Annotated in this window: 50 protein-coding genes, 1 other RNA gene and 3 pseudogenes (2 of these 54 running past the window's edge); 26 read left to right on the top strand and 28 right to left on the bottom strand. The window is 73.4% G+C overall.

Features of this window, described 5'->3' with window-relative positions; translation table 11 throughout:
- On the bottom strand, nucleotides 1-123 hold the beginning of the coding sequence (gene npdG / locus AC0ZLC_RS11645; RefSeq protein WP_476751835.1) for an NADPH-dependent F420 reductase. 594 nt of this gene lie to the left of the window's left edge; only the first 123 of its 717 coding nucleotides appear in the window; it begins with the start codon at nucleotides 121-123; its stop codon lies beyond the left edge, outside the window.
- Nucleotides 124-160: 37 nt separating this feature from the next.
- Nucleotides 161-1,234: a sialidase family protein gene (locus AC0ZLC_RS11640; RefSeq protein WP_476751834.1), complete on the bottom strand. Its 1,074-nt coding sequence runs from the start codon at nucleotides 1,232-1,234 to the stop codon at nucleotides 161-163.
- Nucleotides 1,235-1,351: 117 nt separating this feature from the next.
- Between AC0ZLC_RS11640 and AC0ZLC_RS11635 the strand changes: the two genes are divergently transcribed.
- Nucleotides 1,352-1,954, top strand: coding sequence for a hypothetical protein (locus AC0ZLC_RS11635; RefSeq protein WP_476751833.1), 603 nt, complete (start codon nucleotides 1,352-1,354; stop codon nucleotides 1,952-1,954).
- A gap of 62 nt (nucleotides 1,955-2,016) precedes the next feature.
- The gene (locus AC0ZLC_RS11630; RefSeq protein WP_476751832.1) at nucleotides 2,017-3,348 is read left to right on the top strand and encodes an MFS transporter; all 1,332 of its coding nucleotides are present in this window, start codon (nucleotides 2,017-2,019) and stop codon (nucleotides 3,346-3,348) included.
- A 199-nt stretch (nucleotides 3,349-3,547) separates the two neighbouring features.
- Here AC0ZLC_RS11630 and AC0ZLC_RS11625 read toward each other — a convergent pair whose 3' ends face one another.
- Nucleotides 3,548-3,778, bottom strand: coding sequence for a hypothetical protein (locus AC0ZLC_RS11625; protein ID WP_476751831.1), 231 nt, complete (start codon nucleotides 3,776-3,778; stop codon nucleotides 3,548-3,550).
- A 58-nt stretch (nucleotides 3,779-3,836) separates the two neighbouring features.
- Here AC0ZLC_RS11625 and map point away from each other — a divergent pair, with 58 nt between their 5' ends.
- Entirely contained in the window at nucleotides 3,837-4,694 is an 858-nt protein-coding gene (map, locus tag AC0ZLC_RS11620; protein ID WP_476751830.1) for a type I methionyl aminopeptidase, read from the top strand.
- Nucleotides 4,695-4,884: 190 nt separating this feature from the next.
- Here map and AC0ZLC_RS11615 read toward each other — a convergent pair whose 3' ends face one another.
- Nucleotides 4,885-5,532 carry a PhzF family phenazine biosynthesis protein gene (locus tag AC0ZLC_RS11615; protein ID WP_476751829.1) on the bottom strand — a complete coding sequence of 216 codons (648 nt, stop codon included), beginning with the start codon at nucleotides 5,530-5,532 and terminating at the stop codon, nucleotides 4,885-4,887.
- A 336-nt stretch (nucleotides 5,533-5,868) separates the two neighbouring features.
- Between AC0ZLC_RS11615 and efeO the strand changes: the two genes are divergently transcribed.
- From efeO to AC0ZLC_RS11595, 4 genes are all read left to right on the top strand, one after another.
- Nucleotides 5,869-7,020 carry an iron uptake system protein EfeO gene (efeO, locus tag AC0ZLC_RS11610; RefSeq protein ID WP_476751828.1) on the top strand — a complete coding sequence of 384 codons (1,152 nt, stop codon included), beginning with the start codon at nucleotides 5,869-5,871 and terminating at the stop codon, nucleotides 7,018-7,020.
- A gap of 14 nt (nucleotides 7,021-7,034) precedes the next feature.
- On the top strand, nucleotides 7,035-8,315 hold the full coding sequence (efeB, locus tag AC0ZLC_RS11605; RefSeq protein ID WP_476751827.1) for an iron uptake transporter deferrochelatase/peroxidase subunit: 1,281 nt from the start codon (nucleotides 7,035-7,037) through the stop codon (nucleotides 8,313-8,315).
- Between the two features lie 2 nt (nucleotides 8,316-8,317).
- Complete coding sequence (gene efeU / locus AC0ZLC_RS11600; RefSeq protein WP_476751826.1) at nucleotides 8,318-9,193, top strand: iron uptake transporter permease EfeU; 876 nt, start codon at nucleotides 8,318-8,320, stop codon at nucleotides 9,191-9,193.
- 139 nt (nucleotides 9,194-9,332) lie between these two features.
- Nucleotides 9,333-10,325: an SCO2278 family lipoprotein gene (locus AC0ZLC_RS11595; RefSeq protein ID WP_476751825.1), complete on the top strand. Its 993-nt coding sequence runs from the start codon at nucleotides 9,333-9,335 to the stop codon at nucleotides 10,323-10,325.
- Between the two features lie 14 nt (nucleotides 10,326-10,339).
- Here the strand turns inward: AC0ZLC_RS11595 and AC0ZLC_RS11590 are convergent, their stop codons facing one another.
- Nucleotides 10,340-11,065 (bottom strand): bifunctional DNA primase/polymerase, encoded by a 726-nt coding sequence (locus AC0ZLC_RS11590; protein ID WP_476751824.1) that lies wholly within the window; start codon nucleotides 11,063-11,065, stop codon nucleotides 10,340-10,342.
- A gap of 168 nt (nucleotides 11,066-11,233) precedes the next feature.
- Between AC0ZLC_RS11590 and AC0ZLC_RS11585 the strand changes: the two genes are divergently transcribed.
- Nucleotides 11,234-12,172 carry a glycerophosphodiester phosphodiesterase gene (locus AC0ZLC_RS11585; RefSeq protein WP_476751823.1) on the top strand — a complete coding sequence of 313 codons (939 nt, stop codon included), beginning with the start codon at nucleotides 11,234-11,236 and terminating at the stop codon, nucleotides 12,170-12,172.
- Here AC0ZLC_RS11585 and AC0ZLC_RS11580 read toward each other — a convergent pair.
- A complete protein-coding gene (locus AC0ZLC_RS11580; protein WP_476751822.1) occupies nucleotides 12,151-12,783 on the bottom strand; it encodes a TetR/AcrR family transcriptional regulator in 633 nt (210 codons plus the stop codon). The genes AC0ZLC_RS11585 and AC0ZLC_RS11580 overlap by 22 nt on opposite strands.
- 106 nt (nucleotides 12,784-12,889) lie before the next feature.
- Here AC0ZLC_RS11580 and AC0ZLC_RS11575 point away from each other — a divergent pair, with 106 nt between their 5' ends.
- Nucleotides 12,890-13,135: a DUF6243 family protein gene (locus tag AC0ZLC_RS11575; protein ID WP_476751821.1), complete on the top strand. Its 246-nt coding sequence runs from the start codon at nucleotides 12,890-12,892 to the stop codon at nucleotides 13,133-13,135.
- Between the two features lie 60 nt (nucleotides 13,136-13,195).
- On the opposite strand, the gene AC0ZLC_RS11570 is transcribed toward AC0ZLC_RS11575, so the two are convergent.
- The 3 genes from AC0ZLC_RS11570 to AC0ZLC_RS11560 all read right to left on the bottom strand — a co-directional run bounded on the left by AC0ZLC_RS11570 (nucleotide 13,196) and on the right by AC0ZLC_RS11560 (nucleotide 17,353).
- A complete protein-coding gene (locus tag AC0ZLC_RS11570) occupies nucleotides 13,196-14,248 on the bottom strand; it encodes a small ribosomal subunit Rsm22 family protein (protein WP_476751820.1) in 1,053 nt (350 codons plus the stop codon).
- A gap of 571 nt (nucleotides 14,249-14,819) precedes the next feature.
- Nucleotides 14,820-16,040: a serine hydrolase domain-containing protein gene (locus tag AC0ZLC_RS11565; protein ID WP_476751930.1), complete on the bottom strand. Its 1,221-nt coding sequence runs from the start codon at nucleotides 16,038-16,040 to the stop codon at nucleotides 14,820-14,822.
- Nucleotides 15,968-17,353: a multidrug effflux MFS transporter gene (locus tag AC0ZLC_RS11560; RefSeq protein ID WP_476751819.1), complete on the bottom strand. Its 1,386-nt coding sequence runs from the start codon at nucleotides 17,351-17,353 to the stop codon at nucleotides 15,968-15,970. Before AC0ZLC_RS11560 ends, AC0ZLC_RS11565 begins: the two co-directional genes overlap by 73 nt.
- Before the next feature lie 83 nt (nucleotides 17,354-17,436).
- Between AC0ZLC_RS11560 and AC0ZLC_RS11555 the strand changes: the two genes are divergently transcribed.
- Nucleotides 17,437-18,438 carry a Gfo/Idh/MocA family protein gene (locus tag AC0ZLC_RS11555; RefSeq protein ID WP_476751818.1) on the top strand — a complete coding sequence of 334 codons (1,002 nt, stop codon included), beginning with the start codon at nucleotides 17,437-17,439 and terminating at the stop codon, nucleotides 18,436-18,438.
- 72 nt (nucleotides 18,439-18,510) lie between these two features.
- On the opposite strand, the gene AC0ZLC_RS11550 is transcribed toward AC0ZLC_RS11555, so the two are convergent.
- Entirely contained in the window at nucleotides 18,511-20,163 is a 1,653-nt protein-coding gene (locus tag AC0ZLC_RS11550; protein WP_476751817.1) for an alkaline phosphatase D family protein, read from the bottom strand.
- Nucleotides 20,164-20,296: 133 nt separating this feature from the next.
- On the opposite strand from AC0ZLC_RS11550, the gene AC0ZLC_RS11545 reads away from it, so the two are divergent.
- Nucleotides 20,297-21,055: an SDR family oxidoreductase gene (locus tag AC0ZLC_RS11545; RefSeq protein WP_476751816.1), complete on the top strand. Its 759-nt coding sequence runs from the start codon at nucleotides 20,297-20,299 to the stop codon at nucleotides 21,053-21,055.
- Nucleotides 21,056-21,130: 75 nt separating this feature from the next.
- Here AC0ZLC_RS11545 and AC0ZLC_RS11540 read toward each other — a convergent pair whose 3' ends face one another.
- Together AC0ZLC_RS11540 and AC0ZLC_RS11535 are read right to left on the bottom strand one after the other, a co-directional pair.
- Complete coding sequence (locus tag AC0ZLC_RS11540) at nucleotides 21,131-21,688, bottom strand: DUF3291 domain-containing protein (RefSeq protein WP_476751815.1); 558 nt, start codon at nucleotides 21,686-21,688, stop codon at nucleotides 21,131-21,133.
- Between the two features lie 102 nt (nucleotides 21,689-21,790).
- Nucleotides 21,791-22,942, bottom strand: coding sequence for a D-alanyl-D-alanine carboxypeptidase family protein (locus AC0ZLC_RS11535; RefSeq protein ID WP_476751814.1), 1,152 nt, complete (start codon nucleotides 22,940-22,942; stop codon nucleotides 21,791-21,793).
- 327 nt (nucleotides 22,943-23,269) lie between these two features.
- Here AC0ZLC_RS11535 and AC0ZLC_RS11530 point away from each other — a divergent pair.
- A pseudogene (locus AC0ZLC_RS11530) lies at nucleotides 23,270-24,728 on the top strand (ABC transporter permease).
- A gap of 64 nt (nucleotides 24,729-24,792) precedes the next feature.
- The gene (locus tag AC0ZLC_RS11525; RefSeq protein WP_476751813.1) at nucleotides 24,793-25,506 is read left to right on the top strand and encodes an ABC transporter ATP-binding protein; all 714 of its coding nucleotides are present in this window, start codon (nucleotides 24,793-24,795) and stop codon (nucleotides 25,504-25,506) included.
- Between the two features lie 124 nt (nucleotides 25,507-25,630).
- Here the strand turns inward: AC0ZLC_RS11525 and AC0ZLC_RS11520 are convergent.
- Nucleotides 25,631-25,762 (bottom strand): annotated as a pseudogene (locus AC0ZLC_RS11520) (aldo/keto reductase); the annotation flags it as partial.
- Between the two features lie 35 nt (nucleotides 25,763-25,797).
- Nucleotides 25,798-26,121, bottom strand: a complete 324-nt coding sequence (locus tag AC0ZLC_RS11515; RefSeq protein WP_476751812.1) for a nuclear transport factor 2 family protein — start codon at nucleotides 26,119-26,121, stop codon at nucleotides 25,798-25,800.
- Nucleotides 26,122-26,261: 140 nt separating this feature from the next.
- Between AC0ZLC_RS11515 and AC0ZLC_RS11510 the strand changes: the two genes are divergently transcribed.
- Entirely contained in the window at nucleotides 26,262-26,807 is a 546-nt protein-coding gene (locus AC0ZLC_RS11510) for a DoxX family membrane protein (RefSeq protein WP_476751929.1), read from the top strand.
- Between the two features lie 35 nt (nucleotides 26,808-26,842).
- Nucleotides 26,843-27,190 carry a MazG-like family protein gene (locus AC0ZLC_RS11505; protein ID WP_476751811.1) on the top strand — a complete coding sequence of 116 codons (348 nt, stop codon included), beginning with the start codon at nucleotides 26,843-26,845 and terminating at the stop codon, nucleotides 27,188-27,190.
- Between the two features lie 107 nt (nucleotides 27,191-27,297).
- On the opposite strand, the gene rnpB is transcribed toward AC0ZLC_RS11505, so the two are convergent.
- Together rnpB and AC0ZLC_RS11495 are read right to left on the bottom strand one after the other, a co-directional pair.
- Nucleotides 27,298-27,701, bottom strand: an RNA gene (gene rnpB / locus AC0ZLC_RS11500) — RNase P RNA component class A.
- 55 nt (nucleotides 27,702-27,756) lie between these two features.
- A complete protein-coding gene (locus AC0ZLC_RS11495; protein WP_476751810.1) occupies nucleotides 27,757-29,196 on the bottom strand; it encodes an RNB domain-containing ribonuclease in 1,440 nt (479 codons plus the stop codon).
- Between the two features lie 157 nt (nucleotides 29,197-29,353).
- On the opposite strand from AC0ZLC_RS11495, the gene yaaA reads away from it, so the two are divergent.
- Both yaaA and eda read left to right on the top strand, forming a co-directional pair.
- A complete protein-coding gene (yaaA, locus tag AC0ZLC_RS11490; RefSeq protein WP_476751809.1) occupies nucleotides 29,354-30,154 on the top strand; it encodes a peroxide stress protein YaaA in 801 nt (266 codons plus the stop codon).
- Between the two features lie 72 nt (nucleotides 30,155-30,226).
- Nucleotides 30,227-30,976, top strand: coding sequence for a bifunctional 4-hydroxy-2-oxoglutarate aldolase/2-dehydro-3-deoxy-phosphogluconate aldolase (eda, locus tag AC0ZLC_RS11485; protein ID WP_476751808.1), 750 nt, complete (start codon nucleotides 30,227-30,229; stop codon nucleotides 30,974-30,976).
- 13 nt (nucleotides 30,977-30,989) lie between these two features.
- Here eda and AC0ZLC_RS11480 read toward each other — a convergent pair whose 3' ends face one another.
- From AC0ZLC_RS11480 to AC0ZLC_RS11470, 3 genes are read right to left on the bottom strand one after another with little or no spacing between them, the layout of a single operon-like run.
- On the bottom strand, nucleotides 30,990-32,975 hold the full coding sequence (locus tag AC0ZLC_RS11480) for a histidine phosphatase family protein (RefSeq protein ID WP_476751807.1): 1,986 nt from the start codon (nucleotides 32,973-32,975) through the stop codon (nucleotides 30,990-30,992).
- Nucleotides 32,976-32,986: 11 nt separating this feature from the next.
- Nucleotides 32,987-33,730 (bottom strand): zinc ribbon domain-containing protein, encoded by a 744-nt coding sequence (locus tag AC0ZLC_RS11475; RefSeq protein WP_476751928.1) that lies wholly within the window; start codon nucleotides 33,728-33,730, stop codon nucleotides 32,987-32,989.
- On the bottom strand, nucleotides 33,727-34,578 hold the full coding sequence (locus tag AC0ZLC_RS11470) for a Nif3-like dinuclear metal center hexameric protein (protein WP_476751806.1): 852 nt from the start codon (nucleotides 34,576-34,578) through the stop codon (nucleotides 33,727-33,729). The genes AC0ZLC_RS11475 and AC0ZLC_RS11470 overlap by 4 nt, the downstream gene beginning before the upstream one ends.
- Nucleotides 34,579-35,705: 1,127 nt before the next feature.
- Between AC0ZLC_RS11470 and AC0ZLC_RS11465 the strand changes: the two are divergent.
- Nucleotides 35,706-36,926, top strand: a pseudogene (locus tag AC0ZLC_RS11465) (hypothetical protein); the annotation flags it as partial.
- A gap of 823 nt (nucleotides 36,927-37,749) precedes the next feature.
- Here the strand turns inward: AC0ZLC_RS11465 and AC0ZLC_RS11460 are convergent.
- From AC0ZLC_RS11460 to AC0ZLC_RS11450, 3 genes are all read right to left on the bottom strand, one after another.
- A complete protein-coding gene (locus AC0ZLC_RS11460; RefSeq protein ID WP_476751805.1) occupies nucleotides 37,750-38,694 on the bottom strand; it encodes a 3-oxoacyl-ACP reductase in 945 nt (314 codons plus the stop codon).
- A gap of 28 nt (nucleotides 38,695-38,722) precedes the next feature.
- A complete protein-coding gene (locus tag AC0ZLC_RS11455) occupies nucleotides 38,723-39,799 on the bottom strand; it encodes a Zn-dependent alcohol dehydrogenase (protein ID WP_476751804.1) in 1,077 nt (358 codons plus the stop codon).
- A gap of 117 nt (nucleotides 39,800-39,916) precedes the next feature.
- Complete coding sequence (locus tag AC0ZLC_RS11450) at nucleotides 39,917-40,846, bottom strand: MaoC/PaaZ C-terminal domain-containing protein (RefSeq protein ID WP_476751803.1); 930 nt, start codon at nucleotides 40,844-40,846, stop codon at nucleotides 39,917-39,919.
- Nucleotides 40,847-41,153: 307 nt separating this feature from the next.
- Between AC0ZLC_RS11450 and AC0ZLC_RS11445 the strand changes: the two genes are divergently transcribed.
- Together AC0ZLC_RS11445 and AC0ZLC_RS11440 are read left to right on the top strand one after the other, a co-directional pair.
- Nucleotides 41,154-42,437 (top strand): sensor histidine kinase, encoded by a 1,284-nt coding sequence (locus tag AC0ZLC_RS11445; RefSeq protein ID WP_476751802.1) that lies wholly within the window; start codon nucleotides 41,154-41,156, stop codon nucleotides 42,435-42,437.
- 80 nt (nucleotides 42,438-42,517) lie between these two features.
- Nucleotides 42,518-43,150, top strand: coding sequence for a response regulator (locus AC0ZLC_RS11440; RefSeq protein ID WP_476751927.1), 633 nt, complete (start codon nucleotides 42,518-42,520; stop codon nucleotides 43,148-43,150).
- Between the two features lie 78 nt (nucleotides 43,151-43,228).
- Here the strand turns inward: AC0ZLC_RS11440 and AC0ZLC_RS11435 are convergent, their stop codons facing one another.
- Nucleotides 43,229-44,656: an MFS transporter gene (locus tag AC0ZLC_RS11435; protein ID WP_476751801.1), complete on the bottom strand. Its 1,428-nt coding sequence runs from the start codon at nucleotides 44,654-44,656 to the stop codon at nucleotides 43,229-43,231.
- Nucleotides 44,657-44,971: 315 nt separating this feature from the next.
- Complete coding sequence (locus AC0ZLC_RS11430) at nucleotides 44,972-46,165, bottom strand: lipid-transfer protein (protein ID WP_476751800.1); 1,194 nt, start codon at nucleotides 46,163-46,165, stop codon at nucleotides 44,972-44,974.
- Nucleotides 46,166-46,415: 250 nt separating this feature from the next.
- On the opposite strand from AC0ZLC_RS11430, the gene AC0ZLC_RS11425 reads away from it, so the two are divergent.
- From AC0ZLC_RS11425 to AC0ZLC_RS11405, 5 genes are all read left to right on the top strand, one after another.
- On the top strand, nucleotides 46,416-48,161 hold the full coding sequence (locus AC0ZLC_RS11425; protein WP_476751799.1) for an MFS transporter: 1,746 nt from the start codon (nucleotides 46,416-46,418) through the stop codon (nucleotides 48,159-48,161).
- A 133-nt stretch (nucleotides 48,162-48,294) separates the two neighbouring features.
- On the top strand, nucleotides 48,295-48,945 hold the full coding sequence (locus AC0ZLC_RS11420; RefSeq protein WP_476751798.1) for a class I SAM-dependent methyltransferase: 651 nt from the start codon (nucleotides 48,295-48,297) through the stop codon (nucleotides 48,943-48,945).
- Nucleotides 48,946-48,967: 22 nt separating this feature from the next.
- On the top strand, nucleotides 48,968-49,954 hold the full coding sequence (locus tag AC0ZLC_RS11415; protein WP_476751797.1) for an N-acetylmuramoyl-L-alanine amidase: 987 nt from the start codon (nucleotides 48,968-48,970) through the stop codon (nucleotides 49,952-49,954).
- Nucleotides 49,955-50,113: 159 nt separating this feature from the next.
- Complete coding sequence (locus AC0ZLC_RS11410) at nucleotides 50,114-50,941, top strand: hypothetical protein (RefSeq protein ID WP_476751796.1); 828 nt, start codon at nucleotides 50,114-50,116, stop codon at nucleotides 50,939-50,941.
- A gap of 126 nt (nucleotides 50,942-51,067) precedes the next feature.
- Nucleotides 51,068-52,078, top strand: a complete 1,011-nt coding sequence (locus AC0ZLC_RS11405; RefSeq protein ID WP_476751795.1) for an LLM class F420-dependent oxidoreductase — start codon at nucleotides 51,068-51,070, stop codon at nucleotides 52,076-52,078.
- A gap of 74 nt (nucleotides 52,079-52,152) precedes the next feature.
- Here AC0ZLC_RS11405 and AC0ZLC_RS11400 read toward each other — a convergent pair whose 3' ends face one another.
- Entirely contained in the window at nucleotides 52,153-52,698 is a 546-nt protein-coding gene (locus AC0ZLC_RS11400; protein ID WP_476751794.1) for a hypothetical protein, read from the bottom strand.
- A gap of 159 nt (nucleotides 52,699-52,857) precedes the next feature.
- Here AC0ZLC_RS11400 and AC0ZLC_RS11395 point away from each other — a divergent pair, with 159 nt between their 5' ends.
- On the top strand, nucleotides 52,858-53,151 hold the full coding sequence (locus AC0ZLC_RS11395) for a hypothetical protein (protein WP_358855880.1): 294 nt from the start codon (nucleotides 52,858-52,860) through the stop codon (nucleotides 53,149-53,151).
- Between the two features lie 108 nt (nucleotides 53,152-53,259).
- Here the strand turns inward: AC0ZLC_RS11395 and AC0ZLC_RS11390 are convergent, their stop codons facing one another.
- The 3 genes in view from AC0ZLC_RS11390 to AC0ZLC_RS11380 are tightly spaced (each overlapping or abutting the next) and all read right to left on the bottom strand, a layout consistent with a single transcriptional unit that may run on beyond the window.
- On the bottom strand, nucleotides 53,260-54,330 hold the full coding sequence (locus tag AC0ZLC_RS11390; protein WP_476751793.1) for a prenyltransferase/squalene oxidase repeat-containing protein: 1,071 nt from the start codon (nucleotides 54,328-54,330) through the stop codon (nucleotides 53,260-53,262).
- Complete coding sequence (locus AC0ZLC_RS11385; RefSeq protein WP_476751792.1) at nucleotides 54,327-55,073, bottom strand: class I SAM-dependent methyltransferase; 747 nt, start codon at nucleotides 55,071-55,073, stop codon at nucleotides 54,327-54,329. The genes AC0ZLC_RS11390 and AC0ZLC_RS11385 overlap by 4 nt, the downstream gene beginning before the upstream one ends.
- Nucleotides 55,067-55,270: the 3' end of a glycosyltransferase family 4 protein gene (locus tag AC0ZLC_RS11380; protein WP_476751791.1), read on the bottom strand. The gene runs 1,206 nt beyond the window's last position; only the last 204 of its 1,410 coding nucleotides appear in the window; the start codon falls outside the window, past its right edge — the gene reads right to left on this strand; its stop codon occupies nucleotides 55,067-55,069. Before AC0ZLC_RS11380 ends, AC0ZLC_RS11385 begins: the two co-directional genes overlap by 7 nt.

Here is a 55,270-nt window from a genome sequence, read left to right as displayed (position 1 = left end):
CTTGCCCTGCGGGCCGGTCCCGCCGAGCACGCCCACGACGAGCCCGGAGACGTCGGGAAGGTCCCAGGGGTCCTTGGCGGGGGCCTTCTGGCTGGCGGTGGAGCCACTGTCGGTAGAGGTCATGGGCCGACTTTACGTGCGCCGATCGCCGCCCCGCCGCTCAGGTGAGGGCCGTCACGGGGACGCGGCGGAAGGTGATCGTCTCGTACGCGCCGAAGTCGCCGGTCTCGTGGAGCAGTCCGACGGTCGTCGCGTCGACGCGGACGAGGTCGGAGTACGCGGCGGGGAGGCCGTCGACGGTGTGCACGGGCCGCCAGGTGGTGCCTCCGTCGGCGGAGGCGCGGATTGTCATCAGGGCGCGGAAGGCGGGGTCGGCCGGGCCGGAGTACAGCAGCAGGTCGGGGTCGCGGAGCTGGAGGAGGCTGCCCTGGACGACGGGCGTGACGAGCCCGGCCTGCGGCCGGAACGGCTTCTCCAGGCTCCTGCCGCCGTCGGACGAGTGGGCGTCCGCGCGGTTGCCGGGGGACGGCGAGTCGTTGCGCGTGTTGAAGTAGACGCGGCCGTCGGGCAGTTCGGCCGCCGTCGTCTCGTTCACGTTGACGTAGCCGTTGGTGTTCTCATCCACGTAGCCGAGGTACCAGGTCTGCCCGCGGTCGTCGCTCAGCAGGCAGTGGCCGCTGTTGTACCTGGGCTCGGTGCCGTTGTCCCCGCCGGTGGGCGGGACGGTGTGGTTGCCGGGGACGAGGACCCGGCCGGTGGTGAGCTGGAGCGCGTGTCCGGGCGTGGTCGCGTACCAGCGCCAGCCGGGCTTCCTCACCTGCCCGGTGATCTCCCGCGGCTGCGACCAGGTCGCCCCGTCGTCGTCGCTGTACTGCACCCACACGCGGCGCCCGTCGGCGGCCTTCACCCTGCCGCGCAGGATGGCGTCCTCGCTCGCGGCGGCCGCCGCGCGGACGTGGACGAGCAGGATCCGGCCGGTGTCGAGGACGACGGGTGCCGGGTTGCCCGCGAGGTTGTTCCCGTTCCCGGCGACGGTCCGGAGCGGGCCCCAGGTGCGGCCGCCGTCGGTGGACCGCTTCAGCACGATGTCGATGTTCCCGTGGTCCTGCGCGGAGCCGACCCTGCCCTCGCAGAAGGCGAGGAGGGTACCGGCGGCGGTGGCGACGACGGCGGGGATCCGGAAACTCGCGTAGCCCTCCAGGCCGGCGCGGAACGGGATGCTTGACTCGGTCATGGGCGGCTCCTGGGCCGGGCTCCCCGGGCGGGGAGCGATCGTTGCCCTTCCCCATCCCGGGCGAATTCGCGGTGAACGCGGCCTGACGATCAGTCGATTGAGGCAGGATGCGTGGCCATGGACGCCGTACGGGTCGCGTTGCTGCGCGAAGTGCTCGCCGGGACCGAGTGGCTGGGGGCGACGCGGCGGTTCGCCGGGGCCCTCAGAGGGTCGGTGGTGTCGCACGGCGGCGGGCTGCTGCTGGTGGGGACGGCCGGCTACGAGCCCTGGCACCTGGCCGCGCACCTGGTGGACGAGGCGGCCTGGTCGGGGACGCCGGAGCTGTCGCCGACACTGGTCCGGCACGGTGCGCGGGCCTCGGCCCCCGCCCATCTCGCGGTCGGCCTCGGCCGCATCGAGGCCGCGAGGCGCGGGGAGACGCTGCTGGTGGTGGCGCCGGACACGCCGGGGGCGCGGCTCCTTGAGCGGGTCTCCGACGCCCGGCGGGCCGGGGCGACGGTGCTGGCTCTCGACGAGAGCGACGGCGAACTGCGGTCGATGGCCCACGAGTCGCTCTCCGTCCCCGCCGGGCCGGAGCTCGATCTCGACACGGTCCAGCACCTCGTCAGCGCGGCGGCCGGGGAGAACTCGCTGCCGGTGCGACGGGGGCGTCGGCGGTTCCGTGACCGGCTGTCCCGGCTGGCGGACCAGCTGACCTCCCCTCCACCGGCCCGCTGGTAGGCCGTCCCGGCGGGCGGAAAACCGGTTGCTCCGAGCGGGTCCGCCGCTGAGGATGGCCCGTCGTGACCGATGACGCCCCTGCCACGGAATCCGCCGCTCCCCCGGGCCTGCGTTCGGTGCTGCCCGACCTGTCGCCCTGGCGGGTGTCCGCCGACTTCCGCAGGCTGTGGCTGGCGGGGCTGATCACGAACTTCGGGAGCTTCCTGACGTTCGTGGCCCTGCCGGTGCAGATGAAGGACCTCACGGGGTCGGCCGTCGCGGTGGGGGCGATCGGGGCCGTCGAACTCGTACCGATGATCGTTTTCGGGCTGTACGGCGGGGCGCTCGCGGACGCCCTGGACAAGCGCCGGCTGATCGTCCACACGGAGATCGGGCAGGGGCTGCTGTGCGCGGTTCTGCTCGTCGACTCGCTGCTGCCGCGCCCCGCGGTGTGGCCGCTGTACGCGGTCGCCGCGCTCTCCTCCGCCCTCGGCGCGATCCAGCGGCCCGCGCTGGACTCGCTCGTCCCGCGGATCGTCCCGCACGAGCACCTGCCCGCCGCCGCCTCCCTCAACTCGCTGCGCTGGACCGTCGGCGGAGTCGCGGGCCCGGCTCTCGCGGGCGTCGTGGTGGCGTACGCGGGGCTCGGCTGGGCGTACGCCGTGGACCTGCTGACGTTCGCCGTGTCGGTGGCGCTGGTAGCCGGGCTCGCCGCCTCTCCCGCCGCCCACGAGGCCGCGAGGCCCTCGCTGCGGTCGATCGCCGAGGGGGCCCGGTACGCCTGGAGCCGCAAGGAACTGCTCGGCACCTACGCCGTCGACCTCGCCGCGATGTTCTTCGCGATGCCGCTCGCCCTGCTGCCGTTCCTGGCCGACGAGCTGGACGCCGAGTGGTCGCTCGGGCTGATGTACGCGGCGCTGCCGGCCGGTGCGCTGCTCGTGACCCTCACCAGCGGGTGGACCTCGCGCGTCCACCGGCACGGCCGGATGGTGGTACTCGCGGCGGCCTGCTGGGGGCTCGCCATGGCGGCGGCGGGCGCCGCGCACGACGTCTGGCCGGTGCTGGCGTTCCTCGTCCTCGGCGGCTGCTTCGACATGGTCAGCGGGATCTTCCGCGCGGCGATGTGGAACCAGACCATCCCGGACGAGCTGCGCGGCCGGCTTGCCGGGATCGAGCTGCTGTCCTACTCCGCCGGGCCCCAGCTCGGGCAGGTCCGCGCGGGCGGCATGGCCGCGTGGACGAGTGTCCGGACGTCCATCTGGGCGGGCGGGGCCCTCTGTGTGGGCGCGGTGGGGCTCCTGGCCCTGTGCCTGCCGAAGCTGATGACGTACGACGTGCGCACGAACGAGCACGCGCTACGGCAGCGGACCCTGCGCGAGGCGGGGGCGACGGCTCCCGCGCCGGACGCCGTGTGAGCCCCGGCGGACGCGACGGGGAACGCCCCCTCGCCCGCGCTGACAGCCGGCCGGGACGGCCACCGCGGCCGGGATCCGTCGTCGCGGCCACGACCGTCCCCGCGGCCGGGATCCGTCGTCACGGCCCGGATCCGGCGTCGCGGGCCTGGTCCGGCCCTGCGGGCCGGGCCGCAGTCGTGGTGGCGGCCGGACCCGTCCGTCAGACCTCGTCCGTGCCTTTCGGGGTGGGGTCGTGCCACTTGGGGTCGTTCTCCCACTGGAGGTTCCGCTCCCGGGCCGTCTCCATCGCCTGCTCGGCCTCCTTACGGGAGGCGTAGGGGCCGAACCGGTCCTTGGCGGGGCAATCGGGGCCCTCCTCGACCTTCTTGTGCTCCAGGCAGTAGTACCACTCACCGGGCTTGCCGGCGGTCCGCTTCTTGAACAGGGCCATGACCAGCTCCTTTCGCCAGGGACATGTTCCCCCATGGCCGCTGGTTAGACTCGCTGGCATGTCTGGCCAGTCGCTGCTCGTACCAGGGGAGCTCTCCCCCATCCGTTCCGTCCCCGGAAACATCAGGCGTCCCGAGTACGTGGGCAAGCCCGCGCCGACGCCGTACACCGGCCCCGAGGTGCAGACCCCGGAGACCGTCGAGGCGATGCGCACCGCCGGGCGCATCGCGGCGCGGGCGATGGCCGAGGCCGCGAAGCTGATCGCCCCCGGTGTCACGACGGACGAACTGGACCGGGTCGCACACGAGTACATGTGCGACCACGGCGCCTACCCGTCGACGCTCGGCTACCGCGGTTTCCCCAAGTCGCTGTGCACCTCCGTCAACGAGGTCATCTGCCACGGCATCCCGGACAGCACCGTCCTGCGGGACGGCGACATCGTCAACCTCGACGTGACGGCGTACATCGGCGGTGTGCACGGCGACAACAACGCCACCTACCTCGTCGGGGACGTCGACGAGGAGAGCAGGCTGCTCGTCGAACGGACCCGCGAGTCCCTCGACCGTGCCATCAAGGCGGTCAGGCCCGGCCGCCAGATCAACGTCATCGGGCGGGTCATCGAGTCGTACGCCAAGCGGTTCGGGTACGGGGTGGTCCGTGACTTCACGGGCCACGGGATCAACTCGTCGTTCCACTCCGGGCTGATCGTCCCGCACTACGACAGCCCGCACGCGACCACCGTCATCCAGCCCGGGATGACCTTCACCATCGAGCCCATGCTCACGCTCGGGACCCACGAGTACGACATGTGGGACGACGGCTGGACGGTCGTCACGAAGGACCGCAGGCGGACGGCCCAGTTCGAGCACACCCTGGTCGTCACCGACAGCGGCGCCGAGATCCTCACCCTGCCGTAGTCGTCGCCGGGGGACCGGAATTCCGCCGTGTCCTCGCCGCGGACCGCGAGACGGGCCCGTCCCACGGGGCGGGCCCTTTCCGTGGGACGACGGGTGGGGCGACCGCGATCCGGGTAAGTTCCCGCTGTCCGCCTGACGTCCCCGTCCGCCCGAAGCCCTGTCCGTCGGCACCCCGGCCGGTACGGCGGGGTCAGCCGCGCAGCAGCCGTACCCGGCCCCCCACTTCGACCCATCCCCGCGGCTGCGGCGCGGTGAGAATCTGGGAGCCCGCCCCCTGGATGATGTTCAGTGCCCGGCCGAGGCGGGCGGTGAGCAGCAGCGCCGCCGCTCCGGTGGCCTCGTCCTCCCAAATGCCGTCGTCGCGGCCGGGGAAGGCGCGGGCGCGGACCCGGCCGGCGGCTTCGTCCTCCCAGGCCCAGGCGTAGATCCACTCGCCGGGCGGCGGGACGGGGAGGGCGTCGACCTCGCCGGCCGAGGCGTACTGCCGCAGCGTGCGCGGCGGGGCCCACTCCGGGCGCGCCTCGATCCAGCTGAACTCGCCGTCGAGGCGGGTGCCCAGCATCCCGGCGGGCGTGACCAGTTCGGGCACGTCGAGGAGCCAGGCCGCGCCGACGCAGGGGTGCCCGGCGAAGGGCAGCCGCAGGGTGGGGGTGTAGATGTCGATGACTCCGCGCTCGGGATCGTCGACGAACACGGTCTCGCTGTACCCGAGTTTGGCGGCGAAGTCCTGCCGCTCCCCGCGGTCCGGCAGCACCGATCCCTCGCGGACGACGCCGAGTTCGTTGCCGTGGCCGCCGCCGGGTCCGCAGAAGACGCGCAGTACGTCGAAGTCAGTCACCCGCGCATTCAAACACCCCGCGCGGCGGCCAGTCGGTGCCGCGCGGATCCCGTACCGGCGGTCGCGCGCCCGTTCGCGCCTCCGTGCGCCCGCCGCGCCCCGGCCGCCCTTCCGTGATCCGGGGTGCGGGCAACAATCCTCTTTACCTCCGCTTGACCTTTCCTTGGGGGCGACTTTTGGCCATCGTGATCAGGCCGTGCCCGTGAGCCCCCTGTGAGAGCTGAATCACCGGACGGGTGGGTACCACTGAGGCAAGCCTCAGATAAGTTAGGCCAGCCTCACTCTCCCGCGCGGGTCGCCCCGCGCGGTTCGTCCGTCCCTTCACCTGGAGCCTTCATGCGAGCCGTCCGACTCTCAGTCGTCACCGCAGCCGCCACCGCGGCCGCTCTGACCGCCGTCACGGGCTGCACGGAGAAGAGCGACGCCAAGGGCGGCAGCGGCACGATCCAGGTGACCGCCGCGGACACCGAGTGCGACACCTCGTCGAAGTCGGTCCCGGCCGGCCAGGTCACCCTGAAGATCGAGAACAAGGGCTCCAAGGCCACCGAGGTCGAGATCGTCTTCCCCGACGACAGGATCGTCTCCGAGAAGGAGAACATCGGCCCGGGCACCAAGTACACGCTGACCGCCGAGGTCAAGGCCGGTTCGTACGAGATCGCCTGCCGTCCTGGCATGAAGGGCCACGGCGTCCGCCAGAAGCTCACCGTCACCGGCGGCAGCGTCGCCAAGCGCGACCCCCGCCTCGACAAGGCCGTCGCCGCCTACCGCGAGTACGCGCAGGAGCAGGCCGACGAGACGCTGCCGAAGGCCAAGGCGTTCGCCGAGGCCGTCAAGGACGGCGACATCGACGCCGCGAAGAAGGAGTACGCGCCCTCGCGTCTCGGCTGGGAGCGCACCGAGCCCGTCGCCGAGTCCTTCGGTGACATCGACCCGCAGGTCGACGTCCGCGAGGACGGCCTGGAGGAGGGCCAGGACCCGGAGAAGGACTGGACGGGCTGGCACCGCCTGGAGAAGTCCCTCTGGCAGGACAAGAAGATCGGCGCGACCGAGAAGAAGCTCGCCGACCGGCTGGTCGCGGACCTGACCGACTGGCAGAAGCGCGTCGGCAAGGCCGTCATCACCCCGACGTCCATGGCCAACGGCGCCAAGGAACTGCTCGACGAGGTCGCCACCGGCAAGGTCACCGGCGAGGAGGAGCGCTACTCGCACACCGACCTCGTCGACTTCAAGGGCAACGTCGAGGGTGCCGAGAAGGCGTACGAGCTGCTGAAGCCGGTCGCCGGGGAGAACGACGCGGCGCTGACCAAGGAGCTGGACAAGCAGTTCACCGCGCTGAACACGCTGCTCGACAAGTACCGCACGGACAAGACCTCGTACGACTTCGTCTCGTACGACAAGCTCGGCAAGTCCGACGTCAAGGATCTCCAGGACGCCGTCAACGCACTCGCCGAGCCGCTGTCCAAGCTCGCCGCCGCCGTCGTGAAGTGAGCGAGGGGACCCCCATGACGGACACCACCGAGAACACGTCCGGCACCGCCGCCGAGGACAGCGCGCAGACGCCGTCCCGGCGTTCCCTGATCGGCTGGAGCGGCGCCGGGCTCGCGCTGGGCGCCGTCGCGGCGGGCGGCGCGGTGGCGATGAGCCGCGCCGGCAACGACGTGGAGCCGGCCGGCGCCGAGACGGGGGCCGCGGTCCCCTTCCACGGCCCGCACCAGGCCGGCATCGCGACCGCGGTCCAGGACCGGCTGCACTTCGCCGCGTTCGACGTGAAGACGGACGACCGCGCCGCCTTCGTACAGCTGCTGAAGGACTGGACCGAGGCCGCCGCGCGGATGACCGCGGGACACGCGGTCGGCGAGGGCGCGTACGGCGGTCTCGCCGAGGCGCCGCCGGACGACACCGGTGAGGCGCTGGGCCTCAAGCCGTCGCGGCTGACGCTGACGATCGGGTTCGGCCCCTCGTTCTTCGAGAAGTTCGGGCTGCGGGACCGGCGTCCCGAGGCCCTGGTGGACCTGCCGAGGTTCCCGGGCGACAACCTGGACAAGGCCCGCAGCGGCGGCGACCTGTGCATCCAGGCGTGCGCGGACGACCCGCAGGTCGCGGTGCACGCGATCCGCAACCTCGCCCGGATCGGTTTCGGCAAGGTCGCCGTCCGCTGGTCCCAGCTGGGCTTCGGCAAGACGTCGTCGACGACGCCGGACGCGCAGACCCCGCGCAACCTGATGGGCTTCAAGGACGGCACCCGCAACATCGCGGGCACCGAGACCGACCGGCTGAAGAAGTTCGTGTGGGTGGGCGGGGAGGGTCCCGACTGGATGACCGGCGGCTCGTACCTGGTGGCCCGCCGCATCCGGATGAACATCGAGACGTGGGACCGCACCTCGCTCGTGGAGCAGGAGGACGTCTTCGGCCGCGACAAGGGCGAGGGCGCTCCCGTCGGCAAGGCGAAGGAGCGCGACGAGCCGTTCCTGAAGGCGATGAAGCCCGACGCGCACGTCCGGCTCGCGCACCCCCACTCCAACGACGGGGCGACGATCCTGCGCCGGGGCTACTCCTTCACCGACGGCACGGACGGCCTCGGCCGCCTGGACGCGGGGCTGTTCTTCCTCGCGTACCAGCGTGACGTCCGCAAGGGCTTCATCCCGGTGCAGCGCAACCTGTCGCGTGCCGACGCGCTCAACGAGTACATCCAGCACGTGGGTTCGGCGCTGTTCGCGGTTCCCCCCGGCGTCCGGGACAAGGACGACTGGTGGGGCCGGGCGCTGTTCTCGAAGGAGGCGTAGCCGTGTTCGGCAACTATCTGATCGGCCTGCGCGAGGGGCTGGAGGCCAGTCTCGTCGTCTGCATCCTGATCGCCTACCTGGTGAAGACCGGCCGCCGGGACGCCCTGCGGCCCATCTGGGCCGGCATCGGGGTCGCCGTGGTCCTGGCGCTCGGCTTCGGCTGCGCGCTGGAGTTCGGCTCGCAGGAGCTGACGTTCCAGGCGCAGGAGGCGCTGGGCGGCTCGCTGTCGATCGTGGCGGTGTGCCTGGTGACGTGGATGGTCTTCTGGATGCGGCGCACCGCCCGGCATCTGAGGGCGGAGCTGCACGGCAGGCTGGACGCGGCGCTGGCGATGGGCACGGGCGCGCTGGTCGCCACCGCGTTCCTCGCGGTCGGCCGGGAGGGCCTGGAGACGGCGCTGTTCGTGTGGGCGTCGGTGCACGCCGCGAGCGACGGGACGCCGCGCCCCCTGATCGGCGTCGCCCTGGGCCTCGCCACCGCGATCCTGCTCGGCTGGCTCTTCTACCGCGGCGCCCTGCGGATCAACCTCGCCAAGTTCTTCACCTGGACCGGCGGCATGCTGGTCGTGGTCGCGGCGGGCGTGCTCGCGTACGGCGTCCACGACCTCCAGGAGGCCGACTGGATCCCCGGCCTGACCCACCTGGCGTTCGACATCAGCGGCACCATCGAGCCGACCAGCTGGTACGGCACGCTGCTGAAGGGCGTCTTCAACTTCCAGCCCGACCCGACCGTCCTCCAGGTGACCGTGTGGGCGCTGTACCTGGTCCCCACGCTGCTCGTCTTCCTGTGGCCGCTGGGCTTCGGCGCGGGGAGGACCGCGCCCGCTCCCGGGCAGCCGCAGCCCGCGTCCGGCGGCGCGGTGGCCGACCGGAGCTGAACCGGCCGGGCGACCTCGCCGGTCCGGTCCGGTCCGTGCCCGGAGGTCACGACGGGGCCCGATTGCGGATCCCCGCGCCGGGGCCCGTTCGTTGCCCGGTAGGGTTCGGGCCCGGGACTGGGGAAGGCGAAGGGACCCGATGAGCAGGCTTGGAAGGCTGAGGCGGTCCGTGCCGGCGATGGCGGCGGGGATCGCGCTGTCCGTCACGGCGAGCGGATGCGTGGTGGTGCACGGGGAGCGCGAGGTGCTCCCCGGGGCGAAGAAGTCCGAAGCCGCCCGCGCTCTCCGGGACTTCCTGTCCGCCTACAACAAGGCCGACCGGGCGTACGACCCGTCCCTGGACGCGAACCGGGTCGCCGGGCCGCTCGCCGACATCGACGGCGCGAAGCTGCGGGCCGGTCACACCAACAACCCGTCGGGCAACCCTGCCCACCGGCCGCTGAAGCTGACCGACGCGAAGTTCGCCATCCCGAAGAAGGCGGGCTGGCCCCGCTGGTTCCTCGCCGACACCAAGGCCAACAAGGGTGCCGCCGACTCCCGTTGGCTGCTGGTCTTCACCCGGGGCGACGCCGACGACGTGTGGCGGGTCTCGTATCTGACCGTGGTGTCCGCCGACGACGTACCGGCCTTCGCGAAGGACAAGGACGGCTGGGCCGAGCCCGTCGCCGCCGGTGACACCCGACTGGCCGTCAGCCCCGCGAGGTTGAGCCGGTCGTACGCCACGTACCTGAAGAGCGGCGGCGACGACTTCGCGCCGGGTGCCCACACGTCCGGCTGGCGGACGCTGCGCAGGAAGAACGCGAGCAAGCCCGGCCTCGCCCGGCAGTACGTCGACGAGGCGCTGTCGGCCGGCGACTACGCCCCGGCCGGGCTGCGCACCGCGGACGGCGGCGCGCTGGTCTTCTTCGGCACGCGCCACTTCGAGAAGCAGACGGCCGCGCAGGGCGTGGACCTCAACGTGACCGACCCGAACATCAAGGCCCTGATGAAGGGCGAGGGCGAGGTCAAGCAGTCCCTCACCCTGGAGTTCGTCTCCAACCAGGCGGTCCTGGACCCGGCGAGCACGGCCGCGGACCCGAAGGTGGAGTTCGTCAGCCGCGTCCAGGGGCTGACGGCGGCGCACGGCGAGTAGCCGGGTGGGCGGGGTCAGCCCCCGTGCGGCCAGGCGGCGAGCTGGTCCGACCCGTCGCCCACGGAGCGTGCGGACTCGTCGGTCAGGATCTCGATGAGGCCGAGCGGTTCGGGCAGCGCGTGCTCGGGGCCGCGCACCCAGTCGACCGACAGGCCGCCCGGCAGCTGCGCCGGGGGCACGAGGACGTACGAGCCGCGGCAGTGCCACCGCAGGCCGGGATGCTCGTCCATGGTCTCCGGGTGGCAGTCCAGCTCGCAGGGCCACCACTCGTCCTCGTCCTCGGGCGTACCGCGGGTGAGGGTGAAGAAGAGCATCCGTCCGTCGCCCGTCTCGGCGACGGGACCCACCTCGACGCCGGCGGCGAGCAGCCGCTCCAGCGCCGCGCGCCCGGCGTCGAGCGGCACGTCGAGGACATCGTGCACCATGCCGGTCGCGGTGATGAAGTTGGCCTGCGGCTCGTGCCGGGCCCACTGCTCGATCTGGTCGCGGTCGGTCGTGGACTGCGTCTGCCAGGCGAAGGAGACGGGGTGCCGTGCCGGGGTGGGACAGCCGACGCGGTCGCAGGAGCACCGGTAGCCGGCGGGGTGCGCGGCCGGGGCGAGGGGCAGCCCGGCTGCGGCGGCGGCGAGCAGCAGGGTCTCACGGTCGCCCGCGTCGGGGGTCTCCTTGGGGCGACGGCCACGCAGCCACTGGGAGATCCTGCCCTGCCGGCCGGAACGGCCGCCGAACTCCTCGCTCATCTATCCCCTCGCCTTGCTGTGGTGCGGACAGCACTGCTTCATGGTCCCACCATCCTGCGCCCCGGGTGGCTCGCGCCGGTATCCGGGGTGCTTGGGGCGGTCGGCCCGGGGCCGGGATCGAGTGTCATTACATAGTTTAATGGGATTTACGCCCCTACCCTCGTCGTCATGGTCACACGGACTGCGCTCGCGGGTATCGCCGGTCTCACCTCGCTGGCCCTCGCCGGACACGGCGGCACCCTGGCCCCACTGGAGTGGGGCGGCCGTCCCCTGACCGTGGACGCACTCCCCCGCGTCGTCCACGTCGCCCACCGCGGCGGCGCCCGCGAGGTCCCGGAGAACAGCATGTCGGGCCTGATGGCGGCATACGGACGCGGGACGGCCCAGGTGCTCGACTTCGACACCCGGATGCTGCGCGACGGGCACATGGTCGTCATCCACGACCGGACCCTGAACCGCACGACCTACCTGGGCGGTCCGGTGCGGAACCTGGACCTGCGGGACTGGCAGGGGGTGCGGCTGCGGCCGAAGGACGTGCTGCCGGGCAGCTGGCGCTCGGAGCGGCCGCCGACGGTCGCCGAGGTGCTGGACCGCTTCGGCGGGCGCATCGTGCTGATGCTGGAGGCCAAGGACCCGGAGAGTCTGCGCGCGCTGGCCGGGCTGCTGCGCGACCGCGGGCTGACCCGCTCGGTGTTCGTCAACTCCAACCGGCCCGAGGTGGCCCGGCGCGCCCATCGCATGGGCCTGGTCGCGCAGCTGTGGCGTTCGGCGGACCAGATGCGCCACGACCGGCCCGAGCGCTGGGCGCCGTTCGTGGATCTGCTCGACGTGGACCACCGGGCCCGGGACGCGGACCTCCTGCGGGCGGCGAGGTCGGGCATCCCCCGGGTGTGGGCGCACACCGTCGTGACCCCGGCCCAGCGCGACCGGGTCCTCGCGCTGGGCTGCAACGGGGTCATCACGGACGCGCCGGGGCGGCTGGCCCGCCGTCCGCCGAGAGCCGCGCCGGCGGCGGGGGCCGCGCGGACCCTGAGGGCGCTCAGGGCGCGGCACGCCGTGCGGGCGCTGCGGGCGCTGCGGGCGGCTCAGCGCGGGGCGATGCCGTAGAGGGCGTACTCGACGAGGGTGTCCGTGTATGCGTACGTGATCGGGCCGGTGCGCTGGAGCCAGCGCTGGGCGAGCGGGGAGACGAACAGTTCGAGGGCGACGCGGGGATCGACGTCGGTGCGGACGGCGCCCTGGTCCTGCGCCGAGCGCAGTCGCCGCACGTAGAGCTGGAGCTGCGGTTCGAGGAGCCTGCTCACGAACACGGCTCCGAGCTGCTCGTCGACGAGGCCCTCGGCGGCCAGCGCCCGGGAGGGGACCTCGAACCGGGGGTCGAGCAGCTCGTCCACGGTGGCCCGCAGGACGAGCTTGAGGTCGGCCCCGAGATCGCCGGTGTCCGGGATCGCGTACGGCTGCCGCGGGTCCTGGCCGGGCCGGGCCGCGGCCAGGGCGGCCTGCTCGCTCAGGTCGAGGAAGGCCTCCAGCAGGACGTCGGCCTTCGAGGACCACCAGCGGTAGATCGTCTGCTTGCCGACTCCGGCGCGGGCGGCGATCCCCTCGATGGTCGTCCTCGGGTAGCCGATCTCTCCGACGAGGGCGAGGGCGGCGTCGTAGATCGCGCGGCGCGATCTCTCGCTGCGGCGGGTGGCGTCGGGGGCGGGCTTCTGGACCATGGGTCGAATGTAACAGGTTGACAAGACGGCGCGTCTCGCTGAGAGTGTGGGACGGATGCGAGACGAAACGTCTCGTATTGGTGGTGTGTGATGAGAGGAGCCGGTGATGGCGCGAGGCGGAGACGGAAACATGCTGGGCGTGGGCGGGACGCGGCAGAAGCTCGGGCGGACGGCCCTGCGGGGTGGCGGCCGCGGCGGCCGGATCGGCGGCGGGCTCGATCCGCAGGCGCAGAAGCGGGAGTTGCTGCGCAAGCTGCGGGAGGGGCGCGGGGAGGCCGCGCGGGACGGCCGCGAGGAGCCGACGGGAGAGGCGCGTGCGGCGGAGGCGGAAGAGGGCCCGGGGGCGTCGTGAGCGGTGCTGGGTGGCCCCGGGCGCGCGGAGCGCGCCCGGGGCGCGCGGAGCGCCCGCGGCTCAGGCGTTCCCCGGGCTGGTCGGCCGCGGGCCAGGCGTCTCCCCAGTCCGCGTCGCGGGCCGGGGCTGGTCGGCCGGGGGCCAGGCGTCTCCCCAGTCCGCGTCGCGGGCCGCGCGGTAGAGGGCGCCGTGGCGCTTGGTCACGGTTTCGCGGTGCAGGGACTCGTCCGGCCCGCACAGGTCGAGGAGTACCTGGCCCTTGCGGATCTGCGGCCGGCGCACGACGCGGGAGGGGGCCGGTTCCGCCGGGAGGCGGGTGGCGGCGACATAGCTGAACTTCTCGTCCTCGTACGCCAGGGAGCCGCCCTTGACCTGGCGGTGCAGGGAGGACCGGCTGACCCGGGCGGAGAAGTGGCACCAGTCCTCGCCCGGGACGAGGGGGCAGGCGGCGCTGTGCGGGCAGGGTGCCGCGATCCTGAACCCGGCGCCGGTCAGGCGGTCGCGGGCCTCGATGACGCGGGCGTATCCGTCGGGGGTGCCCGGCTCGACGATCACGACGGTTCGGGCCGCGGTCGCGGCGGCGTCCACGACGGAGGCGCGGTCGGCCTCGGTGAGTTCGCCGAGGACGTAGGAGACGGTGACGAGGTCGGTGGCCTCGACGGTGAGCGCCGATCCGATACGGGAGCGGTGCCACTCGGCGGACTTCAGCGCCGGGTTCGCGGCGGCGATGTCGCGGCCGAGGGCGAGCGCCGGTTCGGCCCAGTCGAGGACCGTCACGGGGCGGTCGCCCTCCCAGGTCGCGCTGACCGCCCAGGTCGCCGCGCCGGTGCCGCCGCCGACGTCCACGTGACTGCCCGGCGTCCACCCGGGCACGGCGTCCGCGAACGCGTCCAGTGCCGCGCGGACCGCCTCGAACGTCGCGGGCATCCGGTACGCGGCGTACGCCGTCACGTCCGCGCGGTCGCGCAGGACCGGGGTGTGGGTCGGGGTGGTGCCCCGGTAGTTCGCGATCAGTCGCTCGACCGACTGCGCGGCTGCCTTGGGGGGCAGGCCGTCGAGGAGCCCGGCGAGGGCGGTGCGCAGGGTCTCGGCGGGGCTGGCGGGGGCGTTCACCCGGCGATTCTACGGTCGCGCCCGCCGGCCGGGGGTCCGGCGGTGCCGCGGGGGGCGGTGGGCGCGGTTCCCCTTCCCTGTGCGGGTCACCCGCGTCGCGGCTCACGCCGAGGGTATGCGGGCGGGGCCGGCGTTGGCGGGGTGCGGTGGGGGCAGTCCCCTCCCCCGCGCGGGCGCCCCGCGCGTTGCGGGTCACGCCGAGGTGGGGCGGCGAGCCCGGCGTTGGCGGGGTGCGTCGGGGACAGCCCCCCTCTGCGCGTGGGCGCCCCGCGTTGCGGCGCACGCCGAGGTGGGGCGGCGAGCCCGGCATCGGCGGGGTACCGCTGTGCCCACCCGTGCCGCTCCGAGCGGCAGGCATGCCCACAGCTACGCCGACCCGGACGGCAGCCCGGCACAACCCGAGGTATGACAGCGAACCCGGCGTCGGCGGGGTACCGCTGTGCCCACCCGTGCCGCCCCGAGCGGCACGCATGCCCACAGCCACGCCGACCCGGACGGAACCCCGCGCCCCGGGCCCCGCGCCCTGGGCCTCGCGCCCCGGGGCAAGCCGTCGTCCCCGGTCGGGGTGCCGTTACTGCGCCGTCCCTCCGCTGGGGCCTCTCACCGCGTGTGCCAAGCGGGTTGCCGCCGCTGCTCGCGGGGTGTTGTCCGGGGGGCGGCGGCGGGGGTGGACCGTGTTGGCCAGGAGGACGAGGAAGGTGTCCGTCGCCGGGTCGAGGACGAGCGACGTGCCCGTGAAGCCCGTGTGGCCGACAGCTCCGCGCCGCGCCAGCTCCCCCATGAAGGACGGCTGGTCGACGGCGAAGCCGAGGCCGGGCGGGGTCAGCATCAGTTCCACGAAGTCGGGGCCGAGGATGCGGGCCGGGCCGTAGGAGCCGCCCGCGAGGAGGGCGCGGCAGAAGACGGCGAGGTCGCGGCCCGTGGAGAAGAGGCCCGCGTGGCCGGCCACGCCGCCGAGCGCCCACGCGTTCTCGTCGTGGACCACACCCCGCAGCATCCCCCGGTCCGCCTTCCCCCACGGCCGCCGCTGGTCCTCGGTGGCGGCGGCGCCGGGGCGGGGTCCGAAACCGGTGGCCGTCATGCCGAGGGGACGGGTGATGCCGTCGTGGATCAGGACGTCGAGCCCGCGCCCGGCGATGCGCTCCAGGACGTACTGGAGGAGCAGCGGGTTGAGGTCGGAGTAGCGGTACGCGGCGCCGGGCCGCGTCACCGGCGCCTGCGCCCGCAGCAGATCGAGGCGGGCCGCGTCGGACGGGCAGTCGTACAGCGGGAGTTCGGGCCGCAGGCCGGAGGTGTGGGTGAGCAGCTGGCGCACGGTGATGCCGTGTTCCGCGACACCCCGGAAGTCGGGCAGGTACGCGGCGACCCGCGCGTCGATACCCAGCGTGCCGCGCTCCAGCTGCTGGACTGCTGCGACCGCCGTGAACAGCTTGGTCAGCGACGCCAGGTCGAAGGGCGTTTCCACGGTCATCGGCACCCGCTCCCCGGGCGCCAGCTCGATCCCTACGTCCTTCTTCTCGTCGTACGACGCGTAGCGCACCGCCCACCCGGCCGCCTCCTCGACGGCGATCACGGGGCCGCGCCCGGCGACCACGACGGTGCCCGCCGCCCAGGGGCGCTCCCCCGTCGTGAGGGTGCGCACCTCCCGTACGAGGTGCCGCAGTTCGCCGGAGTCGAGCCCGGCCCGCTCCGGTGTGTCGACGCGCAGTCTCGGTGCGCTCAGTTCCCCGCCGCCTTTCCCAGTGCTGTCCGGCCGTCCCCGGGCTCGCGGTCTCCGGCGAGCGCCGGGGATCCCTGTTCCCAGGGACGGCACAGTGCCACGAAGCAGGCGATCGCCACCAGTGCCGCGGCGAGTTGCACGACGGCCATCGGTACGGCGGTGTGCTCGCCGGCGACTCCGACGAGGGGCGAGGCGATCGCGCCGACGAGGAATGAGGTGGTGCCCAGGAGGGCCGACGCCGAGCCGGCGGCGTGCCGGGTGCGCATCAGAGCGAGGGCCTGGGTGTTGGGGAGGGTGATGCCCATGGCGCTCATCAGGACGAAGAGCGCGGTCGCGACGGGCACCAGGCCGACCTCGCCGAGCGCGCCGGCGGACATGAGGAGCAGGGCGGTCGCGGAGAGGGTGACGACGGCGAGACCGGTGGCGAGCGTCTTGTCGAGGCTGACCCGGCCGACCAGGAGCTTGCCGTTGATCTGGCCCGCGGCCACCAGGCCCACCGAGTTCACGCCGAACAGCAGACTGAAGGTCTGCGGGGAGGCGCCGTAGATCTCCTGGATCACGAAGGGCGAGGCGGCTATGTACGCGAAGAGCGCGGCGAAGGCGAAGCCGCCCGCGAGCATGTAGCCGGCGAAGACGCGGTCGGCGAGCAGTCCGCGCATGGAGCGCAGCGCCTCGCCGACGCCGCCGCTGTGCCGTTCCCCGGGGGCGAGGGTCTCGGGCAGCCGGAACCAGACCAGCGCCGTCAGCGCGATGCCGACGGCGGTGAGGACGACGAAGACGCCCCGCCAGTCGGTGACGCGCAGGATCTGCCCGCCGATGAGCGGGGCGACGACCGGGGCGACCCCCGAGACGAGCATCAGGGTGGAGAAGAACCGGGCCATGGCCACGCCGTCGTACAGGTCGCGGACGACGGCCCGCGCGATGACGATCCCGGCGGCGCCCGCGAGGCCCTGGGCGAGCCGGAAGACGACGAGGAGTCCGACGGTCGGGGCGACGGCGCACAGCGCGGTGGCCAGGATGTAGACGAGGAGGCCGGCCAGCAGGGGCCTGCGGCGGCCCAGTTTGTCGCTCAGCGGCCCGACGACCAGCTGCCCGAACGCCATGCCCGCGAGGCACGCGGTGAGCGTGAGCTGCACGGTCGCGGCGGGCGCGTCGAGCGACCTGGTGACCTCCGGCAGCGACGGGAGGTACATGTCCATGGCCAGCGGGGGCGTGGCGGTGAGCCCGCCGAGGACGAGGATGACGAGGAGCCCCGTCCTGCGCGGCGCCGCCGGGCCGGGCAGCGCCCGGGATGCCGCGTCCGGTGCCTGCTCGGTGACCGCCGCCTCCGTCACGTGCCCGTGGATCTCGTCCTCGCCCCTGTCCGTGCGGCCGGCCTCCGGCATGTGCCCCTCCCTCTCCGTTCGGTCCGCCACCTATGCTCTCAGCTCGTACGGAGTGTTCGGGGTCACAGGGCGAGGGGCCGGGAATGACGGGCGAGAGCGTGCGGTGGGGAATTCTGGCGACCGGAGGGATCGCGGCGGCGTTCGCGGCGGATCTGGTGGATCTGCCGGACGCGGAGGTCGTGGCGGTGGCGTCGCGCAGCCAGGAGTCGGCGAAGGCGTTCGCGGAGCGGTTCGCGATACCCCGGGCGTACGGCGACTGGGCGTCGCTCGCCGCGGACGAGGACGTCGACGTGGTGTACGTGGCCACTCCGCACTCGGCGCACCGGGTGGCCGCGGGCCTGTGCCTTGAGGCCGGGCGGAACGTGCTGTGCGAGAAGGCGTTCACGCTGAACGCGCGGGAGGCCGAGGAGCTGGTGGCGCTCGCCCGGGAGCGGGGCAGCTTCCTGATGGAGGCCATGTGGATGTACTGCAATCCGCTGATCCGGCGGCTCAAGGCGCTGGTGGACGACGGCGCGATCGGTGACGTGCGCACGTTGCAGGCCGACTTCGGGCTGGCCGGGCCCTTCCCGCCGTCGCACCGGCTGCGGGACCCCGCGCAGGGCGGCGGTGCGCTCCTCGACCTCGGCGTCTATCCGGTGTCGTTCGCGCAGCTGCTGCTCGGGGAGCCCTCGGACGTCACCGCGCGGGCCGTGCTCTCCGACGAGGGCGTCGATCTCCAGACGGGTGCGCTGCTGTCCTTCGAGAGCGGCGCCCTCGCCTCGGTGCACTGTTCCATCAGCGGCGGCACTCCGGTGTCCGCCTCGGTCACCGGCTCCGCGGGCCGTATCGACATCCCGGACGGGTTCTTCTTCCCGGAGCACTTCGTCCTGCACCGCGACGGCCGCGACCCGGAGAAGTTCCTGGCCGACCCGGCGAGCGGCCCCCGCAGCAGCCTCAGGCACGAGGCCGCGGAGGTGATGCGGGCCCTGCGCGCCGGTGAGACCGAGTCGCCGCTGGTCCCGCTGGACGGCACCCTCGCGGTGATGCGGACGCTCGACGCGATACGGGACCGCATCGGCGTCCGCTACCCGGGGGAGGCCGGCTAGCTACCCCGGGGAGGCCGGCCAGGACCTGTGCGCCGGCCCGGGGCCCGGGCCGGCGCACGGCTCGCCGTCGGCTCAGGCGGGCTCGAGGCCCTGGTCGCCCACCTCCGTCACGAAGGACGCGGCCGTGGTGATCGGCGCCCCCGGCGTCGTCACCGCCGACACCGTCTTGAAGTCGGCCCGCGCCTCCTGGCGCCCCAGCTCGACGGTCACGTAGCCGCGCCGCCCGTTGTAGAACTTCAGGTGCGGGTTGGCCTTCGTGTACGTGGCCCAGTTGGCGGGCCGCTCGGCGCCGTCCTTGCCGCTGGCGACGGACGTCGCGACGATCTCCGTGCCGAGCGTCGCCGACGCCGGGTCGTCGAAGTCGTCCTTGATGTCGAAGGCGTACCCGACGTGGACGTCGCCGGTGAGCACCATCAGGTTCTCGATCCCGGCGGACTTCGCCCCGGCGAGGACCCGTCGGCGAGAGGCGCGGTAGCCGTCCCAGGCGTCCATCGACACCTTGGCGACCGGGTTCAGGTCCAGCTTCCGCTGGGAGAAGGCGACCTGCTGCGGGACCACGTTCCACAGCGCCCGCGACTCGCGCCACCCGTCGAGCAGCCAGCGCTCCTGCGTCCCCCCGGTGATGGTGCGCGCCGGGTCGTCCGACTCGGGGCCGGGGACGTGCGAGCCGTCGCCGTACGCCTGGTTGGAGCGGTACTGGCGGGTGTCGAGGATGTCGAACTGGGCGAGGCGGCCCCACCGCAGCCGCCGGTAGAGGCGGGCGTCGGGCCCGTCCGGGAGCTGGGGCCGGCGCAGCGGCTGGTTCTCCCAGTAGGCGCGGTAGGCGGCGGCGCGGCGCAGCAGGAACTCCTCGGGCGGGTTGCCGTTCTCGTCGATGTCGCCCGCGTAGTTGTTCTCGGTCTCGTGGTCGTCCCAGGTGACGACGAAGGGGTGGGCGGCGTGGGCGGCCCGCAGGTCGGGGTCGGACTTGTAGAGGGCGTACCGCAGGCGGTAGTCCTCCAGGGTCACGGTCTCGTGGTTGAAGAGGTCGGGCAGGGTCCGGTCGGTGTACTTGCGGGCGCCGCCGACTGAGTTGACGGCGTACTCGTAGAGGTAGTCCCCGAGGTGGAAGACGACGTCGACGTCGTCCTCGGCGAGGTGTCCGTACGCGGTGAAGTAGCCGTCGTGGTACGCCTGGCAGGAGACTGCGGCGAGGGTGAGCGCGGAGGTGCGGCTGCGGGTGGCGGGCGCGGTGCGGGTGCGGCCCGTCTCGCTGACCCAACTGCCGGTGCGGAAGCGGTAGTAGAAGATCCGGTCGGCGTCGAGGTGACCGACCTCCACGTGGACGGTGTGGTGGAACTCGGGGTGTGCGACGGCGGTGCCGCGTCTGACGATGCGGCTGAAGCGCTCGTCGTGGGCCAGTTCCCAGTGCACGGTGACGCGTTTGCGGGGCAGTCCGCCGTCGGCCTGGTACGGCGCCGGCGCGAGCCGGGTCCACAGCAGGACGGAGTCGGGGAGCGGGTCGCCCGAGGCCACGCCGAGTGTGAAGGGGTCGTCGGTGATCCTCGCCGTGTCGAGTTCGGCGGCGCTCGCCACGCCCGCGGCGGGCAGGTCGACGGCGAAGGCGAGCGCGGCGGCGGCGCCCGTGACGGTGAGGAAGCGGCGGCGTCCGATGTGCCGGGCGGCGGCGCGCAGTTCGGCGCCGTGCTGCGAGCTGTGCGATGGCTGATGGGCTGCGGGTGTCATCTGGCCCTCCCCTGACGGTGGTGGTACGAGGCATTGGAGTGGCCAGGGTCGACGCTGGACTGTCGCGTACACAACAGCCAGATGGCGGATGGATGAGTTCCGGACGGCGGATCCTCGCGTACGCTTCGGGGCCATGAATGCCATGCGGACGAAGACCGCGGTGGTGACCGGGGCGGGCTCCGGCATCGGCCGCGCGGTCGCCGTGGAACTGCTGCGCGCGGGCTGGTCGGTGGCGCTGGCGGGCCGCAGGACCGAGACCCTCAAGGAGACGGCCGCCCTGGTTCCCGGGGGCCCCTCCCTGGTCGTACGCACGGACGTCTCGGACCCCGACGACGTGGCCGCCCTCCTCACGGCCGTCCGCGACCGCTTCGGACGCCTGGACCTGCTGTTCAACAACGCGGGCACGTTCGGTCCCGGGGGCGTCCCGGTCGAGGAACTGCCGTACGACGCCTGGCGGCACGTGGTGGACACCAACCTCAACGGCGCGTTCCTGTGCGCGCAGGCGGCGTACCGGCAGATGAAGGAGCAGGACCCGCAGGGCGGTCGGATCATCAACAACGGCTCGGTCTCCGCGCACACACCGCGCCCGCAGTCGGTCGCGTACACGGCAACCAAGCACGCGCTGACCGGGCTGACCAAAGCGCTCTCCCTGGACGGGCGCCCGTACCGGATCGCGGTGGGCCAGATCGACATCGGCAACGCCGCCACCGAGATGACCGAGCGGATGCGGACGGGAACGTTGCAGGCGAACGGTGAACTGGCCGTCGAGCCCGTGATGGACGTGGCGGACGTGGCCCGCACCGTGCGGCACATGGCCGAACTGCCGCTGGAGGCGAACGTGCAGTTCGCGACGGTGCTGGCGACAGCGATGCCGTACGTGGGCCGGGGCTGAGGCCGGGCGGGGCGGTCGAGGCCGGGAGGGGCGGTCGAGGCGTTGACAGCGAACCCGGTCGTGCAGGCCTCCTCGTCAGCGAGCCTGGTCGCCCCTCGGCCCAATGCCCTTGACCCTGACCGGAGTTCCCTCCGGGGTGAACGAGTGGTTGAAGGTGAAGGCGTGCGGCGCGGAGCCGTGGTCGTGGAGGTGTTCCAGCCTGGAAACCCCGTCCTGCCAGGTGGGTATCACGCCGTCGGAAACCCACCAGAACACGTAGTTCGGGTGTTCCGTCCTCTCGAACCAGTCGTCCCGCCTGGTCAGCGCCTCACGGTGCAGACCGGTGTAGAAGGCGTCGAAGGCGGGGCGCAGACCGGTCCAGAGTGAGAGGGTCGCGGCCAGAGCGGTGGTTTCCACCGTACGGCCCTTGCCGTACCAGGCCGGTACGGCGAACTCTCCCCACGCACCCCAGTCCGCCTCGAAGAGCGCGCCCCGCTCACCGTCTGCCGCTTCGGCATGCGCGAGGTACCCGGGGTGCTGACTGATCTGCCGGTAGACGGCCTCACCGATGTCGTAGAACTCGCACGTGAGAGGTGCGGGATCGACGAGAGGTGCCTTCAGGACACCGAATGTGTACAGCGCGAGATGGGGCATGCGTCTCTCCCTGGGCGATCGCCGAAGACCAGGTGAAGGTAGCTGCCGCCGCGGACCGTGTCGAAGTTGCGTTTTCCCTGTCCAAGTGGCCTTCCCCGCCAGTCATTCCGCGGTCCCGCCGTCGCCGCCCCGCCCGCTCCTGCGACGGCGCAACGCGAACGCACCGCCCGCCGCCAGCGCGAGCGCTCCGGCCGCCCCGGCGGCCGGTCCCCAGGACGAGGTGCCCGCACCGGAGGAGGCGGGAGCACCGGCGGCACCCCTGGCGGGCTTCCTCGTCGCCGTCGCCTTCGCCCCGCCCTCGCTGATCGGCTCGACCAGGACGCCCACCGGCTCGGCGCTCCCCGCGTGCGCGAAGCCCCAGTCGAGCAGGGCGGCCGTCTCCTCGTAGACGCCATTCCCGGCGCGCTTGGGGTGCATCACGGTGGCCAGGAGCGTACGGCCGTCGCGGGTGGCCGCCCCGGTGAAGGTGTTGCCCGCGTGGCTGGTGTAGCCGTTCTTCACCCCGATCAGGCCCCGGTACGTCTCCATGCCCCAGGCCCCCGTCAGCAGACGGTCGGTGTTCTGGATCTGGAAGGTCTTCTTCCCGCCGGCCGGGAAGTCCGCGGTCCGCGTCGCGCAGTAGGCGCGGAAGTCCGCGTTGTGGAGGCCGTGCCGGGCGAAGAGCGTCAGGTCGTACGCGGAGGAGAGCTGCCCCTTGTGGTCGAAACCGTCGGGGCTCACCACGTGCGTGTCCAAGGCCTGCAGGTCCGCGGCCTTGACCTGCATCTGGCCGACGGTCTCGTCGACCCCGCCGTTCAGGTGACTGAGCACGTGCACCGCGTCGTTGCCCGAACGCAGGAAGACGCCGAGCCACAACTGCTCGACGGTGTACGTGATTCCGGGCCGGATACCGACCAGGCTGGAGCCGGCCGGGATCCCGGCGAGGTCCGCGTCGGTCACCGTGTGCCGCTCGGTCCGCCCGAACTTGTGCAGCAGCGTGTCCGCGAACAGCATCTTCAGGGTGGACGCGGGCGCCAGGCGGCGGTGCGCGTCGTACGAGGCGAGCACCTGCCCGCTCCCGTGGTCGGCGATCAGCCAGGCCCGGGCGGTGAGCCGGGGCAGGCCCGAGGCACCGCGGACCTGGACGCCGCCGCGCGCCAGCCGCTCACCGCCGATCGTGGTGGCGGCGAAGGCGGGGCCGGCGACGGCGGACGGAACGGCAGCGGCGGCGAGGCCGAGAGCGGCACGGCGGGTGAGCCGAGAGGAATCACGCATCCCGGGACCGTACAAAGCGGCCCCGCGGCACCGTGCGGCGGGGTCACAAAGGGAGGGCATGCCGCTGCCAAAGGGACAGCAAGGGCACCGGGACGGGCCCCGAACCGGCCTCCGGGAACTGTGGCGGAAAGGCTCACCGGCCCCCAGTCAACAGGGGTTTCCTGGCCGTACACCCTCCTCCGCACAGGAATCAGCTGTCTTACCGGATTCTGATTCCGGACGCCGCATTCTCAGCCCGTGCACACCCTTTACTCAGCCCGGCTCAAAGCTTTCTCCGTAGCTTGTGGCCGCGCCCACAGCGGGCGCCAAGAACCTTTGGGGAACGGGATGTTTGGCATCTATCTCAAGCGTGAGCTGAGCCGGCGCAAGAAGGCGGCCCTGGTGATCGCCATGGGTCTGGCGCTCGGTATCGCGCTGGTCATCACCGTCAACTCGGTGTCGGCCGGCATGCAGCAGGCGCAGGACAAGGTCCTGAAGTCGCTGTACGGGCTCGGCACCGACATGACGGTCACCAAGGCCGTGGCGGCGCCCTCCGCGAACGCGACGGGCAGACCGAAGTTCGACTTCGACGCCAAGTCGGACGGCGACACGACGCAGAGTTCGGACCGGGTGATGACCCAGGGCGGCCAGTCCCTGAAGTCCTCGCTCGTCGACGAGGTGGCCGCGCAGCAGGGCGTGGCGAGCGCGGTCGGCGCGCTGAGCCTGAACGTCACCAAGGTCGACGGCTCCTTCACCCAGGGCAAGGCGAAGTCCTCGACGACCCAGCAGCAGGGCGGCCCCGGCGCCGCCCAGGGCGGCGGGAGCGGCCAGCCGCAGGCAGGGCGGCGGCGCCTCCTTCGACGTCAACTCGTACTCGGTCGCGGGGATCGACGTCACCGAGCAGGACCTCGGCCCGCTCGCCACGTCGAAGATCACCAAGGGGAGGACCTTCACGGCGTCGCAGTCCGCCGCGAAGGTCGCCGTGGTCGGCAAGTCGTACGCGAAGGAGAACTCGTACACGGTCGGCGAGAAGCTCAAGATCTCCGGCACCGCGTACGAGATCATCGGCATCGCGACGCCGGACAGCAGTGAGGCGACCACCGACGTCTACCTGCCGCTGAAGCAGGCGCAGACGCTCGGCGACGCGAAGAACAAGGTCACGACGATCTACGTCAAGGCGACCGACTCGAAGCAGATCGACACGGTCGAGGCGGCCATCCAGAAGAACATCCCGGGCACGACGGTCACCACCTCCGCCGACCTCGCCGACACCGTCTCCGGTTCCCTGTCGACGGCCTCGAACCTGGCGGCCAGCGTCGGCAAGTGGCTGTCCGTCGCTGTCCTGATCGCCGCCTTCCTGGTGGCCGCGCTGCTCACCTCGTCGGCGGTCAGCCGCCGGGTGCGCGAGTTCGGCACGCTGAAGGCGCTCGGCTGGCCCTCCCGCAAGGTCACCCGGCAGGTCGTGGGCGAGTCGATCGTGAACGGCCTGCTCGGCGGCGCGCTCGGCATCGCCCTCGGTCTCGGCGCGGCGTACACGGTGACCGCGATCAGCCCGAAGCTGACCGCGGAACTCGCCTCCGGTGGCGGCGGCGCGGGCGGCGGCCCGGGCGGCGGCCCGGGCGGCGGCGGGCCGGGCCGGCAGGCGGCATCGAAGACCGTGGAGATCGCGCTGTCCGCGCCGGTCTCGGTGACCACCATCGCGCTCGCGGCGGGCCTCGCCATCGCGGGCGGTCTGATCGCCGGTGCCATGGGGGGCTGGCGCGCCTCCCGCATGCGGCCCGCGGACGCCCTGCGCAGCGTCTCCTGACCCCCTCCCCCCGACCGGGAGACGACTGTGCCCCGGGCGACCCTCATTCCCCTCGGAGAACCTCATGTACAAGCTCACCGGTGTCACCAAGCGCTACACGCGCGGCAAGGAGACGGTGGAGGCGCTGCGCGGTGTCGACCTCGTCATCGAGGACGGCGACCAGCTCGTCATCCAGGGCCCCACGGGCGGCGGCAAGTCCACGCTGCTCCAGATGATCGGCGGCCTGGACCGCCCCACCTCCGGCAGCGTCGAACTGGACGGCGTGGACCTCGCCTCCGTCAGCGAGGCCAAGCTGACCCGGCTGCGCGCCGAGAAGGTCGGGATCATCTTCCAGGCGTTCAACCTCATCCCGACGCTGACCGCGCAGGAGAACGTCGAGACGGCTCTCGTACCGCTCGGCGTGAGGCCCGCGGAGCGGCGCGCGCGGGCCGCCGAGGCGCTGGCCTCGGTCGGGCTCGGCGACCGGCTGGCGCATGCACCGGCGGAGCTGTCCGGCGGCCAGCAGCAGCGCGTCGCCATCGCCCGCGCCCTGGTCAAGCGGCCCAAGGTGCTGCTCGCCGACGAGCCGACCGGAAACCTCGACGAGGGCACCCGCGACGACATCATGGCCCTGCTCGAAGGGCTGTGGCACGAGTACGGGCTGACGTTCGTCATGGTCACCCACGACTCGTCGATCGCCCGCCGCGCACCGCGGCTCGCCACGATCGGGGCGGGCCGGATCACGCTGACCGAGCAGGACGTGCCGCGCCGGGAGTCACCCGGGGCGTACGCGGGGTAGGTCCGCGCGGGGGTCGCCCCGCTGGCGTACGCGGGGCAGGGCGCCGCCGCACTGGGGGTCACCTCGGCCGTACGCGGGGCGGGGCCGCGTCGGGATCGGCGCCCCCCTGCCCGGTCCGGGCCGTTCACCGTCCGAGCACGTCGTCGATCTCGGTCAACTGGCGGGCGATGAGCGGCCCCTTGGCGATCGCGCCCGCGTTCTCCTCGGCCTGGGCGACCGAGCGGAAACCCGGGATCGGGACGGTGCGCGGGGTGCGGTGTCGAAGAAGGTGGGCCGCCGCTGAAACCGGTGTCAAGCCTGGCCGGTCTCGAAGCGGGAGATCCTGCCGTCCTCGACGACGAAGGTCCACCGTGTCTTCATCTCGCCCCAGGTGTCGTTGCTGTAGCGGGCGAGGAGGGAACGGCCGCCGTTGGACTCGTTGTCGACCTCCAGGTGGCCGTGGGAGGAGAAGATCTCCCGGTCGGTCCAGTCGGCGAGGTCACGGTCGGATCCGTCGTCGGACATGGTGGCGTCCGGGGTGAGAACGGCCAGGAATGCCTCGTGGTCGTGGGCGTTCACGGCACTGACGAAGGCCCGCACGGCCGGGTCACTGAGCTTGGTCACCTGAATCGTCATGCCAGTCACATTCACATCGCTCCCCGGAGGGCGCCACCCGTACGGCCGCCCGGGGCCGCCGCACCCGGCCGATCGGTGCGAGGGTGAACGCAGGAGGGGTCCATTCCGATGCTGTCCGCTGCTCTGCTCTGGGAGTCATGGTGACCTGTTACGACCGAAACGACCTGGGCCTGCTGCTGCTCCGGCTGGGCACGGGCGGGGTGCTGGCCGCGCACGGGGCGCAGAAACTGTTCGGCTGGTTCGGCGGCGGCGGCCTCTCCGGGACCGCCACGGCCATGGAGTCCATGGGGTACACGCCCGGCAGGGCCAGCGCGACGGCGGCGGGCCTCGCCGAGGCGGGCGGCGGCACGCTGCTGGCGCTGGGCCTCGCGACACCGGCGGCGGGCGCCGCGGCGGCGGGCGGGATGGCGGGCGCGGCGGCGGTGCACGCGCCCAACGGCTTCTTCGCGCAGAGCGGCGGCTACGAGCACGCCGCGTACCTGGGCCTGGCCGCGGCCGGCCTCGCCGTGACGGGACCGGGCCGGCTCTCCCTGGACCACCTGCTCGGTCACACGGTGAACCGCGGCTGGATGGTGCCGACGGCGCTCGCCGTGACGGCGGCGGTGACGCTGGTGGTGGTGGGCACCCGCAACCAGCGGGTCCGGAAGGCGGCCGAGGGCGAGCAGGACCCCCTGTTCGAGGAGTAGGCATCACCGCCGGCCTCGGGGGAGAGACTGCCCCCATGGCTGATCACACCGCTACCGCCGAAGACCTCTGGGCCACGATCGACGACCTGCACGCCTGGCTGGACGACCACCGCACGGACGACGGCCGGGAGGAACTCCTGCTGCGGATGCTGAAGCTCACGGAGGAGGTCGGCGAGGTCGCGCAAGCAGTGATCGGCGCGACGGGCCACAACCCGCGCAAGGGCACGAGCCACTCGTGGGACGACGTCCGCGCCGAACTCTGCGACGTCGCGATCACGGCCCTGCTCGCCCTGCGCACCCTGACCCCGGAGGCCCGGGAGACGTTCACGGCCCATCTGGCGGGGGTGCGGGAGCGGTCGCTGGGGAGTGCCGATCCTTTTTGAGGGGACCGTGGCGCACGTCCGGCGAGCCGCGGTCTCCCCGGATACTCCCCCGAGGAGCCCCGGAAGAGAGCGGAAGCGGATGCCTCGCAGGTGGGTGACCTGAGAGGCAGACGAGTCGGGCTGTACGCCGGGTTCTGTTCCGGTGGGTTCTTGCGAACCCGCCGGCGACGGCCATCCATCTAGGGCCGGCGTTGCCGCCGGCCTCGTGCGGTCTACCCGCGGACTCGGGCGAGCAGCCCTCGAACGTCCGCGCAGAGCGCCTCTCACAGCGCTCCTTTTGACCTTGCTCCGGGTGGGGTTTACCTAGCCGCCTGAGTCACCTCAGGCGCTGGTGGTCTCTTACACCACCGTTTCACCCTTACCCGGCGCCGAAGCACCGGGCGGTCTGTTTTCTGTGGCACTGTCCCGCGGGTCACCCCGGGTGGCCGTTAGCCACCACCCTGCCCTGTGGAGCCCGGACGTTCCTCGGGGAGGTCCACAAGAACCTCCACGCGGCCGCCCGCCCGGCTCGTCTGCCGTACCGGCCATGCTACCGGGCGTACGGGCGCCCGCCGTCCCGAGCCCGCTCACGCCGGCGCGAAGCTCACCTTCGCCGCGCCCGGGTCCGCCTGGGTGAGGCGGACGCGCAGGCGTTCTCCCAGGGGGAGCGGGGTCGTGGTGCTCTCGATGCGGGCGACGATCGCCGGGGTCTCCAGCTGGACGGTGCCCACGGTGGGTTCGCGTTCCTTCACGTCCACCACGCAGCCGTCGAAGACTTCGCCTACGCGGTCCTCGAGCAGGGCAGCCTCGACGGTGTCCACGCACGCGCGCTCCACGGAGCCGGCCCTTCGGGTGCCCTCGGTCATCTCCTTGGGGAGGTCGTCCAGGGCTGCCAGCACCCAGTCCGGGGTCGGCCGGCCGGCCACGGCGGCGAGGCAGATCTCCGCGGCGTACCGGTCGACGAGCCGGCGCAGCGGGGCGGTGCAGTGCGCGTAGGGCGCGGCGACGGCGGCGTGCGAGGTGAGGTCGGGGAGCGCGCCGTCACGGAAGACGGTGTAGCCCGCGCCGCGCAGCAGCGTCGTGCACTCCTGGAGGAAGGCCGCGTGCGGCGGGTGGTGCGGGTCGAGGGAACGGATCAGCTGCGCGTACGAGACGTGGTGCGGCCAGTCGACGCGCAGCGCCTTCGCGGTGCGGCGCAGACGGCCCACGGCGCCGTCGGGGGCGGCCGGGAGCGTACGCAGGACGCCGGTGCCGTGCGCGAGCATGAGGTCGGCCGCCGCCATCCCGGTGAGCAGGGAGATCTGCGCGTTCCAGCCTTCGGCGGGGAGCGGGGCGCGGAAGGCGAGTTCGTACGTGTGGTCGTGTCCGACGATCTCCTGCTCGGGGACGTTGAGGGAGATGCCGCCCCGCTCCTCCTCCAGCCGCTCGCGCAGCAGGCCGATGTCCTTGAGGAGGGTGAGCGGTTCCTCCGCCGTCCCCTCGTCGAGCTGCCGCTGCACCTGCTCGTAGGCGAGTTTGGCGCGGCTGCGGACGAGGGCCCGGCGGACGTCGACCGACTCCGTGCGGCCGTCCGCGTCGAGGTCGATCGTCCACAGCACGGCCGGGCGGACCTGGTCGGGCAGCAGGCTGGCCGCGCCCTCGGAGAGCCGCGGCGGGTGCAGCGGGACCCGCTCGTCCGGGAAGTAGAGGGTGGTGACCCTGCGGTGGGCCTCCGCGTCCAGGGCACCGCCGGGTGCGACGAACGCCGCGACGTCCGCGATCGCGTAGTGGACGCGGTATCCACCGGGCCTGCGTGACAGGTGCATCGCCTGGTCGAGGTCGGTGGAGGCGGGCGGGTCGATGGTGAACAGTGGCACGTCCGTCGCGTCGTACGACGGGAGGCGGGGCGTTCTCGCGGCCTGCTCGGCCTCGGCGAGGGCGCCGGCCGGGAAGGTCTCGGGCACGTCGAGTTCGGTGCGCAGGGCGCGCAGCGCTTCCCGCAGCGGGGCTTCGGCTGCGCCGGTGACGCGTATGTGACGACGAGGCATGCAGCGAGCGTAGGCAGAAAACGGCCCGGAGGCCGTACCGGGGGGTGCCTCGGTGGGTCCCGGGCGGGGGATCCGGGGCGTGGCCCGGGTGCGCGGGCGGCCCGGCCGGACCCCGTAGCCTTGCGCCGGGCCACCGCCACCATGAGGAGAAACAACCGTGCTCGTCCTGCTGCCGCCCTCCGAGGGAAAGGCCCCGTCCGGCCGGGGCGCCGCCCTGAAACTGGATTCGCTGTCCCTTCCTGGGCTCACCGAGACGCGCCGGGCGGTCCTCGACGAGCTGGTCGAGCTCTGCTCCGGTGACGAGGAGAAGGCCCGCGAGGTGCTCGGCCTGAGCGAGGGCCTGCGCGGCGAGGTCGGCAAGAACGCGCAGCTGCCGGCCGCCGGGACGCGGCCGGCCGGGGAGATCTACACGGGCGTCCTGTACGACGCCCTGGACCTGGCCTCGCTGGACACGGCCGCCAAGCGGCGCGCGGGGCGGTCGCTGCTCGTGTTCTCGGGGCTGTGGGGGGCGGTCCGGGTGAGCGACCGGATCCCGTCCTACCGCTGTTCCATGGGGGTGAGGCTGCCGGGGCTCGGAGCGCTGGGTGCCTGCTGGCGGGCGCCGATGGCCGAGGTGCTCCCGGAGGCGGCGGGGTCCGGTCTCGTGCTCGACCTGCGCTCGTCCGCGTACGCGAGCGCCTGGAAGCCGAAGGGTGAGGTGGCCGGGCGGACCGCGACGGTGCGGGTGCTGCACTCGCAGCTCGTCGACGGGGTGGAGAAGCGTTCCGTCGTCAGCCACTTCAACAAGGCGACGAAGGGCCGCATCGTGCGCGCCCTGCTGACCGCCGGTGCCGTGCCCGCGAACCCGGCGGAACTGGTGGAGGCGCTCCGGGACCTGGGGTACGCGGTGCAGGCGCAGCCGCCCGCGAAGGCCGGCCGGGTCTGGAACCTGGACGTGGTGGTCACGGAGATCCACTGACCCACCCCCACATGCGTTGCAACATGCGCAATGACCTTTGCGCATGTTGCACACCCCGGGCAGGATGAGGGCATGACCTCGTCGCTGCCCTCGTCGCCGTCCGCCGCCGAGCCCCCGGCGCCGGCCGGCGCCGCACCGGACTCCGTACTGGACTCCGTGGACTCCGCGCCGGACTCGGCGTTCGCCTCCACGCTCGACTCCGCGCCGGGCTCCCTGCTGGATCTCGCGCCCGTCGTCCCCGTGGTCGTCGTCGAGGACGCCGCCGACGCCGTACCGCTCGCGCGTGCCCTCGTCGCGGGCGGGCTGCGGGCGATCGAGGTGACGCTGCGGACCCCTGCCGCGGTCGCCGCGATCCGGGCGATCGCCGCGGAGGTCCCGGGCGCGGTGGTCGGCGCGGGCACCGTCCTCTCCCCCGCGCAGGTGACGGACGCCGTCGCCGCGGGCGCCCGCTTCCTGGTCAGCCCCGGCTGGACGGACGTACTGCTGGAGGCCATGCGGGCGTCCGGGGTGCCGTTCCTGCCGGGAGTGTCCACCACGTCGGAGGTGGTGGCGCTGCTGGAGCGCGGTGTGCGCGAGATGAAGTTCTTCCCGGCGCAGGCCGCGGGCGGCACCGCCTATCTCAAGTCCCTGGCCGGACCCCTTCCGCAGGCCCGGTTCTGCCCGACCGGCGGGATCGGGCTCGCCTCGGCTCCGGAGTATCTGGCACTGCCCAACGTCGGTTGCGTGGGCGGCAGTTGGATGCTTCCGGGAGACGCGGTGGCGGCCCGGGACTGGGGTCGGGTGGAGGCGCTCGCGCGGGAGGCGGCGGCGCTGCGCCCCTGAACCGGGCGGCTCCTCAGCGCAGGTGGGAGGTGTCGTTCAGCAGCCGGAGGCTGGCGTTGCCGTCGGCGTAGTACGCCAGCGCCGACAGGGAGGCCGCCGACAGTTCCATGCGGAACATGGCCTGGGGCGGGGCGCCCAGGGCGAGCCGTACGAGCGTCTTGACGGGCGTCACGTGCGAGACGAGCAGCACGGTGCGGCCGGCGAACGCGGCGACGAGCTCGTCCCGGGTCGCGGCGACCCGCCGCTCCACGGCCGCGAAGCTCTCACCGCCGCCGGTCGGCTCGGCCTCCGCCGAATGCAGCCAGGCGTTCAGGTCCTCGGGGTGGCGCTCGCGCACCTCGCCGAAGGTCAGCCCCTCCCACGCCCCGAAGTCGGTCTCACGCAGACCGTCCTCGACGACCACGTCCAGGCCCAGGCGGCCGGCGACGATCCCGGCGGTCTCCCGGCAGCGGGCCAGCGGCGACGACACGATCGCCTCGATCGTGCCGCGCGCGGCGAGCGCCGCGGCCACCCGCCGGGCCTGATGCCGCCCGGCCTCCGACAGCGCCGGATCACTCCCCCCGCTTCCGGAGAACCGCTTCTGCGGGGTCAGCGGCGTCTCACCGTGCCGCAGGAGCACGAAGGTGGCGGGGGGCCCGAGGTCGGGGGGTGCGGTGGGGGCGACGGGGGCGCCCTGCACGGGGGGCTCCGCCCGGGACGCGGCCGGGGGCGGCACGGGGGGTGCGGGGGGTGCGGGGGCTGTGGCCCCTTCGGCGGGCTCTGGGGATGCGCTCTCGCTGGTACGGCCGTGAGCTGCGCCCGGTTCGGCGGTCGCCGGTGAGGCGGCGCTCGGTCCGGGGGGTACGGGGGCCGCGCCGGGAGCGGTAGGCGCCGGGGATGCGCCCGGGTCTGTACGGCCGTGGGCCGTGCCGGGTTCGGCGGACGGCGACGAGGCGCTCGGTCCGGGGGACGTCGGGGAGGCCTCCGGTGTCGTGCGTCCGTCAGGCGTGCCGGATTCGGCGGACGCCAGCGAGGCGCTCGGTCCGGTACACACCGGGGAGGCCTCCGGTGTCGTGCGTCCGTCAGGCGTGCCGGGTCCGGTGGGCGTCGGGGATGTGCCCGGCGCCTCGGGCGCGGGGGACCTGCTCCGCGTCCTTGCCGCGTTTCGTGCGGCGCGGGCGTCGGCGGCGGCCCGCAGGCCGGGTACGGGGCGCGGGTCGGCGGTGTCCACGGGGACGCTCTCGCCCTGGGTCCCCACGGTGTCCGGGGTGTCCGGGGTGTCCGGGGTGTCCGGGGTGTCCGGGGTGTCCGGGGTGTCCGGGGTGTCCGGGGTGTCCGGGGTGTCCGGGGTGTCCGGGGTGTCCGGGGTGTCCGGACCGGTGGGCGGAGGGGCGGAGGCGGCCACCGCCGGCGACGGGGCGGGATGCCGGAACAGCGCCGCGCTGGTCCTCGTCGGCTCCGTCGCCGTCACCGGAGGGCGCACGAGGGCCGCGCGGGCCCTGGCCGCACCGGCGGCGGCGTCGCCGGGCGGGCCTGCGGGCTCGGGCGCCGCGGTCCTCGCCGCGCGGGCGGCGAGGTCGGCCGTCGAACGGGCCGCCGACCACCGCTCGCCCCGCCCGCCCGCGTCCATCGCCTCGTTGGCGAGCCGGTCGGCGTGCTTGTTCCGCTCGCGCGGGATCCACTCGTAGGTGACCTGGGCGGCCGGGAGGACCCGGGCGGCCTCGGCCGCGAGAGGCTTCATGTCGGGGTGCTTGATCCTCCAGCGGCCCGACATCTGCTCGACGACGAGCTTGGAGTCCATCCGGACGCGGACCGACGCGGCCGGGTCCAGCTCACGGGCGGCACGCAGGCCCGCGACCAGACCCCGGTACTCCGCGACGTTGTTCGTGGCGACGCCGAGGAACTCCGCGGCCTCCGCCAGGGTCTCCCCCGTCGCCGCGTCGATCACCACGGCGCCATACCCCGCGGGTCCCGGGTTTCCCCGGGAACCGCCGTCGGCCTCGACGATGAACTGCCGCACCCGTGCGTCCTCTACAGGCCCGACTCGGACGTGCGCACCAGGATGCGGCGGCAGTTCTCGCAGCGCAGCACGGTGTCGGGAGAGGCCGCCTTGACCTCGTTGACCTCGGTGATGTTGAGCTCCAGGCGGCAGCCCTCGCAGCGGCGCTGGAACAGCCGGGCCGCACCGACACCGCCCTGCTGCTGGCGGAGCTTGTCGTAGAGCTTCAGCAGGTCGGCGGGGACGGAACCCGCGACGACCTCGCGCTCCTTCGTCACGGACGCGGCCTCGCCGTCGATCTCCTCGCAGGCGGCGTCGCGGCGGCCCGTGGCGTCGTCGATCTTCGACTGGACGGAGGAGACCCGCTCGGTCAGCTCGGCGACCCGCTCCTGCGCGGACTCGCGGCGCTCCATGACCTCGAGGACGACGTCCTCCAGGTCGCCCTGCCGCTTGGCGAGGGAGACGATCTCGCGCTGGAGGTTCTCCAGGTCCTTGGAGGACGACACGGCACCCGAGTCGAGGCGCTTCTGGTCGCGGGCGGCGCGCTGGCGCACCTGGTCGACATCCTGCTCCGCCTTGGTCTGCTCGCGGGCGCAGTCGCTCTCCTCGGTCTGCGCGGCGACGAGCAGGTCGCGCAGCTGGATGAGGTCCTTGTTCAGCGACTCGATCTCGGCGTGCTCGGGCAGCGACCTGCGCCGGTGCGCAAGCTGCTGCAGGCGCGCGTCGAAGGACTGGACGTCGAGGAGTCGGATCTGGTCGGCGGGCGCGGCGTTCAGTTGGGGGCTCCTGTTGATGTGTTCGGTGAGGCCGCGTGGGCGGTCCAGGGGTCGGTGACCGTCCGGGAGACGTGGACGCGAAGTCCCCATCCGTGCCGGTCGGAGATCTCGTCGAGCTGGGCGGCGGCCAGCTCGCACCAGGGCCACTCGGTGGCCCAGTGCGCCGCGTCGAGCAGCGCGAGAGGACTGTTGGCGCGGGCCTCGGACGCCGGGTGGTGGCGCAGGTCCGCGGTGAGGAAGGCGTCGACGCCCGCGGCGCGCACCGCGTCGAAGAGGCTGTCGCCGGAGCCGCCGCTGACCGCGACGGTCCGGACGAGCGCGTCCGGGTCGCCGGCGACCCGGATGCCCTGCGCGGTGGCGGGCAGCCGCTCGGCGGCGCGGGCGGCGAAGTCGCGGACGGTCAGCGGGTGGTCCAGTTCGCAGACGCGGCCGAGGCCCCGGCGGCCCTCCGCGTCGGTCGCGTCCGGGACGAGGGGCCGTACGACCCGCAGGTCCAGGGCTCCGGCGAGGGCGTCCGAGACGCCGGGGTCCGCGCGGTCGGCGTTGGTGTGCGCGACGTGCAGGGCGATGTCGTTCTTGATGAGCGTGTGGACCACACGGCCCTTGAAGTGCGTCGCCGCGACCGTGGTCGTACCGCGCAGGTAGAGCGGGTGGTGGGTGACCAGCAGACCGGCGCCCAGCTTCACCGCCTCGTCGACGATCTCCTGGACGGGGTCGACGGCGAACAGCACCCGGGACACGTCCTGGTCGGGGTCGCCGCAGACCGTGCCGACCGCGTCCCAGCCCTCGGCCCTCTCGGGCGGCCAGAGGGCGTCGAGCGCGGCGATGACTTCAGACAGACGGGGCACGGGGAAAGGCTACCTGGCTCCCGTCCCCGCCCGACCGGTCACGGGTGACTCGAGCTGCCCGGCCCGACCGGAGCGGAGTTGCGGGCGGCGCCCGGCGGTCGGGGTCGGCTCGGCGCGGCGGGTGCCGGGGTGCATCGGCGAGCGCCGGGGGTGCATCGGGCAGTGCCCCGGGCGAGGGCGAGCGCCCGGGGGCCCAGGGGTGCCGGGCCATCGCGGAGGCCTGGACCGTCGGCGGCCTGCCGGGACCCGGTGGACACGGGACCCGGGTAAGACGGGGGCCGTCGCGGAGGCCTGGTCAGTCACCGGTGCCGGGGGGCGGCGGGCGCCGGCCCGGCAGTGGACGCCGGGTCCGCCGCGGACGTCTGGACCGTCACAGGCACCGGGACCATCGGCGTACGCCGGGACTGCCGCAGACGCCAGACGCGTCGCGGGCGCCGAGGGCGATCGGTGTACGCCGGAGCCATTGTGGAGGCCGTACCCGTCAGAGGCGCCAGGCCGTCGGAGGTCAGGCCTCCACAGACGTCAGCCCGTCGCCGTCGCGGGCGCCAGACCGTGACCGACGTCAGGCCGTCGCTGGCGCCCGGACGGTCGGCAAACCCGCCAGGCCCCGCCGGTCGACGCCGGGACCGTCGTAGGCGCCCGGGCCATCGCGGACGCGGGGGCTGTCGCGGCCGCGGGACCGACTGCGGCACCGGGGCTGTCGCGGACGCGGAACCGGCTGCGGCACCGGGGCTGTCGCGGACGCGGAACCAGCTGCGGCACCGGGACCGTCGTAGGCGCCCGGGCCATCGCGGACGCGGGGGCTGTCGCGGCCGCGGGACCGACTGCGGCACCGGGGCTGTCGCGGCCGCGGAACCGGCTGCGGCACCGGGGCTGTCACGGACGCGGAACCGGCGGCGGCGCCTGGATCGTGTCGCGGGCGGCGAGGCCCGGGGTGCCGGCGTCGGCGGTGCCGGGAACGCCCATTGACGTGCGGCCGCTCCGGTCGCCCGGGGCCCGGTCAGCACACGCGTCCCCGTTTCCTCAGGCGAATCGCGACTTGGCCACCCTTATGTGTGAAGCGGCCCCTCGGCGGTCCCACGTCTGTGCGTACGAAAACTAGCTTCGTCGCCGGAGGTGACCGAACGATGACGGCCTGTGTCTCTCCCCAGCCCGCGGCTTCACCGCGGCAGGGGGGACCCCCATCGTCCGCGGCGGAGAACGGCGACGGCCGGGCCCCACGGCCCGGTTGTGTGATCGCCGCTGACGGCAGCTACGGCGCACGCCTCGCCCGCGACGGCGAGTCCTGGTTCCCGGAGCGCTGGACCCTGGACGGCCCCGAGCCGTACGCCGTGCCGCTGCCCGGCAACCAGCCCGAGGAGCCCGGCACCGAGGTGCTGCCGATGACCGACGGGCGCGTGCTGATCCACCGCGTGGCGGACGGCCGGCACGTGTTCTCGCTGCTCTATCCGACCGGTCCCGCGACCGGTGAGCTGCCGCTCGGCGCGGTGGAGTGCCCCGACCGGGGCACCCGGCTGCGGCTGCTGCCGCCCGCTCCGGGCGGCGAGCGCGCGTACGCCCTCGCCGTCGGTCCGCGCTCGACGGCCGTGTGGCTGGTCGCGGGCGGCTCGTTCGGGCCCGAGCATCTCGCCGAGATCCCCGGGCGCTGCTCGGGAGGGGTGTGGCTGGACGGGACGGGGCGGCTGCTGGCCCTTGACCGGGAGGCCGCCGGACGCACCAAGGCGGTCGTGGTCGATTTGGAGCGCGGCGGCGAGGTGTCCCCGCTGCTGCAGATCGCCGAGGAGAGCAATGACCGGCTGCTGCTCGCGGACCCCGACAGCGGGCTGCTGCTGATCCGTTCCGACGCGCCCTCGCCGGGGCACGACCGGCTGGGCTGGGGTGTGCTGGGGAGCACGCTGCCGGTCCGCTTCCCGGAGGCGCTGCGGCTGGCGGACTGCGCGGTGACGCCGTTCGCGATCCAGCCGGGGCAGGTGCTGACGCCGGAGAGCTGCGCGGTGGCGCTGCGTATCGACGGCGCGGGGGGCACCTGGGTGGGGGTCTGGCGGCCCGCCGACCGGCAGGTCCACCATCTCCCGGCGCCCGAGGGGTGGTTGGCGGGCGCCGGGCTGTGGACCCGGGACGGGGTGCTGCACCTGCCGTACGCGACCCGGACGGTGGCCTGCGGGGTCGCCAGGGCGTCCGCGCCCGCGAGGACTCCGGGCAGGGCCGGTACGAGGGTTGCGGCGGCGCCGGTACCGGCGCCGGATGCGACGTGGGGCTCCCCCTCCGCCGAGCCGACGCCCGCCCCCGGATCCCCCGAGCCCGCGCCCCCTCGCCCGGTGCCGCTGCAACAGGCGCCGCTCCACGGCCGCCCCCGCCCCGCGCGAAAGCACCCGACGCCGACGCCCACGGAGCGGACCGGAGCGGTCACCGGGACGTCGGCGACCGCTCCGCCCCCGGCGGGACGGCCTGCGAAGTGGGTACCGGTGGACGGGAGCCCGGAGAAGGCCACGCCTGTCACACGTGTCATGCCCGTCATGCCCGTCATGCCCGTCATGCCCGTCACGCCCGTCACGCCCGTCACGCAGACGGCACCGCCACCGGCCGCCCCCGTGAGCCAGCCGGCCCCCGCCCGGACCCTCGCGCCCCCGCCGACCGACGTACCCCCGACGGGAAGGCCGGCCCCCGAACCACCCCCGGCGGCGCGGCCGCTGTCCTCGGCGCCTGAGCCGGAACCGGTGGTGTGGGTCCGCGTCGGAGGGCCGGTGGAAGCCGGGGCGGTGAGAGGCGTGTGACCGGTGGCGGGAGTGCGTCGACGGTCGCGGAACAATGTCCGCAGGCCGCCGGTTAGACTCACCCGGCTGTAAAAGGATCTTGTTGACGGGGTGAACTCTTCCGATGAGCAACGCACAGATGACGGAGATGGCGACAACCGACCCCCGGGGGTCCGTGACGCAGTCCGACCAGGGTCACGGCAGGCACCGGGGTCCCGTCTCCGCCCAGGACGACCAGGCGGCCCCCCGGGGCCGTCACCGCAGGCCGTCCGGGCAGCCTGACACGGCGTCCTGACGGTACGCCGGACCGCTCGACAGGAGCGGCGAGGACAGCACACAGAGCGGCTCCGCCGGTCCCACGACTGCGGGGCCGTTCCGTTTCCCGCCCTCAGGCCGGGTGTCTCGTCCCCGGGACGAATCACGCCCCTTCGTGCTTGAGCCCGAGTACCTCCACCGCCGCGAACGTCTCCCCGTCCGGGCGGTCCGCGTAGTACGGGGTGAGCAGCGCGTCCAGTTCCTCGTACGTGAAGACGTCCCGCCCGGTGTCGAACTTGGCCGCGACCCGCGGGCGTTCGACGACCGCGACCGTCCCCCCGTGCACGACGAGGAGCTGACCGTTGACGTGGGCCGCGGCGGGTGAGGCCAAGTACCCGACGAGCGGGGCGACATGCTCGGGGGCCAGGGGGTCGGGCCCTGCCCCGGGCGGAGTGAGCCCGGCGAAGACGTCCTCCGTCATCCGGGTGCGGGCGCGCGGACAGATCACGTTCGCCGTGACGCCGTACTTCGCCAGCGCGAGCGCCGTGGACGTGGTCAGACCGACGATTCCGCCTTTCGCGGCCGCGTAGTTGGGCTGGCCCGCGGAGCCCGCGAGGAACGCCTCGGACGAGGTGTTCACTATCCGCCCGTACACCGGGCCGCCGGCCGCCTTGGACCGCTCCCGCCAGTGGACCGAGGCGAAGTGGGTCGTGTTGAAGTGGCCCTTGAGGTGGACCCGGACGACCGTGTCCCACTCCTCCTCCGTCATGGAGAAGATCATCCGGTCGCGCAGGATGCCCGCGTTGTTGACCAGAATGTCCAGCTTGCCGAACCGGTCGACGGCCAACTCCACGAGTTGCCGCGCCTGTTCGTGGTCGGCGACGTCTCCGGTGTGGGCGGCGGCCCGCCCGCCCGCGGCGCGGATCCCGGCGGCGACCTCCTCCGCGGGGGCGGCGGACGCCTCGCCGGACCCGTCCCGGCCGGGCCGCCCGTAGTCGTTGACGACGACGGCCGCTCCCAGGCGGGCGAGTTCGAGCGCCTCGGCCCGCCCCAGCCCGCGCCCGGCGCCGGTGACGATCGCGGTGAGCCCTTCGAGTGGCAGTGCCATCGCGCTCCTCAGTTCGGGTGACGGGCCATCAGATCTCGATGCACGTGCGCAGGGCGGTACCCGTGCGCATCTGGTCCAGGGCCTCGTTGATGCCCGCCAGCGGCACCCGGTGCGTGATCATGCCGTCCAGGTCGATGCGGCCCGCCCGCCACAGGGCGACCGTCCGCTCGTACGACCGCAGCACGTCACCGCCTCCGTACAGCGAGGGAAGGATCCGCTTCTCGTCGAAGAACAGCTCGAACATGTTGAGCTGGAGGAAGTCGTCCATGGCGCCAGCGCCGACGACGACCAGGGTGCCACCGCGCCTGGTGTGCTCGTACGCCGTGCGGGCGGTGGCGGACCTGCCGACGACCTCGAAGACGTAGTCGAAGCCCTCGCCGCCGGTCATCTGCTGCCTGGCGTCCGGCAGTCCGTCGGGCGGGACGGCTTGGGTGGCACCGAACCGGAGCGCGGCCTCGCGGCGCGATTCCACCGGGTCGACGGCGACGATCTCCGCCGCGCCCTTGAGCCGCGCGCCCTGGATCGCGGAGATGCCGACCCCGCCGCAGCCGATGACGGCGACCGACGAACCGGCCTTCACGTCCGCGGTGTTGAGGGCGGCGCCGAGGCCGGTCGTCACACCGCAGCCGATGAGCGCCGCGATGTCGAAGGGCACGTCGTCCGGGATCGGCACGGCGCAGCCCGCGTCCACCACGACCTCCTCGGCGAAGGTGCCGGTGCCCGCGAAGCCGAAGAGGTCCCCTCCAGGGCGCCGGAAGTTGGGGGTGCCGGCGTTCATGAACCCGGCCAGGCACAGCTCGGTCTGGCCGCGCCGGCAGGCGGGACAGATGCCGCAGGCCGGCAGCCAGCAGACGACGACCCGGTCGCCCGCCTTGACGTTGCCGACGCCCTCGCCGACCTCGACGACCTCGCCGGCGCCCTCGTGTCCGGGTACGAAGGGTGCGGGCTGCGGCAGGACGCCGCTCATCGCGGACAGGTCCGAGTGGCACAGCCCGGTGGCCCGTACCCGGATCCTCACCTTTCCGGGGCCGAAGCCCACCGCCTCGACGTCGTCGAGGACGTCGAGCTTGTCCTGGCCGATCTCGTGCAGTACGGCTGCGCGCATGGTGCGGCTCCCCTCAGGAGGAACGTCACGGAGGTACGGAGATAGGGAGGTACTGGCTGCGGAGGTACGGAGCTGGGGAACTGTGTGCGGGGCGGCGCCCGGAAGGGCGTACGGCGGTCAGGCGTGCCCGGCGGCCGGATCTCGGCCTGCGCCGGTCCCGGTGCCGGGGCCGCTGTCCGGCCCGGCCGGGGTGTCGTACGCGACGACGGTGTCGGCGAGGACGGGCGCGTCGTCCCGCTCGACCGAGGTCACCGACACCCGGACGCCGCCCTGCTGCCGCCACACACGGATGCGCAGGGTCTCACCGGGGAAGACGACCCCGGCGAAACGCGTGCGGTAGGAGCGGACGCGTGCCACGGCACCGCCGAGTTCGGTGTCGACGACGGCCTTGAGCGTCATCCCGTAGGTGCACAGGCCGTGCAGGATGGGGCGGTCGAACCCGGCGAGCTTCGCGAACCCGGGGTCGGCGTGCAGCGGGTTCCAGTCGCCGGAGAGCCGGTAGAGGAGGGCCTGGTCCTCGCGGACGGGGCGCTCGACGACCGTGTCCGGGGGCCCTTCGGGCGCTTCCGGGCGCGTGGAAGGGCCCCGGTCGCCACCGAACCCGCCCTCTCCCCGTACGAAGATCTGCGCGTCGTTCGTCCACAGCGGTCCCCCGGCGTCACGGGCCTCGGTGCGCAGGACGAGGACCGCGGCCTTGCCCTTGTCGTACACGGCGGCGACCCGCGAGGTGGCGACCGCGCTGCCCTCGGCCGGGATGGGGCGGTGCAGTGTGACGCTCTGGCCGCCGTGCAGGACCTGCGCGAGGTCGACGTCGACGCCCGGCATGGAGAGACCGCCGATCACGCCCGGCGAGCCCGCGCCGGCGACGGTGGCGAAACTGGGCAGGACGTGCAGCCGGGACTCCAGGGTGTAGCGCAGTTCGCCGGGGTCCGTCGCCGGGACGCCCGCCCCGATGCCGAGGTGGTAGAGCTGGACGTCCTTGTGGCCCCAGGCGATCTCGGCGGTCCGGGGTTCGGCGGCGACGGCCTTGGCGGCGTCAATGGGCATGGGGCTCCTGATCGCTAGCGCGTAAGACCTCGGTGCGGCCGTCCGCACCGTCGGCCGCACCGAGGTCGACACGGGGCCGTGGAACCCGCCCGTTCTAGAACGCGTTCCAGTCCGGCGTCCCCCTGTATAGCCGAGCGACCAGCAGTTGGGAAGGCTCCTGACCGTGCGTCAGCCGCGCGTCGCCGGGCACCGGCCGCGAACGGCACCCGTGACATTTGTCCCGGCGGACTCCGTACAAGCGCATCTGCCGCCCCGCGCCCCGGCTGCGTACGGTCGGGGAAACGACACCGATACGGGGGGCTGGAACATGATCCGGATGCGAGGCACCACCTGCGGGCCGGGCGCGGAGCCGGCGGCCGGCGCGGAGCGGGCCGGAACCGGCGCGCGCGGCGGGCGCGGGAGCGTCCAACTGCCCGAAGCCGGGCCACCGGCCAGCGGGTTCACCCTGCTGCCCTGGCTGCTGATGGGCCTGGGCGCCTTCTCGCACCTCTTCCAGGACGACACGCCCAATCCGTGGATCGGCGGAGCGGGCCTGCTGACGTTCAACTCCCTCTACATCTACGTGGTGTTCCGGGCCTTCGTGAAGGAGAAGCGGGAGGCGCGCTCCACCCGGCTCGCGCTCGTGCTGCTGGGCGTGCTCACCTGCGCGCTCGCCCTCGGGTACGGCGGCAGCTGGCTGCTGTTCTTCCCGCTGCTCGGGCTGGCCGCGGGGGCGACCGTGCGGGGCCGCGGGCTCGGGGTGACGGGGCTCGGCCTCACCGCGGTCGCGGGGACGGTCGCCGGGCTGCGGGACGGCTGGAGCGCGGTGAACGTCGCGTACGGCACGTTCCTGTCGACGATGGTGACGGCGGCGATCCTCTCGCTGGCCGAGACGGTCCGCGAACTGCGGTCCGCGAGGGAGGAGCTGGCCCGCCGCGCGGTCGAGCAGGAACGGCTCCGCTTCTCCCGCGACCTGCACGACCTGCTGGGCCACACGCTCTCGGTGATCGTCGTGAAGTCGGAGGCGGCCCGGCGGCTGGCCCCGCGTGATCTGGCCGCGGCCCTCTCCCAGGTCACCGACATCGAGTCGGTCGGCCGTCAGGCCCTCACGGAGATCCGTGAGGCGGTCACCGGTTACCGCGAGGGGAGTCTGGCCACGGAGCTGGACCGGGCCCGCTCGGCCCTGTCCGCGGCGGGCGTGGAAGCGGTGGTCCGCCTGTCGGGGCCCCCGCTCGTCCCCCGGACGGAGGCCCTGCTCGGCTGGGTCGTCCGCGAGGCGGTCACCAACGTCCTGCGCCACAGCGACGCGACCCGCTGCGAGATCACCGTCGAGGGCACCTCCGAGCGGATACGCCTGCGGGTCACCGACGACGGGACCGGCACCGGCACCGGCCGGGCGCCCTCGGCCCAGGGCGCCGACGGCACGGGCACCGGCCTGACGGCCCCGGCCCGAGGCGTCGGCGGCACGGGCCTGAAGGGGCTCACCGAACGCCTCGCGACGGCGGGCGGCTTCCTGGAGGCGGGACCGGGCCCGCGGGACGGCTTCCTGGTGACGGCGGAACTCCCCGCCGGGACGGCCGGGACGCCGCAGCCCCTCACGGTCTCCCGGTGAGCCCGCGGGGGACGCCGCTCGGTCCGTCCGCCGAGGACGCTCGGGCCCGCCGGGACCTCTACCCTGACCCCGTGAACGAGATGCCCCGGGATCACCGTCCCGCGAAGTCCGTCAGAGTGCTGCTCGCCGAGGACCAGGGCATGATGCGGGGCGCTCTCGCGCTGCTCCTCGGAATGGAGGCGGACCTCGACGTCGTGGCCCAGGTGGGAACCGGGGACGTGATCGTCGACGCCGTCCTGACGCACCGGCCCGACGTGGCGCTGCTGGACATCGAGCTGCCGGGGATGAGCGGGCTGGACGCCGCGGCCGAGCTGCGGACGCAGGCGCCCGACTGCCGGGTGCTGATCCTGACCACGTTCGGCAGGCCCGGGTATCTGCGGCGGGCCATGGAGGCGGGCGCCGCCGGTTTCCTCGTCAAGGACGGGCCCGTCGAGGAACTCGCCGCCGCGATCCGCCGGGTGCTGACCGGGGAGACAGTGATCGATCCGGCGCTCGCCGCCGCCGCGCTGAGCGCCGGGCCCAGTCCGCTCACCGGCCGCGAGTGCGACGTCCTCAACGCCTCGGTGGACGGCGCCACCGTCGCGGACATCGCCGGGCGCCTCCACCTCTGTGAGTCGACGGTCCGCAACTACCTCTCCTCCGCCATCGGCAAGACGGGCACCCGCAACCGGACGGAGGCCCTTCGGGAGGCCCGTCACCAGGGCTGGCTCTGAACCCGGCGGCCCGGCGCCGGCCCACCCCGGCCGGCGAAGACCGCGACCCACCCCGGCCGACGAAGACCGCGGGAGCCCTCAGCTCGGAGACGGCCGTCGCGGCAGCCACAGCAGCATCACGACCGCGCCGGCGAGCAGGACGGCGGCGCCCGTGCGGAACACCAGGGCGTAGCCGGCGGTCAGTGCCTGCGCCGAGCCGTCGCCCGCCGTACGGGCCGCGGCTATCGTCGACATGACGGCGAGGCCGAGCGAACCGCCCATCGTCCGCGAGGTGTTGACCAGGCCCGACACGAGGCCGGCGTCCCCCGGCGCCGCGCCCGAGGTCGCGAGGGCGGCCAGCGGGGTCGCGGACAGGCCCGCGCCCGCCATCATCAGGATCCCGGGGAACAGGACGGCGGTGAGGTACGGCCCGTCCGCCGTCATCCGCGACTGCCATCCGAAGCCCGCCGCGGCCACCAGGGCGCCGAGGACCGCCACGTTGCGTGCCCCGGTCACCCGCATGAGGCGGGGGGCCAGCTTCGAGCCGAGGACCACCGCGAGGGAGCTGGGCACCAGCGCGAGTCCGGCGTCCAGCGGCGAGTAGCCGAGCACGTTCTGCGCGTACAGCGTCATGAAGAACCACATGCAGAACATGGCGGAGCCGCACAGGAACAGCGCCGCGTTGGCCGAGGACACCGCCCGCACGCGGAACAGCTTCAGCGGCATCAGCGGTTCCCTCGTCCGCGCCTCGACGGCCAGGAACAGACCGGTCAGCGCGAGTCCGGCGCACAGCGGTACGAGCGTGGCGGCGGACGTCCAGCCCCGCGCCTCGGTCTGCACGATCCCGTACGCGAGCGTCGCGAGGCCCGCCGTCACCAGCAGCGCGCCCGGCAGGTCGAGCCGGCGCCGGTCACCGGCCCGGCTCTCGACGAGCCAGCGGCCGGCCCCGGCGAGGACCACGGCCCCGACCGGCACGTTGATCAGCAGTACCCAGCGCCACGACAGGCCGTCCACCAGGAGCCCGCCGACGAGTCCGCCCGCCGCGCCGCCCCCGGCGCCGACCGCGGTCCAGGTCGCTATGGCACGCGCGCGTGCCGCCCCCTCCGGGACGGCCGAGGTGACGATGGTCAGCGTCGAGGGGGCCAGTACGGCGGCCCCGAGCCCCTGCACCGCCCGCGCGGCCAGCAGCTCCCAGTCCTCGTGCGCGAGCCCGCCCGCCAGCGAGGCGAGTGTGAACAGGGCGAGCCCGACGAGGAACATCCGCTTGCGCCCGTACAGGTCGCCGGCCCGGCCGCCGAGCAGCATGAAGCCGGCGAAGGCGATCGCGTACGCGTTGATCACCCATTGCAGTCCCGGTGCGCTCAGGCCCAGGTCGGCCCGCATGGAGGGCAGCGCCACGTTGACGACGGACACGTCGAGGACGACGAGGAACTGCCCGGCACACGCGAGCGCGACCACCGCCCACAGCGGCTGAACGGGACGGGGGACGGTACGCGTGTCTGCGGCGGTTCGGAGCATGGGTGTCATGCTCTCAACCGGGTTACGCCCCTTGCATCGGGATTTCGCTGCACGCCCGGCTCGGTCCTGGGACCTAGGGCCTGTCGTTTGGATCAGGCCGGCGTCGCGGGGGCTGGCGCGCACATCTGCGGCGTTGTCGTCGGTCGCCGACGCTCCGCGTCGACTCCCTCCTCCGCCTTGCAGCTGCACGCGCCAGACCCCGCTCGGGTCGGTCAGGACGAACCGTCGGTCACAGCCGGCCTGATCCAAACGACAGGCCCTAGGCCTCACGGACGGGCCGGCGGGGCATTCGTACGGGCCGGCCAGGAGCGTGCCGCCGCCCGCTCAGCCCGCCGCCCGCAGCAGTGTGACCACCGCGGCCCCGCCGAGTCCGATGTTGTGGGCGAGCCCGACCCGCGCGCGGGGCACCTGCCGGGCGCCCGCCTGTCCCCGCAGCTGCCAGGTCAGTTCCGTCACCTGGGCGATGCCCGTCGCGCCGAGCGGATGCCCCTTCGAGATCAGTCCCCCGGACGGATTCACCACCCAGCGCCCGCCGTACGTCGTCGCCCCGGACTCCACGAGCGGGCCGGACTCCCCCGGTCCGCACATGCCGAGCGCCTCGTAGGTCAGGAGTTCGTTGACGGAGAAGCAGTCGTGCAGTTCCACGACGTCCACGTCCTCGATGCCGAGCCCGGAGCGCTCGTAGACCCGGCGGGCCGCCGCCCGCGACATCGGCTGCCCGACGACGTCGATGCACGAGCCGGAGGCGAAGGACTCCTCCGTGTCCGTGGTCATCGCCTGCGCGACGATCTCGACGGCCTGCCCGCCGAGCCCGCGCCGCTCGGCGAAGCGTTCGGAGACGACGACCGCCGCGGCCGCGCCGTCCGAGGTCGGCGAGGACTGGAGCTTGGTGAGCGGCCGGTGGACGGTCCGCGCGGCGAGCACCTCGTCGACCGTGTACACGTCCTGGAACTGGGCGTACGGGTTGTCCGCCGAGTGCCGGTGGTTCTTGGCGCCGACGGCCGCGAGCTGCGCCTCGGTGGTGCCGTACTTCTCCATGTGCTCGCGGGCCGCGTCGCCGAAGATCTGCGCGGTGGGCGGGCTCGCCTCGAAACCGTGCCGGGCGGCCATGATCCCGTAGTGGCGGGCGACCGGCGAGGTGGCGAAGTCGCCGCCGTCGGAGCCGCCGCCGAGTGCTCCCCGCCGCATCTTCTCGAAGCCGAGCGCCAGGACGCAGTCCGCGCTGCCGCCCTCGACGAACTGCCGGGCCAGCATCAGCGCGGTCGAGCCGGTCGCGCAGTTGTTGTTCACGTTGTAGACGGGCACGCCGGTCAGGCCCAGCTCGTAGGCGGCACGCTGGCCGGCCGTCGAGGCCTGGAAGCAGTACCCCACGGCGACCTGCCGCACGTCCTCGTACGCGATCCGGGCGTCCGCGAGGGCGGCCTCGCCCGCCTCCCGCGCCATGTCCCAGTACTGCCACTCCCGGGTCTCGGGCTTCTCGAACCTCGTCATCCCCACCCCGACGACGTACGCCTTCATGTGGTCCCTCTCCGTCACTGGGAAGGCCCGGGGCCCGGGGCCGTGACGCACGGCTCCGGCGGCCCGAGACCGCGCCAGACTAGAACAGGTTCCATTCTGACGACAGGTCAGATCCCCATGGGGAAGTCAAGGATTCGTTAGTGCGCCGAAGCATCGGAATAGTTGCCCGGGCGCACGGGGTTCACCCTGCACGTATCCCGCGCGGATCACTGGCTCCCCTTTCTTCCTTCCGGCCTGGAGGCCCCACGCAATGACCCACACGACGACCGAAGAGCCCACCCGGAGGCCGAGCGGCGCGATCGTGCCGGTACTGGCCTTCGCGGGCATCGTTGTCGCGGTGATGCAGACCCTGCTCGTCCCGGTCATCAAGGACCTGCCCGAGCTGCTCGGCACCGCACCCAGCAACGCCACCTGGGTGCTGACGTCGACCCTGCTCGCGGGCGCGGTGGCCACCCCGATCATGGGCCGCCTCGGCGACCTGTTCGGCAAGCGGCGCATGCTCCTCACCAGCCTCGCCGTGATGGTGGTCGGCTCGCTGGTCTGCGGTTTCACCAGCGACCTGCTGGTGATGATCGCGGGCCGCGCCCTCCAGGGCTTCGCGATGGGCGCGATCCCGCTCGGCATCGGCCTGATGCGCGACGAGCTGCCCCGCGAGAAGCTCGGCTCGGCGATGGCCCTGATGAGCTCCTCGATCGGCGTCGGCGGCGGACTCGCGCTGCCGCTCGCGGCCCTGGTCGCCCAGCACGCCGACTGGCACGCCCTCTTCTTCCTCTCCGCCGGCCTCGGCGTCGCCTCGATCGTCCTGACCCTGGCCGTCGTACCGGAGTCCCCGATGCGCGCCCCGGGCACCTTCGACGTGCTCGGCGCCCTCGGCCTCTCCGCCGGCCTGGTCCTCTTCCTGCTGCCGATCACCAAGGGCAGCGACTGGGGCTGGACCTCCGGCACCACGCTCGGCCTGTTCGGCGCGGCGGCCGTGGTCCTCGTCCTGTGGGGCGTGATGGAGCTGCGCGTCAAGGCTCCGCTCGTGGACCTGCGCACCACCGCCCGCCGCCCGGTGCTCTTCACCAACCTGGCCTCGATCATGGTCGGTGTCGCCTTCTACGCCGTCTCGCTGGTCCTGCCGCAGCTCCTCCAGCTGCCGAAGTCCACCGGTTACGGCCTCGGCCAGTCGATGGTCGTCGCGGGCCTGTGCGTGGCGCCGCTCGGCCTGACGATGATGTTCACCGCCCCCGTCTACGCCCGCCTCTCGGCGAAGTACGGTCCCAAGGTCACGCTGATCATCGGCATGCTGATCATCGCGATCGGGTACGGCGCAGGACTCGGCCTGATGAGCGCCGCCTGGCAGACGATCGTCGTCTCGGTGGTCCTCGGCGCCGGCATCGGCCTCGCGTACTCCTCGCTCCCCGCGCTGATCATCGGCTCCGTGCCCGCCTCGGAGACCGGCGCGGCCAACGGTCTCAACACCCTGATGCGGTCCATCGGCACGTCGGTGTCGAGCGCCGTCATCGGCATGGTGCTCGCCAACACGGCGAACCACGTCGGAGGCGTCGCGGTCCCGACCCTGCACGGCTTCCGGGTGTCGTTCCTGATCGCGACGGGTGCCGTGGCCGTCGGTCTGCTGATGGCGCTCTTCCTGCCCGGGCAGCGCCGGGCGGCCAAGCCGCAGCTGCGCGCCAGCAGCGAGGAGGACGCGGCTCTGGAGCGGGCCCACGAGGTGCTCGGGGGCTTCCGCGGCCGGGTCCTGGACACCGCCGGGGTGCCGGTGAGCCGGGCCAGGGTGACCCTGATCGACCGCCGCGGGCGGCAGGCGGGCGCGACGCTCACCGCCGGGGACGGCAGCTACGCGCTGGCCGTGCCGGCCGAGGGCGCGTACGTCCTGGCCGCGAAGGCCGCGGGCCACGGTCCGCTCGCCTCCTCCGCGACGCACCCCGGCGACGCCCGTCCGGTCGAGGTCGACCTCGCCCTGCCGGGCGAGAACGCGGGTGTCCCGGCCTGACCGGTCCGTACTCCCTCACCCCCGTCGTGCGAGCGGCGGGGGTGAGGTGCGTCCGGGGGCGGGGCGCCTACGGGCAGGTACCGGGCGTGGGGCACCATGGGGCGCTCAGGTTCGTACACGACGGAGGACCCCCATGCCCGCGGCACCCAAGCCGGAGATCCTTGCCGCTTTCGAGGCCGCGAAGGGGTTCATGCCCGCCGGCGAGGGGCTCGCGCTCCACGCGGCGGCCGTCGAGGCCGGCCGGCTGGGGCTGCCGCTCCTGGAGGTGGGCACCTACTGCGGCCGCTCCACGATCCTGCTCGCGGACGCGGCACGCGAGGCCGGGGTCACCGCGGTCACCGTCGACCACCACCGGGGCAGCGAGGAGCAGCAGCCGGGCTGGGAGTACCACGATCCGGAGACGGTCGACCCCGAGATCGGCCGGATGGACACCCTGCCGGCGTTCCGGCGCACGCTCCACCGGGCAGGTCTCGAGGACCACGTCGTGGCGGTGGTCGGCCGCTCGCCGCAGATCGCCGCCTTCTGGCGGACACCCCTCGGTCTCGTCTTCGTCGACGGCGGCCACACCGACGAGCACGCGAATGGCGACTACGAGGGCTGGGCGCCCCACGTGGCCGACGGCGGCCTGCTGGTCATCCACGACGTGTTCCCGGACCCCGCCGACGAGTTCACCGGTCAGGCCCCGTACCGCGTCTACCTCAGGGCGCTGGAGTCCGGCGCCTTCACCGAGGTCTCGGCGACCGGCTCACTGCGCGTCCTGCGGCGAACGGGCACCGGGATCTGAGGCCGCGGTTAGAGTCGCTGACGTGTCGTACGCAGGTCCTGACTTCGAGCCCTCCCGACCGCGCCGTTCCCGGCGCGGCCCCCTGACCGTCGCCGTCGCCGCGCTGGTGCCCGGCGCGCTGGCCGGCTGGCTGGTGTGGCAGGCGGTTGGCGACACGGGGGACGGTGACGGATCCGGCGGGGCGGGCCCCGCGACATCCTCGGCCGCGGCCTCCATGTCCGCGGCGCCCCAACCGCCCACCGCGTCCGGGAAGGACGACGGGAAGCAGCACGGGGACGACGCGTCGGGCACACCGTCCACGCCGTCCGACTCCGCGTCGCGGCCCGCCGCGTCCGGTCCCCTCAAGGGCAAGGTCGTCGTCATCGACCCGGGCCACAACTCCGGCAACTTCCGGCACCCGGCCGAGATCAGCCGCCAGGTGGACATCGGCACGAACCGCAAGGAGTGCGACACCACCGGTACGTCGACCAACGCGGGTTACACGGAAGCCGAGTTCACGCTCGACGTGGCGCGCCGGATGCGCACGCTGCTCCAAAAACAGGGCGCCACGGTCGAGTTGACCCAGGACGGCGACCGGCCGTGGGGACCCTGTGTCAACGAACGGGCCCGGATCGGCAACAAGGCGCACGCCGACGCGGTGGTGTCCGTCCACGCGGACGGCTCGGCGACCGGCAACCGCGGCTTCCACGTGATCCTCCCCGCGACGGTGCACGCGGGTGCCGCCGACACCCGTCCGATCGTCGCCTCCTCGCGTGATCTGGGCGAGCGCATCGCGGGCAACTTCGTGCGCGTCACCGGCAGCGCGCCCTCCAACTACGTCGGCGGCGGCACCGGACTCGTCACGCGCGAGGATCTCGGCGGTCTCAATCTGTCAACAGTTCCCAAGGTGTTCATCGAGTGCGGCAACATGCGCGATAGCAAGGACGCGGCACTGCTGACCAGTGGGACCTGGCGACAGAAGGCGGCACGGGGGATCTCTGAGGGAATCGTGAGTTTCCTGCACGGGTAGGGATCGGCACAGCGGTCCCGGCGGACACCCTGATCGGACGGGCGATAGTGTCGTCCCTACGATGAGGGGCCACCCCCGCGCTCCGCACCCTGCCTGACGGCGACCTGGTGACAGCGATGCCTCCACCGATGACGACGAGACGACTACGAAGGACCTGAAGTGAATATCCGCTCCCTCACTAGAGGCGACGGCGTGGTGATCGGAGCAGCGGTACTGCTCTTCGTCGCGTCGTTCCTCGACACGTTCGACGGCTCCGGCAGTGACGCCCCCAACGCCTGGGACAACCTGGGCCTCGTGATGAGCATGTACGTCGGCGGTATCGTCGGTGCGGCACTGATCGTCCTCGCCCGGGGGCTCCCGCAGCAGCGCAAGGTCATCGGTCTCGACCTCGGCCAGCTCGGGGTGGCCCTGACGCTCTTCGCCGCGTGGACCGCGTTCTGGACGATCATCGACCCGCTCGGCGTGTTCGACCAGTTCGACTCGGCCGCCGACAGCGGCGCCGGGCTCATCCTCGGGCTGATCGCCGCCCTGGTCCTGGCCGCCGCCGCGATCGCCACGCCCCTCGTGCCCGCGCTCCGCGCCGCCCTCGTGGGTGCCCCGCGCCCCGCGGCCCCGCAGCCCTACGGCGGTCAGCCGCAGGGTGGTTACGGCTACCCGGGCGCCCAGCAGGTCCCCGGCCAGCCCTACGGCGGCCAGCCGCAGCAGCCCCAGCCGCAGCCGTACGGCGGGCAGCCGCAGGCCGGTCAGCCGCAGGCACCGCAGGCTCCGGCCGCGCAGCAGTCCGGCGGGGACTTCTCGCCGTTCTGGTTCGCGGTCCCGGTGGCGCGTCCGCTGTACGCGGAGGACGGTTCGCCGACGCCGATCGCCGAGCTGGCGCCGGGCACCTGGTACCTGGCCGTCGAGCAGCGCGGTCCGAGCCTGGTCGCGCAGACGCAGGACGGCCGTCGCGGTGTCCTGCAGGACACGACGGGCATCCAGCGCGGCTGACACCCGCCGACGCACGGCCCCCCGCCCTTCCGGGCGGGGGGCCGTTGTCGTACAGTCGCCCTCCGAACACTTTCTGACGGAGCGTCAGCGAGGCTGGCCCAGCGACGGTCCGGACCTGGAGGGGACATGCGGCTCGGTCTCGCACTCGGCTACTGGGGGCGCTGCCCCTCGGCGGACCACCTGTCGCTGGCGCGGGAGGCGGAGCGGCTCGGGTACGACTCCGTGTGGACCGCCGAGTCCTGGGGTTCCGACGCGTTCACCCCGCTCACCTGGATCGCCGCCCGCACCTCCCGCATCCGCCTCGGCACGGCCGTCGCCCAGATGGCCGCCCGTTCCCCCACCACGACCGCGATGCACGCCCTGACCCTGGACCACCTCTCCGGCGGGCGCGTGCTGCTCGGCCTCGGGCTGTCGGGCCCGCAGGTCGTCGAGGGCTGGTACGGGCGCCCGTTCCCGAAGTCGCCGCTCACCGCGACCCGCGAGTACGTCGACGTCGTACGCCAGGTACTCGGACGCGAGGCCCCCGTTGCCCTCGACGGCCGCTTCCACGCCCTGCCCTACCGGGGGCCGGACGGCACGGGTCTGGGCAGGGCGCTGAAACCGATCACGCACCCCCTGCGGGCCCGACTGCCCGTCCTGCTGGGCGCCGAGGGGCCGAAGAACATCGCGCAGACGGCCCGGATCGCGGACGGCTGGCTGCCGCTGTACTGGTCGCCGCTGCGCACGCAGGTGTACGAGGCCGCGCTCACGGAGGCGCCCGACGGCTTCATGGTCGCGCCCATGGCCCGTGCGGCGGTCTGCGACGACGTCGCCGAGGGACTGCTGCCCGTCAAGGCGATGCTCGGCTTCTACATCGGCGGCATGGGGCACGCGGCCCGCAACTTCCACGCCGATCTGATGGCCCGGATGGGCTTCGCCGAGGAGGCCCGCCGGATCCAGGAGCTGTTCCTCGCCGGGCGCCGCGAGGAGGCGGTACGGGCCGTCCCGGACGCCTTCGCCGACGAGATCTCCCTCGTCGGCCCGCGTGGACGCATCGCCGAGCGGCTGGAGTTGTGGCGCGAGGGGCCGGTGACGGACCTGCTGCTGCTGACGCCGGACCCGCACACGCTGCGGGTGCTCGCGGAGCTCAACTCCTAGGGCCTGTCTGACAATTTCCGTCTGCCTCCCGGGCGACGACGGGAATTGTCAGACAGGCCCTGGGGCACCGGAACTCAGCCGCCCGACAGCTCGGACGTCGACGGCACCTTGTCCTTCACCTCGGCTCCCGCGCTCTTCCCGGCGTCCTTCACCTTGTTGATGATGTCGTCGAAGGAGCCGGCCGCCGCGTCCGCCGAGTCGCCCTTGCGCAGTTTGGCGGGCAGGTCCTTGAGCGTGTCGATGCCCGCGGTGAGCGGGGCGATGGCCTTGGCGAGCGTGGGGTCGCCCTCGGCGTTCTTGCGGGCAGCGCTGAGCCGGTTGTACGTGAAGGCCCCCGCCAGGCCCGCCTTGATGAGCGCGGTCCTGCGGCCGTCGGCGCCCTTCTTGAACTTGCCGGCCCGCCAGGGCTTCACGATCCACTGGTAGGTGGCCCCGGCCGCGAGTCCGGCGTTCGCCACGAAACGCGTCTTGGCGAACTTCTGCTTCTCCGCGGAGCCGGTGGGGCTGGGGGTCGCCGTGGCGGCGGAGTCGCCGTCACCGCCGCCGCACGCGGTCGTGCCGGCGAGCAGGGCGCAGGTGAGGGTGAGCGCCAGGAGCAGGCGGCGCAGGGATACAGGCACGGGATCCTCCGGGTGAACGGCTCCCGGGGCCCGGGAGTGCACGGCTCTTCCGGCAGCCTCACCCCGCTCCGGCGACTGCGCCAGCCGGGGAAATCCGTTCGGGTAACGGACCCGATCCGTTCCAGGTTTCAAACAGGGATTCGGGGCCATCTGTTGGTCATGTCCCCTCGATATCGCAACGGTTCCAACCAGGCGGGGACGGTCATCGCGATCGTCGCGGACATCATGGCCGTCATCCTCGGTCTCTGGATCCTGATGTACCTGCTGGACGCGAACCGCGCCAACGACCTGGTGCAGTTCATCCATGACGCGGCAGCCTGGCTGGCAGGCTGGTCGCGTGACCTGTTCACCTTCGACGAGGCCTGGGCCCGTGTGGTCGCGGGCTACGGCCTGGCGGCCGTCGTGTACCTGTTCATCGGGCACGCGATCGCCAACCGTCTCAACCGGCACTGACCGGCTTTCCGGCCGGTGACCGAGGCCGGCCCGGGAACGGCGCACAGCCGTCCCGGGCCGGCCTTCGGGCGTCCGTACGCCGTAGGCCCACCGGCAGGCCCCGCGGGCCTATCGGCAGCAGTCCGGGTCCAGTCCTGACGGGAGGCGTTCGCCGCTGAAGACCGCGCAGGTCGGCTCGTCGCCGCCGAGCGCGGCCACCGCGAGGAGCACGGAGCCGGCCGTCCAGCTCGTCAGCTCCTCGGGCCAGATGGCGCCGTCCTCGAAGACGTAACCCGTCCAGTACAGCCCGGTCTTCGGATCGCGCAGGTGCTGGATGGACTGGAGGATCTCCAGGGCGCGGTCGGACTCCCCCACGATCCACAGCGCCAGGGCCAGTTCGGCCGACTCGCCGCCGGTCACCCACGGGTTGGGGACCACGCAGCGCACGCCGAAGCCGGGCACGACGAAGCGGTCCCAGCCCTCCTCGATACGGGACTTGGCCTCGGCGCCGGCCAGCGCGCCGCCGAGCACCGGGTAGTACCAGTCCATCGAGTAGCGGCCCTTGTCGAGGAACCGCTCGGGGTGCCTGCGGATCGCGTGCCGCAGCGCGCCGACCGCCAACTCCCAGTCGGGCTGGGGCTCTTCGCGCTGTTCGGCGACGGCCAGCGCGCAGCGCAGCGCGTGGTGGATCGACGAACTCCCGGTCAGCAGGGCGTCCTCGACCGGTGTGCCGTCGTCCTCGCGCTTCCAGCCGATCTGCCCGCCGGGCTGCTGGAGCCGCAGCACGTACTCCACGGCCGCGTAGACCGCGGGCCACATCCGGTCCAGGAACGTGTCGTCGCCGGTGGCCAGGTAGTGGTGCCAGACACCGACGGCGATGTACGCGCAGAAGTTCGTCTCGCGGCCGCGGTCGGTGACCTCGTCGTGGTTCCCGTCGGCGTACGCCGCGTACCAGGAGCCGTCGGGGTTCTGGTGCCTGGCGAGCCACTCGTAGGCGCGCTCGGCCGCCTCGTGCTCCCCGGCCGCGTCGAGGGCCATCGCCGCCTCGGTGTGGTCCCACGGGTCCAGGTGGTGGCCGCGGAACCACGGGATGGCACCGTCCGGGCGCTGCACCGCGAGGATCCCGCGCACCGTGGCGGCGGCCTCCTCCGCGGTGAGGACCCCGGGCAGGACGAGGTGCTCTGTCCGGGGCGTCGTCACGAAGCGTCCACCGCGGCGCTGCCGACGGGCAGGTGGGGCTTGGTCGCGTACGCCACGAAGCTCTTGCCGATCAGCGGGTTCAGCGCCTGCTCGGCGACCCGGGTGGCCAGCGGTTTCTTCATGATGTCCCAGACCAGCAGCTTGTGGTACGCCCGCACCGGCAGCGCCTTGTCGTTGTCGACGCCGAACGCGCACTTCAGCCACCAGTACGGCGAGTGCAGCGCGTGCGCGTGGTGGGTGCCGTACGGGCGGAGGCCGGCTTCCCTGATCCTGGCGAGCAGTTCGTCCGCGCGGTAGATGCGGATGTGGCCGCCCTCGACCTCGTGGTAGGCGTCGGACAGCGTCCAGCAGACCTTCTCGGGGCCGTAGCGCGGGACGGTGATCGCGATGCGCCCGCCCGGCTTCAGTACCCGGACCATCTCCGCGAGGACGCCCTTGTCGTCGGGGATGTGCTCCATGACCTCGGAGATGATCACGACGTCGAAGGACTCGTCGGGGAAGGGCAGCGCGAGGGCGTCGCCCTCCATGGCCGTCGCGGTCGCGCCCGCCGGGGCCTCGCCGGCCTCCTTCATCGCCGCGAACCACTTGGCGACCTCGCGGATCTCCTCGGCGTTCTGGTCCAGCGCCACGACCCGGGCGCCGCGCCGGTAGCACTCGAACGCGTGCCGGCCTGCCCCGCAGCCGAGGTCCAGTACGCGGTCGCCCGGGGCGAGCGGGAACCGGGAGAAGTCGACGGTCAGCACGTGGCCCTGCTTTCGCGATCGAGGGTGTCAACGGAGGGCGCGGAGGCGGCGCCCGCGGCGGGTGCGGCGGCGGTCCTGCGGCCCGGGGCCGCGCCCGCCGCGTCGGCGATCGCCTCGCGGTAGCGGGCGACGGTGCCTTCGGCGGCGCGGGCCCAGGTGTAGTGCCGCAGCACCCGCTCCCGGCCGGCCAGGCCGAG

The organism is Streptomyces sp. GLSS-08, assembly GCF_056387915.1.
This window is presented reverse-complemented; position numbering and strand designations above follow the sequence as displayed.

Coding starts and splice junctions, on each gene's coding strand:
- AC0ZLC_RS11640 (WP_476751834.1), bottom strand. CDS start 1,234: ATGACCGAGTCAAGCATCCCGTTCCGCGCCGGCCTGGAGGGCTACGCG.
- AC0ZLC_RS11635 (WP_476751833.1), top strand. CDS start 1,352: ATGGACGCCGTACGGGTCGCGTTGCTGCGCGAAGTGCTCGCCGGGACC.
- AC0ZLC_RS11625 (WP_476751831.1), bottom strand. CDS start 3,778: ATGGCCCTGTTCAAGAAGCGGACCGCCGGCAAGCCCGGTGAGTGGTAC.
- map (WP_476751830.1), top strand. CDS start 3,837: ATGTCTGGCCAGTCGCTGCTCGTACCAGGGGAGCTCTCCCCCATCCGT.
- efeO (WP_476751828.1), top strand. CDS start 5,869: ATGCGAGCCGTCCGACTCTCAGTCGTCACCGCAGCCGCCACCGCGGCC.
- efeB (WP_476751827.1), top strand. CDS start 7,035: ATGACGGACACCACCGAGAACACGTCCGGCACCGCCGCCGAGGACAGC.
- AC0ZLC_RS11595 (WP_476751825.1), top strand. CDS start 9,333: ATGAGCAGGCTTGGAAGGCTGAGGCGGTCCGTGCCGGCGATGGCGGCG.
- AC0ZLC_RS11590 (WP_476751824.1), bottom strand. CDS start 11,065: ATGAGCGAGGAGTTCGGCGGCCGTTCCGGCCGGCAGGGCAGGATCTCC.
- AC0ZLC_RS11585 (WP_476751823.1), top strand. CDS start 11,234: ATGGTCACACGGACTGCGCTCGCGGGTATCGCCGGTCTCACCTCGCTG.
- AC0ZLC_RS11580 (WP_476751822.1), bottom strand. CDS start 12,783: ATGGTCCAGAAGCCCGCCCCCGACGCCACCCGCCGCAGCGAGAGATCG.
- AC0ZLC_RS11575 (WP_476751821.1), top strand. CDS start 12,890: ATGGCGCGAGGCGGAGACGGAAACATGCTGGGCGTGGGCGGGACGCGG.
- AC0ZLC_RS11560 (WP_476751819.1), bottom strand. CDS start 17,353: ATGCCGGAGGCCGGCCGCACGGACAGGGGCGAGGACGAGATCCACGGG.
- AC0ZLC_RS11555 (WP_476751818.1), top strand. CDS start 17,437: ATGACGGGCGAGAGCGTGCGGTGGGGAATTCTGGCGACCGGAGGGATC.
- AC0ZLC_RS11550 (WP_476751817.1), bottom strand. CDS start 20,163: ATGACACCCGCAGCCCATCAGCCATCGCACAGCTCGCAGCACGGCGCC.
- AC0ZLC_RS11545 (WP_476751816.1), top strand. CDS start 20,297: ATGAATGCCATGCGGACGAAGACCGCGGTGGTGACCGGGGCGGGCTCC.
- AC0ZLC_RS11540 (WP_476751815.1), bottom strand. CDS start 21,688: ATGCCCCATCTCGCGCTGTACACATTCGGTGTCCTGAAGGCACCTCTC.
- AC0ZLC_RS11535 (WP_476751814.1), bottom strand. CDS start 22,942: ATGCGTGATTCCTCTCGGCTCACCCGCCGTGCCGCTCTCGGCCTCGCC.
- AC0ZLC_RS11525 (WP_476751813.1), top strand. CDS start 24,793: ATGTACAAGCTCACCGGTGTCACCAAGCGCTACACGCGCGGCAAGGAG.
- AC0ZLC_RS11515 (WP_476751812.1), bottom strand. CDS start 26,121: ATGACGATTCAGGTGACCAAGCTCAGTGACCCGGCCGTGCGGGCCTTC.
- AC0ZLC_RS11505 (WP_476751811.1), top strand. CDS start 26,843: ATGGCTGATCACACCGCTACCGCCGAAGACCTCTGGGCCACGATCGAC.
- AC0ZLC_RS11495 (WP_476751810.1), bottom strand. CDS start 29,196: ATGCCTCGTCGTCACATACGCGTCACCGGCGCAGCCGAAGCCCCGCTG.
- eda (WP_476751808.1), top strand. CDS start 30,227: ATGACCTCGTCGCTGCCCTCGTCGCCGTCCGCCGCCGAGCCCCCGGCG.
- AC0ZLC_RS11460 (WP_476751805.1), bottom strand. CDS start 38,694: ATGGCACTGCCACTCGAAGGGCTCACCGCGATCGTCACCGGCGCCGGG.
- AC0ZLC_RS11455 (WP_476751804.1), bottom strand. CDS start 39,799: ATGCGCGCAGCCGTACTGCACGAGATCGGCCAGGACAAGCTCGACGTC.
- AC0ZLC_RS11450 (WP_476751803.1), bottom strand. CDS start 40,846: ATGCCCATTGACGCCGCCAAGGCCGTCGCCGCCGAACCCCGGACCGCC.
- AC0ZLC_RS11445 (WP_476751802.1), top strand. CDS start 41,154: ATGATCCGGATGCGAGGCACCACCTGCGGGCCGGGCGCGGAGCCGGCG.
- AC0ZLC_RS11440 (WP_476751927.1), top strand. CDS start 42,518: ATGCCCCGGGATCACCGTCCCGCGAAGTCCGTCAGAGTGCTGCTCGCC.
- AC0ZLC_RS11435 (WP_476751801.1), bottom strand. CDS start 44,656: ATGACACCCATGCTCCGAACCGCCGCAGACACGCGTACCGTCCCCCGT.
- AC0ZLC_RS11430 (WP_476751800.1), bottom strand. CDS start 46,165: ATGAAGGCGTACGTCGTCGGGGTGGGGATGACGAGGTTCGAGAAGCCC.
- AC0ZLC_RS11425 (WP_476751799.1), top strand. CDS start 46,416: ATGACCCACACGACGACCGAAGAGCCCACCCGGAGGCCGAGCGGCGCG.
- AC0ZLC_RS11420 (WP_476751798.1), top strand. CDS start 48,295: ATGCCCGCGGCACCCAAGCCGGAGATCCTTGCCGCTTTCGAGGCCGCG.
- AC0ZLC_RS11405 (WP_476751795.1), top strand. CDS start 51,068: ATGCGGCTCGGTCTCGCACTCGGCTACTGGGGGCGCTGCCCCTCGGCG.
- AC0ZLC_RS11395 (WP_358855880.1), top strand. CDS start 52,858: ATGTCCCCTCGATATCGCAACGGTTCCAACCAGGCGGGGACGGTCATC.